Source organism: Cobetia sp. PDI-12MA (genome assembly GCF_059507695.1).
On sequence record NZ_CM183351.1, the window covers coordinates 3,389,073 to 3,446,743 of the forward strand.

The window sequence follows — 57,671 nt, forward strand, 5'->3', positions numbered from 1 at the left end:
GCGACCCCGAGACGTTGTGCCAGATTGAGAAGATCGCCCCCGGCAGCGCCGCCGTGGCGGAGAAGAACTGACTGGCCAGTGACGCCGCCAGGCCGGAGTTCTGCATACCGACCTCGATGGCGATGGTGCGCGAAGTGCGTTCATCCAGCCCGAACAGACGCGACAGGCCATAGCCTGCGCTCAGGCCGATGGCATTGTGTGCCACGACCGCCAGCGCGACCAGCGGGCCCAGCGTGGCGAGGCGCCCGACGTTGAGCGAGACCACGATGGCGATGATCAGCACGATGGCCAACATGGCCAGACTCGCCAGTGCCGACTCCCACTCGCGGATCAGATCTCGCGCGAAGTGGTGCACGACCACGCCGAGCACGATGGGGGCGACCACCAGCTTGGCGATGCTCAGCAGCATGCCGCTGACCGGCACGTTGATATCGGTGCCCAGCAGCCACCAGGTCAGCAGCGGCGTCATCACGATGGAGAGCAGCGTCGAGGCCATGGTCATCGAGACCGATAGCGCCACATGTCCGCCGGCCAGCCAGGTCATCACGTTGGAGGAGGTCCCCCCTGCCGTGGCGCCGACCAGCACCATGCCCACCGCCAGCGCCGGGTCCAGCCCCAGCAGGCGTGCGATCAGGAAGGCGGCCAGCGGCATCACGCTATATTGCAGCAGCAATCCGAGCGCGATCGGGCCGGGGCGACGTGCCACGCGTATGAAGTCGTCACGCGACAGGGTCAGGCCCATGGCGAACATGATCAGCGCCAGCAGAGGCTGAATGGTGCCCTTGAGCGCCACGAACGGCGTCGGAGCCACCACGGCGATGCCGGCAAATACCAGCGCCCACAAGGGGAAGAAACGATTCAGCGTCTCGAACATGCTTTTCACTTTTCGGTCGCCCGGGGCATCGATTTCCCGGAAATTGCTGGCCCGCCTCCCATGGCAGGCCTGAAGGCGCGCATCATAACGTATCAGGCAGCCCCAGGTGGCCCTGATACAACCAATGGCGCACAAGCCTCGGTACCGCCTGACCGGCACTTTCGGCCAGCGGCAGCACGCCGGGCTCGGCCAATTCATCGGCATTGGGGTCTACCAGCACGATGGGGGCGTCCAGCGGAGCTGCTGCATAGAGGTTGGACGCCGGCATGACCTTGAGCGAGGTGCCGACGATCAACAGCAGATCCGCCTCGGCGGCGATCTCCTCGGCGACCGTATAGAGCGGCACCGCCTCACCGAACCACACCACGTCAGGACGCAGCTGACTGCCCTTGTCACACAGGTCCCCGAGGCGAATGCCGCCACGCGGCAAGGGATAGCGCAGGCCGTGGTCGACGCTGGAGCGCGCCTTGAGAATCTCGCCATGCAGGTGCACGACCTCGCGCGAGCCTGCTCGCTCGTGGAGGTCGTCGATGTTCTGGGTGATGACCGAGACGCGAAAGCCGTGCTGCTCCAGCTCAGCCAGCGCCTTGTGGGCCGCGTTGGGCCTGGCGCGACGCACCTGGATGCGGCGATCATCGTAGAAGCGCAGCACCTGCTGGGGGTCACGTCGGAATGCCTGCGGCGTCGCGATATCTTCCAGACGATGCTCTTCCCACAGGCCATCCTCGGCGCGGAAGGTGCGCAGGCCGCTCTCGGCACTGATGCCGGCGCCACTCAACACGACCAGATGGCGTCCATGGCGTGCACCGGGGTCCTTGAAGCCTTCACTCATCTAGCACTCTCTCTGGCGTTGGACAGGTTCGAACAGCGGGCATGGCGACCACACTCAGTCATCGATGAAGTCCTGACTGCGATCGACTCCAAAGCGACGCTTGTTGCGATAGGGATAGACATCGATCACGCGCCCTTGCGCGATGGCGTCCTGCAGGCCACGCCACCAGCTGGCCTGGAAGATCTCGGGATGCAGCTCGTAGAACAGCTTGCGCAGCTGGAGGTCGGCAAACAGGAAGGGGCCGAACTCCTCGGGGAAGATGTCGTTGGGCCCCACCGAATACCAGGGCTCGCTGGCCAGTTCCTGCTCAGGGTAACGTGCCTCGGGAATCTCACGGAAGTTGCACTCGGTCAGGTAGCTGATCTCGTCGTAGTCATAGAAGACCACCCGCCCGTGGCGCGTGACGCCGAAGTTCTTGAGCAACATGTCGCCGGGGAAGATATCAGCGGCAGCCAGCTGCTTGATCGCATTGCCATAATCATTGAGCACCGCGCGGGTTTCCTCGGCGTCACACTCCTCGAGATACAGGTTGAGCGGCGTCATCATGCGCTCGGTATAGCAGTGTCGGATCAGCACCTTGTTGCCGCGCAGGCTGATCGAGGAACTGCACACCTCCAGCAGCTCTTCGAGACAGGCCGGGTCGAAGTGGTCCTTGCCGACGGTGAAGTTCGAGAATTCCTGCGTATCGGCCAGTCGCCCGACACGATCATGGCGTTTGACCAGACGGTACTTCTCGCGCACCTGATCACGACTCATGTCCTTGCCGGGGGCGAAGCGGTCCTTGATCAGCTTGAACACCAGCCGGTAACTGGGCAGCACGAAGACCGCCATCACCATGCCGCGCACGCCGGGCGCGATGATGAACCGATCGGAGCGACTCGCCACATGCTGGTTGAGGCCGCGGAACAGCTCGGTCTTGCCATGCTTGTAGAAGCCGATGGCGGCGTACAGCTCGCCGATGGGCTTCTCGGGCATCAGGGTCTGCAGGAACCCGACCACCTCGCTGGGCACTTCGATCTCGACCTGGAAGTAGGCCCGCGTGAAGGAGAAGATGATCGAGACCTCCTCCGGCTCGATGATCACGGTGTCCAGATAGACGCCATCGCGCTCGGTATGCAGCACCGGCAACACCAGCGGCAGGGTCTGGCCACCTCCCTCGATGCGCCCGACCAGATAGGCGCCCTTGTTGCGATAGAAGACGCTGCGCAGCATCTCGAAGGCAGCGTCCGGCGCATCGCGCACCGCCTCAGGCAGCGTCGCGAGCAACATCTCGGCGCCCAGCGTCACATCGCGCCCCTGGTGCTCGAAGGCGATCCCCAGCGGCGCCTCGTTGAGCACGGATTCGAGTGCACCGGCCCAGCCACCCTCGACCGGAACACGATGGCTGATGCTCAAGCCGGAATGGCGTGCCGGCCCCTGGCGGGATGGCGAGACGAACATCCAGTCATCGCGGATGTGGCGATGGGAAAACACGCTGCAGAAGATGGAGTTGTAGAAGGTCTCGGCCAGCTTGTAATCGAGGCGTTGATCGATCAGCGCCATGTACTGCCGCTTGGCCTCGCCCCACAGGGTGCACTCGCACAGGCGGTGGGGCTCGAAAGCACGTTCCAGCCGCTCCATGGTGGCAGCTACCTTCTCGTCATAGAGGTTGATGCGCGCGGCAGAGGCCTGCTGTGCCTCACGCCAGTCGGCCTCGATGAAGCGGCGCCGCGCATCACTGGAAATCTGCTTGAAGCGTGATCGATATTCATCAAACCCATGCAACACGGTCGCCGCCAGTCGCTGGCCCTGCTGGCCATTGCCGCGCTCGTCACTGTCCACATCATTGTCCATCGCCGCCTCCCTGCCCTTCAGTCACCTGACATGACCAAAGCATGCGGACTGTCGCGCCAGCAAGCGAGACGACAATGGTCGCGGGCCTTCAACCCTGACTCACGCCAGGTGTGCCAGCCATCAACGCCGAGAGGGAGAGTGACCGCCTGAAATGCAGAACGCCACCCCGCAAGCGAGGTGGCGTTCATGATGTCTGACGATGGCCAGTCGAGTGTGGCTTACAGCTCATGCCCCAGCGAGGCCGCCGAGCCGGCCAGCGGCTTGACGCGGCGCTCGGCCTCGAACAGATCATCGGCCATGCCGGCCTGCTCGGAACTCATGTCCAATGCATCGATGCGCGATGCCTGGAAGCGGTCACGCTGCTCATCCAGGCCGGCGAAATCGAACAGGTCGCGGTCTGCCAGATGTGAAGGCGCCACCGAGGTGACGGCATGGAACATCGTTTCCAGCCGCCCCGGATGCTTCTTCTCCCAGTCCTGCAGCATCTCCTTGACCACCTGACGCTGCAGATTCTCCTGCGAGCCGCACAGGTTGCAGGGGATGATAGGAAACTCGCGCGCGCTGGAATAGGCCTCGATATCGGACTCACGGCAGTAGGCCAGCGGGCGAATCACGATATGGCGCTGGTCATCGGAGAGCAGCTTGGGCGGCATCGTCTTGAGCTTGCCACCGAAGAACATGTTCAGGAACAGCGTCTCGAGGATGTCATCGCGGTGGTGGCCGAGGGCGATCTTGGTCGCGCCGATCTCGGTGGCGAAGCCATACAGCGAGCCGCGACGCAGACGCGAGCACAGCCCGCAGGTCGTCTTGCCCTCCGGCACCTTCTCCTTGACGATGGAATAGGTGTCGCGCTCAAGGATGTGATACTCGACGCCCACCGACTCGAGCCATGCCGGCAGCACATGTTCCGGGAAGCCGGGCTGTTTCTGATCGAGATTCACTGCCACCAGCGTGAACTGCACCGGCGCATTGCGCTGCAGGTTCATCAGGATATCCAGCATGGTGTAGGAATCCTTGCCCCCGGACAGACACACCATCACCTTGTCGCCATCACGGATCATGCCGTAATCGGTGATGGCGTTACCGACATTGCGCCGCAGGCGCTTCTGCAACTTGTTCAGTTCGCGCTTGGCAGTGGCCGCATCAGTGGGGCTGGACGAAAGCTCGCTATCGGGTGTGAACATGGGGCATCAGGCTGGCAGTTTGGAAGGGCGCACAGTCTAGCATTGGCTAGTAGACGGTCACAGAGGCAGCTTGCTTCAGGCGGGGTCTGCCCCTGTCAGACCAAGTGGCGTGGCGCCGACGCAAGATACGCCAACGCCCGCAGTCAGCGGGCGTTGGCGTGTGGCATGCGCCGTGGGGAGCAACGGCGCTTGCAGGAAGACCGCGCAGACTAGAACAGGCGCAGCACTTCCAGATAGCGGATCACCACCCCGCCCAGCATCACGAGGATACCGAAGCGTTGCAGTCTGAATTCAAGCGCAGTGAGCGCAAGCTTGCGTGACCAGAACATCAGCACACCGCGCATGTCCTGAGTCCGGCGGATATAGAGGCCGTAGGCAAGCAGCACGATGGCCAGGCCAAGAATCAACAGTGTATTGGTCGCGATCAGCATGTCGCACCTCGTGGGCAAGTACCCCTGAGTCATAAGGAAGGCAATCGCGGGCGGATGCCTTATCTGAAGCCGGGCCCCGAGCGGATGCCCGAGGCCCGACAGTCATCACCTGGCGCAGTGATGACGATCCTGAAGAGAATGATTCCGTCCTCAGGCCTGACAGAGGCTGGCTGACAGCAGGTCCGTATCACGCATGGCCTTTGCTCGCTGTCGCCGCTTCATTATGGTTATCTAAGCTGCTCGGTCTTGCATCCTGCATGGCTTGGCCGTACTGCTGGCCGGTAGTGCACTGGCGTGTAATCAGAGTCGACCTCTCGCCACAGCGGGCGTGTCGTATGGCTGCCAGTGTGGACAAAGGCAGTGAGCCGGGCCATTGGACATTCCGGCAACAGACCTTGGAATAATAGCCTTGAGGATGATGTCGGCTGACGAGACGTCTGATACCGGGCCTGACACTCATCCAGCGCCTGCCTAGGCCCCTGACATAAGTCCCTGGCATAAGCCCCGCTCAAGCCTGGCTGGCCAGCGAGGGCGACAGCGGGGCCTGCATCAGGCGCTGCGCCATCAGCGCGCTGGTCACGGCGTCCCCCAGCGCGCTGTGACGACCGATCACCGGCACGCCCAGGGCATCTGCCATCGCCTCGAAACGCAGGTCCGGGGCGGCATCCGGCTGCTCATGCTTGCAGCGCCGGGCGTAATCGCGCGCCAGATCATGACGCTGGTTGGGCAGATCAAAGCCGAAGCGTGGCCGCAGATGGCGATTGATCACCGCGACATCGAAGTCGATGCACCAGCCCACCAGCGGACGATTGCCGATGAACTCCAGCAGCTGTCGCAGTGCATCCCCCAGCGCTTCTCCGCCATGCAGATCGATACCGCGCAGGCGATGGATGCGGATCGAGTCGCCCTGCAGCCCTTGCGGACATTGCAGGTAGAGCGACAAGGCGCTGGAGGCATGGATATGGCGCGCATCGAAACGTACCGCCGCCAGCGAGACCAGCTCGGCGTGGCCGACATCGAGACTGGTGGTCTCGCAATCCAGCGCCACACGCTCTCCGCCCCGTTCGGCGGCATGCCAGGGACGAAAGAGCTCGGCGAACTCTCCCTGCGCATGACGACGACGATCACTGGCGCGCCTCAGTTGTTCGAACATGCCACCTCCCCTCGGCCTTGAGGCCGGCTCAGTATTCCAAGTGATAACGATGTGACAGTCGCTGCTTGAAGTCCTTGACCCGGCTCAGGGCATCGCGCAATAGATCACGCTCCAACGAGGACAGTGACTGGGTGATGATCAGGTTGCGACTCCCCGCCTCACGCGCCGCCGCGGTCGTGTCCTGGCCATCATTGCGCGAGTCGCGAGTCCCGCCCGTGCCGTGTTCAGCCTCATCCAGATGGCGCAGCTGCTGGCGCAGACGCAACTCGGCAAACAGCGACAGCGCCTCGGCAAGGTCGGCGCTGTCGCTGGCCTCGATACGCCCATCACTGACCAGCGCCTCAAGCCGCGCGAAGGTACCGGTGGCCATCACTCCACGTTCCAGCGCCATGGTGCGAACGCCATGCACGATGGGGAAGATGCCGCCCTTCTTGATATCGATACCGTGTCGCGGCGAACGCAAGGAGCCGAACAGCGTCAGTGGAGTCGAGAAATGCAGCGCCGGGCGCGCGAAGTGCGACAGCAGCAGTTCATCACGCGTGGCGTGGCGCACAAGGTGTCCGCGCAAGCTGTCGACCAGTGCTTCATTGCCGCCGCTGGCGCGCGCATCGAAGACGATGGCCAGATTCATCAACGCCTCTCCATCGCGCCCGGCGCACCAGCGCGCGATCTTGCCGCGCCAGCGCGACTCGGTGGCGACCCACTCCGGATTGGAGACCATGATATTTCCCGGGCATGGCGGGTAGCCGAGGCCCGCCAGGGCGTCACTGAAGTGCTGCAGGGTGTCCTCGTTATCGGGCCACTGGTGGCCATCGGCGATGATCAGTCCATTGTCCTGATCGGTCTTGAGGATCTGCTCTCCGCGCCCTTCGCTGCCCATCAGCATCAGACAACTCGAGGCGCGGTGTTCCTCCTCCACCAGCATGGCGAAGGTGCGCTCGATCAGGCGCCCGTTGAGCGCACTCAACAGCCCCATCGCATGGCGCATGTGGACTCCCTGCATTGCCAGCGTTCTGACCATTTCCGGCAGACGCGCACTGGCCTGCTCAAGCGCCGCCATGTCAGAGGCGCGCTCGATCTCGAGACTCACCAGCTGACTGCGATTGGAGAAGAACCCCAGCACGTCGGTCAGCTCGATGACACCGACGACCGCCGCGGCAGGCAGAAGGCGCTCCTTGACCACGACTCGCGCGACCCGGTGTCGAGTCATCTGCACCAGCGCCTGGAACAGATATTCCTCCGCCGTGACCGCCACCAGCGCGAAACTGCCCAGCGAGGCGAGCGGATGGCTGGGTGCCAAGCCCTGAATCACCAGCGCATTGAGCAGGTCCGTACGTGTCACCACACCCTGACGCCCCTCGACAGTGATGATCAGGCTGTCCGCCCCCGCCGCCTGCATGGCCTTGACCCCCTGCTCGATACTGGCGCTGGCCGCCAGCTTGAGCGGAGGACGCATGCAGTCCATTACCCGCGCCAGCATGAAACCCGCCTGGTCGCGACTCGCGCCCTGACGGGTGTCACGCTGAGCCGCCAGCAGTCGCGCCTTGTCACTCAGGCTGTGCTGGAAGTACTCGCCGAAGGCAGGACACTCGTCGCACAGCGAGAAGAACAGCTGTGCGGGCAGCTGGTAGCACAGCGTCTCCTGCTCGCAGACGAAGCGGGTACGGCAATGGCCGTTGAGCAGCGTCAGCGCCCCGAACAGGTCCCCCGCGGTGTAATGACCAATGCGCAGACTGACCCAGGCATCCAGCCCCTCGCGCTGCGCCTTGTCGAGCGTAGCGGCGTCCGGCAGTGCCGAATCGGCGGCCAGTTCCGCCACCTCGCCCTTGTGAATGATGTAGACCGCCTCACCGACGGCCCCCGGCACCAGCGGCTGCGCCAGTGCCTCGAAATAGTGAAGATCCACCCCTTCGGCCAATCGTTGCCGAAGTCGCTCACCCAGCAGACTGAACGGCGGCTCCTCGAAATCGATATCCACCAGCGACGCTTGCATGACAGCGACTCCCTTCTGCGCGTGCACCGCTGATCGATGCACGAGCCCTCAAACCACGAGGCCCCGCCTGCAGGTGCAAGACGGGGCTTCGGGAAACGGGGGCCTGTTCGCGCCGATGCTGCGTGCTGCGCGAACAGGCCCTGCTGCCTGAATCAGTGATCCACTGCTGTTCCAGCCCCGCGCGGAACACGGATGTCCTCGACGATATGCTGGATGTGCTCGGGCGGCGGCGGGGTCATCTTGCAGACGATGACCGCGACGACGAAGTTGAGCACCATGCCCAGCGAGCCGATCCCCTCCGGCGACACGCCCAGCAACCAGTTCTCGGCACTGTTGAGTTCCGGCGAGATGAACTTGAAGTAGACGATGTAGCTGAAGGTGAAGACCAGGCCGACCAGCATGCCCGCGATGGCACCTTCCTTGTTCATGCGCTTGGAGAAGATCCCCAGCAGGATGACCGGGAAGAAGCTCGATGCCGCAAGCCCGAAGGCAAAGGCCACTACCTGCGCCACGAAGCCTGGCGGATTGATGCCGAAGTAACCGGCGATCACGATGGCCACGGCCGCCGCCATGCGCGCCGCGATCAGCTCCTGCTTCTCGCTGATGTCTGGCTTGAAGGTCTTCTTGAGCAAGTCATGCGAGATGGCCGATGAGATGACCAGCAACAGACCGGCCGCCGTCGAGAGTGCTGCCGCCACGCCACCCGCCGCCACCAGTGCGATGACCCAGGCCGGCAGGTTGCCGATCTCAGGGTTGGCCAGCACGATGATGTCGCGGTCGATGTAGACCTCGCTCTCATTGTCGGTGGGCGTGTTGCTCACCAGGCGCTGCCCGTGCTCACCGCGTGCCGCCTGACTGTCGGCACTGCCTTCGTAGCTCGGCTTGCCCGCGAAGGGGTCACCGCCACGCATCTGGATGATGCCGTCGCCATTCTTGTCGACCCAGCCGATCAGCCCGGTGTTCTCCCAGTTGTAGAACCAGCCCGGCAGCTCCTCATAGGCCGTCTCGTTGACGGTCTCGACCAGATTGACCCGTGCAAAGGCCCCCACGGCCGGCGCAGTGGTGTAGAGCAAGGCGATGAAGAACAGCGCCCAGCCGGCGGAGATACGCGCATCCTTGACCGTCGGCACCGTGAAGAAGCGCACGATGACGTGGGGAAGGCCCGCCGTACCGCACATCAGCGCGGCCGTGATGAAGAACACATCAATAGTGGACTTGGAACCCTCGGTGTATTCGCGGAAGCCGAGATCCGTCACGACCTGATCCAGTTTCTGGAGCAGATAGACGCCGGTATCGTTGCCTTGTGCGTCCACCAGGGTGCCGCCGAAACCGGTCTGCGGCAGCACATGGCCCGTCATCATGATCGACAGGAAGACGGCCGGTACCAGGAAAGCGAAGATCAACACGCAGTACTGCGCCACCTGGGTGTAGGTGATGCCCTTCATGCCCCCCAGAACGGCATAGAAGAAGACGATTGCCATGCCGATGACGACACCGACATTCACGTCCACCTCGAGGAAACGCGCGAAGACGATACCGGTACCACGCATCTGGCCCGCGACATAGGTGAAGGAAATGAAGATGACGCAGATCACCGCCACGGTGCGTGCGACACTGGAGTAGTAACGGTCACCGACGAAGTCCGGCACCGTGAACTTGCCGAACTTGCGCAGATACGGCGCCAGCAGCATGGCCAGCAACACGTAGCCGCCGGTCCAGCCCATCAGATAGACGGAGGCGTCATAGCCCACGTAGGCGATGATACCCGCCATCGAGATGAACGAGGCCGCCGACATCCAGTCAGCGGCGGTCGCTGCCCCGTTGGCGATGGGGTGAACGCCACCCCCGGCGACATAGAATTCCTTGGTGGAACCGGCTCGCGACCACACCGCGATCCCGATATAGAGCGCAAATGATGCGCCAACGAAGAGATAGGTCAGCAGTTGAACATCCATTGGCAGTGTCCTTGGCGATGTCGATCATATTGTTCTTATTCACACTACGGTGCGTCACGACGAGCGGCCTGTGCCCGGCGTGTCACTGACTCATTGCTCGTGAACATCGAAGCGCTCATCGAGCTTGTTCATCGAACGGGCATACAGAATGATCAGCGCGAGGAAGAAGTAGATCGCCCCCTGTTGCGCAAACCAGAAGCCCAGTTTGAAACCGAAGAACTGGATGTTGTTCAGCACGTCCACCAGCAATATCCCGCATCCATAGGACACCACGAACCAGACCACGAGATAGCCCATGATCAGTTTGATATTGGCGGACCAATACGCCTTGGCATTCGCTTCCTTCATGATGGTGTTCTCGCATTGTTATTGTGATTGGCGAAGTGGAGTGGTTGGTGATCCAGAGATCGATGACCACCCATCAGCGGATGATCCTTTCTCAGCGGTTGATGGGTATTTCCTGCGCTTTTCAGAGCATGACAGGAAACTTGGCGACTCGAATCTGACAGTAGACAAGGCCCTGCAACGTTGCAGGCTGACTTTAGTCGAGAATGTCAGCCACCCCTGATGGAGCAAGGTTGAGAACGATGCAATTCATTTAAAATCAACAAGTTGATTCATATCCTAAAGATGCAATCCCTTGGTCTATTGGCCAAATGGGCGAAGGATGATTGACGAAATCTTCCGCGCGTTGCGCGCATGACATTGGCCGATACCGAAAAATAAGCCCGTTGTGCAGACGCCAATTACGGCTTCTTGACGCCGATCATCGAGGCGTCTGCGTATCAATGGATGACGGAGCATCTCCCTCACGACTCTCATGACGCCGAGTCTGTCATGCACAGTGCTTGGGACTCGTGGCGGGGCTGCGTAGAATGGCGCTTCCAGAGAGGAGAGCGACATGTTCCAGGGTTGGTGGCTGATCGCAGTGGCACTCGCATATATCGCGGTGCTGTTCACGATTGCATGGCGGGGTGATCGCAACGCCAAGAAACACGGGTCGCCGAATCGGCGCCCAGCGGTCTACAGTCTGGGGCTTGCGGTCTACTGCACCAGCTGGACCTTCTACGGCAGCGTCGGGCAGGCCGCGACCAGCGGCTGGAGTTATCTGAGCATCTTCATCGGGCCGATTCTGGCCTGCCTGCTATTCTGGCCGATCCTGCTCAAGATGATTCGGGTCGCCAAGCGCCAGAACATCACCTCGATCGCCGACTTCATCGCCTCGCGCTACGGCAAGACACAGTCGCTGGCGGTGTTCGCCTCGCTGGTGGCCCTGGTCGGCACCCTGCCCTACATCGCCCTGCAGTTGAAGGCCGTCTCGAGTGCCTATCAGGTACTTACCGACACCAGCGATGTCACGCGAACCGCCTGGCTGGGCGATACCGCCTTCTATGTGGCGGCGATCATGGCGCTGTTCGCCATCCTGTTCGGCACCCGCCACACCGACGCCACCGAGCACCATGTCGGCCTGTTGCAGGCGATCGCCTTCGAATCGCTGGTCAAGCTGGTCGCCTTCCTGACCCTGGGCGTCTATGTCACCTGGGGCATGTTCAATGGCCTGGGCGATCTGTTCACCAAGGCCGACACCTATCTGGAGCTGCAACAGCAGCTGGAGACTCAGACCTTCGGCACCGGCTTCTGGGCCCAGACTCTGCTGGCGATGCTGGCGATCTTCTGCCTGCCGCGTCAGTTCCACGTCGCGGTAGTCGAGAACACCCACCACGATGACGCCCGGCGTGCGCGCTGGATGTTCCCGATCTACTTGATCGCCATCTCCTTCTTCGTACTGCCGATCGCCGCCGCCGGTCTGACCATGTTCCCCGATGGTTCGGTATCACCGGACAGCTTCGTGCTGGCGCTGCCGATGGCGGCAGACCAGACCTGGCTGACCCTGTTGACCTTCATCGGCGGCTTCTCCGCCGCCACCGGCATGGTGATCGTCGCCGCCGTCGCGGTCTCGATCATGATCTCCAACGAGATCGTGATTCCGCTGTTGTTCCGCCTGCGCTGGTTCGATACCGAGGCACGCGACTACAGCCATATCGTGTTGCTGGCGCGCCGTCTGACCATCGTGATGATCCTGGCGCTGGCCTACGGCTTCTATCTGCTGATCGCCGAATACAGCACCCTTTCGGCCATCGGCTTGCTGTCGTTTGCCGCCGTCGCCCAGTTCGCGCCCTCACTGATGGGTGGCCTCTACTGGAAGCGCGGCAACCGCCTCGGCGTCATCGTCGGCCTGAATGTCGGCTTCGCGGTCTGGGCCTGGTCCCTGCTCGTGCCGGCACTGGCACAGGCGGGTCTGATGCCGGCCGAGATCGTCAACCAGGGGCCGCTGGGTATCGACTGGCTGTCGCCGCATGGTCTCTTCGGCTTCCGCTTCAATGACCCGCTGACCCACGGCGTGATGCTGTCACTCGGCCTGAACCTGTTCTGCTACATCTTCGTCTCGCAGATGACACCGCAGCGCGTGGTCGAGCGCATCCAGGCCTCGCTGTTCGTCGACAGCGTCGAGACCCGCCAGACCAGCGTCTCGCGCCCCTGGACCGGCTCCACCTCCGTCTCGGACCTGCGCGTCCTATGCGAACGATTCCTGAGCCATGAGCAGGTCGAGCGCGCCTTCGAGGACTACGCGCGCCGTAGCGGCCAGCCGCTGGAGCTGCATGCACGCGCCTCCATCGACCTGATCCAGTTCACCGAACGCTTCCTGGCCTCGGTGCTCGGTGCCTCCTCGGCACGCATCGTCGTCAACTCGGCGCTGCAGGGTCGCGGCATCGGCATCTCGGATGTCATCTCCATCGTCGATGAAGCCTCACAGGTGCTCGAATTCAACCGCGCCCTGCTGCAGGCGACCATCGAGAACATTCACCAGGGAATCAGCGTGGTCGACCAGCACATGCGCCTGGTGGTGTGGAACCAGCGCTACCTGGACATGTTCCGCTTCCCCGACAACCTGATTCGGGTCGGTGCGCCCATCGATCGCATCTTCCGCTACAACGCCCACAACGGCGAATACGGCCCGGGCGACCCCGAAGAGCACGTCGACCAGCTGCTGGATGCCATCCGCAACGGCGAGCCGCACCGCTACGTGCGCTATCGCCAGGATGACAGCGTGATGGAGATCCAGGGTAATCCGATGCCCGGTGGCGGCTTCGTCTACACCTATCAGGACATCACCCAGCAGAAGCGCACCGAAGAGGCGTTGATCCGCTCGGAAAACAACATCCGCATCTATACCGACAACGTGCCGGCGCTGATCGCCTATTTCGACAAGGAGTGTCGCTACCTCTTCACCAACCGTGCCTATGAAGCGGTGATGGGCATCGACCGTACCGCCGTGATCGGCGAGCCCGCCGAAGAGGCGATGCCGGAAGACATCTATCGCCAACGCGCGCCGTGGATGACGCGCGCGCTGTCCGGTGAGCGCGTCTCCTTCGAGATCTCGCTGGAGGCCCCGGAAGGCGGCGTGCGTTACATGCTGGTCACCTATACGCCGCACTTCAGCACCAAGGGCAACATCCTCGGCTTCTTCGCGCTCTATCAGGACATCACCGAGCGACGTCTGGCGGAGATCGCCCTCAAGGAGACCAACGAGAACCTGGAAGAGCGCGTGCGCGTGCGTACCCAGGAGCTGTCACAGGTCAACGAGGCCCTGCGCACCGAGAACCGCGTGCGCGCCGAGGCCGAGCAGGCACTGCGTCAGGCCAAGCAGCTGGCCGAGGATGCCAATGCCTCCAAGACACGCTTTCTGGCCGCGGCCAGCCACGACCTGCTGCAGCCACTGAATGCGGCGCGTCTGTTCACCTCCGCCCTCGCCCAGCAGGTCGAAGGCGAGATGAAGACCACCACCAATCACATCGACAACTCATTGCAGGCCGCCGAGGAACTGCTCAGCACCCTGCTCGACATCTCCAAGCTGGATGCCGGGGCACTGGCGCCACGCCGCAGCGTGTTCCGCCTCTCCGATATCCTCAAGCCGCTCAAGGCCGAGTTCGAGGTGATGGCGGAAGATCGCGGATTGGACCTGAAAGTGGTGATGACGCAGCTGGCGGTGGATTCCGATGGCCAGATGCTCAGACGCATCGTGCAGAACTTCCTCTCCAACGCGGTGCGCTATACCCGCCAGGGCCATGTGCTGCTGGGATGCCGCCGTCTGGGCGATCGCATTCGCATCGAGGTCTGGGACACCGGCCCCGGCATTCCCGAGTCGAAGCTGACCGAGATCTTCCAGGAGTTCCGGCGCCTCGATCAGACCGAGCGCCACAAGGAGAGCGAGAAGGGCCTCGGCCTGGGGCTGTCGATCGCCGAACGCATGAGCCGGGTGCTAGACCACCCGATCACGGTGCGCAGCTGGGTCGGCATCGGCACCGTCTTCGCCGTCAGCGTGCCGATCAGCAAGGAGCTGCCGGCAGCCGAGCTGCCCGATGCCGTCCCAGCTCGCAAGCGCGCCGGCAACAAGCTGACCGGCACTCGCGTCCTGTGCATCGACAACGAGAGCCTGATTCTCGAGGGCATGAAGGCGATGCTGTCCGGCTGGGGTTGCGAGGTGTTCACGGCGACCTCGATCGGCGGCGCCAAGTCGGTGATCCGCAACCTGGATGGTGATCCGGATGCCATCCTCGCCGACTACCACCTCGACAATGAGGTAACTGGCCTGATGGCGCTGGATGCGCTGGATGAACGCCTGGCGGGCTCGGTACCGGGCATCGTGATCACCGCTGACCGCACCGATGAGGTCGCCGAGGAAGTGCGCCGTGCGGGCTATCACCTGCTGCTCAAGCCGGTGCGACCCGCCGCGCTGCGTGCGCTGCTGACGCGCAGCCTGCAGGCCAATCGCGCCGAGAAGCACACCAGTGGCGCGAGCGATGCTCCCGATGCCGCGACGGATGACCCAGCCCCCTGAACAGGTGGGCTGGCCTGTCGCTCTTTAGACCTAGTAGAAGCAAAAAGCCCGCCCTGTCAGCGACAGGGCGGGCTTTTTGTGGCTTGAAGGCGCGACTCTCGAGGAGAGCCTCAGCTCAAGCGCTGACGCAGGATCAGGAGCGGACTTTCGGCGGCTCGACTTCCAGACGCTGGGCCGCGATGACGGCCTGGGTGCGCGAATGCACGCCCAGCTTGCGCAGAATCGCGGTCACGTGGGCCTTGATGGTGGCCTCGGACACATTCAGCTCATAGGCGATCTGCTTGTTGAGCAGACCTTCCGTCAGCATGTTGAGCACGCGGAACTGCTGCGGCGTCAGTGACGCGATCGCCTCGGCGAAGCGCGATTCATCCTCGGAAGACTCGCCCATGGCCTCGGCGATGTCCGTCGGCAGCCAGACCTCGCCTTCGAGGATCTCGCCGATGGCTTCGGCGATGACGTCGAGGCTGGCGGACTTGGGAATGAAGCCGGAGGCGCCATAATCGATGGCGCGGCGCACCACGTAGGGCTCCTCGCTACTGGACACGACCGCCACCGGGATGTCCGGTGTCTGGCCACGCAACTGGATCAGACCGGAGAAGCCGTGGGCTCCCGGCATGTGCAGGTCCAACAGGATCAGGTCGGCATCGGGATGGCGGGCAACGACTTCGTTGGTCGCTTCCATGCTGTCAGCCTCGACGATCTCTGCCTGAGAGGCGACTTGTCTAAGCGCCTGGGTCAGTGCGGCACGAAAGAGCGGGTGATCGTCTGCAACGATGAACTTCTGGGCAAAGGCCATTGAGTCTCCTCCAAAACCCCGATGGTGATCATCACCGACCTTCCTGGCCGGTCAACAATCGCCGTTATTTTCTGGCATGTTACCCCATAAAACGCGCGTTTAACAAAGCAGCCCACCATCGGAAGATGCACTGATGTTTCGCTCGGGGAACACGAGTATCGCACGGATTGATGCCCGGCGAGCGAACAATCCGTGCGCTGATTCTGACAGCATCCTGGGGATGGTGAGTCAGACAACCCTACCCGCAACGCGACTGGCATGCCAGCCGATCAATGCGACACCGGCAATCAGCACGAAGCCGATCAGACTGGCGATATCCGGCACCTCCCCCCAGATGGCCCAGCCCGCCAGTGCCGAAAACACGATGGTCAGATAGGAATAGATCGACACTTCCCCCGCCGGTGCGAGGCGATAGGCCGTGGTCATCAGAATCTGACCGCCGGCCGCAAAGACGCCGATGCCCAGCAAGGCCAGCGCCTGAGGGCCGCTCGGCATCACCGGATTCATCAACATCGGCACCAATGTCACCACACTGGAGACCAGCGAGAAATGCAGCACGATGGTCGCCGAGGCCTCGCGCCCTCTCATCGCACGGATGAGCGTATAGGCCGCCCCCGCCAGCATTGCCGAACCCAGCCCGACCATGGCGGGCAACAACGCCTCCACCCCACCCTCGGCAAATGCCAGTTGCGGCTTGATGACCAGCGCCGCGCCAGAGAAGGCGACCAGCATGCCGACCAGCCGCCAGCCGCCGAGACGCTCGGCCAGGAAGAGGCCGGCGAACAGGCTGACGAAGAACGGCGATAGCTTATTCAGAATAGTCGCATCTGCCAGCAGAAGATGATCGATGGCGTAGAAGAAGCTCATCACGCCGCCAAGCCCGATCAGTGACCGCGCCATCAACATCGGCTGGTGATGCCAGTGGCCCAGCAGACGCGCGCCCGCCATGCGCACCATTACCACCGCCACGCCGAGACTGACCAGGTTGCGCACGAAGACCTTCTCGAACAACGGCAGGTCGCCACTCAGCTTGACCATCGCCCCCATCAGCGCGAACGAGATCGCCGACAGGCACATCAGGATGACGGCGCGAGGACGATTCTCACCCTCATTGGACGACGACGCGGAAGGGGGACTGGCTGGCTGAGAGGCGGGGCAGGATGCATCCGACTTGCCTGCTGACATGGGGGCGGCCTTGATCTTGAATTGATTGGGGAAATGCGCAGCGAGGCGCAAACAGAGGGTGCGAGCAGAGTTCGCTGACACATGCGCTGCCACATCATTATCAAGCCAGTACCTCCTCGATGGCCAACCTTTCACGTCTCGCACTGCGCAAAAGCGCGGGCAATGAAAGTGAACCGATAGAGGAAAGTGATTCGATAGATGCCCACAGACAGACGCAAAAAAGCGCGGGAGCCAGGCTCCCGCGCTTTGCTGTCGCTGCGTGTCTTGTCAGGCCGCGACGACCGTCACTCGCCGCGTTCAGCGGTTGGCGCGCTGCTCGATCAGGTCATCCACCACTGACGGGTCCGCCAGTGTCGAGGTATCGCCGAGGCCGTCGGTCTCGTTGGCGGCGATCTTCCTGAGGATACGGCGCATGATCTTGCCGGAACGCGTCTTGGGCAGCCCCGGTGCCCACTGGATGACGTCCGGCGAGGCGATCGGGCCGATGTCCTTGCGCACCCACTGGGTCAGCGTCTTCTTGAGCTCATCACTGGCTTCGATGCCATCATTGAGCGTCACGTAGATGTAGATGCCCTGACCCTTGATGTCATGGGGATAGCCGACCACGGCGGCCTCGGCGACCGCCTCATGCGCCACCAGCGAGGACTCGATCTCGGCGGTGCCCATGCGGTGGCCAGAGACGTTGAGCACATCATCGACGCGCCCGGTGATCCAGTAGTAGCCATCCTCGTCGCGACGACAGCCGTCACCGGTGAAGTACATGCCGGCATAGGTGGAGAAGTAGGTCTGCACGTAGCGTTCGTGATTGCCCCAGATGGAACGCGCCTGCCCCGGCCAGCTGTCGAGAATCACCAGATTGCCTTCGGTCGCACCCTCGAGAATGTTGCCCTCGTTGTCGACCAGCGCCGGCTGCACACCGAAGAACGGCAGCGTGGCGGAACCCGGCTTGAGATCGGTCGCGCCCGGCAGCGGCGCGATCATGATGCCGCCGGTCTCGGTCTGCCACCAGGTGTCCACCAGCGGGCAATTGCCATTGCCGATCACGCGGTGGAACCACTCCCAGGCCTCGGGGTTGATCGGCTCTCCCACCGAGCCGAGCAGCCGCAGGCTCGTGCGCGAGCTTGAGTCCATCACGCTGTCACCGTGTGCCATCAGCGCACGCACGGCGGTCGGGGCGGTATAGAGAATGTTGACCTGGTGCTTGTCGACGATCTCGCCGATGCGCCCGTGGGTCGGATAGCTGGGCACACCCTCGAACATCAGCGTGGTCGCGCCATTGGCCAGCGGTCCATAGACGATGTAGCTGTGGCCGGTCACCCAGCCGACATCCGCCGTGCACCAGTAGATATCACCGTCGTGGTAATCGAACACGTAGCGGTGGGTCATCGCGGCATAGAGCAGGTAGCCGCCCGTGGTGTGCTTCAGGCCCTTGGGCGTGCCGGTGGAACCGGAGGTGTAGAGAATGAACAGCGGGTCTTCCGCGCCCATCGCCTCGGCCGGACAGTCACTGGACTGACGGTCTACCAGCTCATGGAACCAGGCATCGCGGCTGCCCCAGTTCACCTCACCGCCGGTACGCCGCACCACCAGCACGTGGTCGACACAGTCGGTGCCATCACGCTCCAGCGCCTCATCGACGTTTTCCTTGAGCGGTACGCGCTTGCCACCCCGCAGTGACTCATCGGCGGTGATCACGATGCGCGAGCTGGAATCGACGATACGTCCCGCCAGTGCGTCCGGCGAGAAGCCACCGAACACCACCGAATGCACGGCACCGATGCGCGTACAGGCCAGCATCGCCATCGCGGCTTCGGGAATCATCGGCATGTACAGCGTGACCACATCGCCCCGCTTGACTCCCAACTCCTTGAGGCCATTGGCAAACTGGCTGACACGCGCGTGCAGCTCGCGATAGGTGATCGACTGGGACTCGTTCGGGTCGTCCCCCTCCCAGATGATGGCGACCTGATCGCCACGTTCGGCGAGGTGGCGATCGAGGCAGTTGTGCGCCACGTTGAGCTTGCCATCCTCGAACCAGCGCACATCGACGTCACCGGGACCGAAGTTGGTATTGCGGATCACCGAGGGCGCATCGAACCAGTCCAGTGACTGGGCCTGCTCGGCCCAGAATGTCTCCGGTGCCTCGACGGACTGCTGATACATGGCCTGATAGCGCTCGCGGTCTGCCCAGGCGTGGGCGGCGGCATCGGGAGTGACCGGATGAACCTTGGCATGTTCGCTCATGTGGCGTGACCTCTGACGGATTGGCTGGCGACTCGCTGTCCCACGCGGCATGCGTGAAGCGCAGGCGAGCCGAGGCAAGTCCATTTCAGCTTAAACCCAAGCATGGGGGGGCCACACACTAGACCTTGGTAGATAAATTTTTACTAATTATTTCAACTGTTTATCAACAAATTACACCAAGGTCACAGCGACGTTCGGAGGACAGAAACCGCCTGAAAAGACACCTTCTGACACGACTCGCACTTTGCAATGACATGCTGGCGAGCGAAAAGCGCCTCAACGCGCAATCGACGCATTGCGCGCCGGGTCATTCAAGGGCCCGCTCAACTCCTGGCCACAGCGCCGACAGCGATAGCGATGTCCGCGCTGGGCATTGGCGTGGCGTCGCGAGCTGAAATGGTGCGCGGTATCGCAGCCACAGCCATAGGCCCAGGGCGTCGGGCTGGCAGTCGAGACATCCATGCGATGCGTCACCTCCGGCGGGACGCCGTAGAGATTGGTCATCACCTGCTGCCACTCGGGGCCATGGGGTTTGACGCGCGTCTTGCCGGCGCGCTCGACCACCTCCATCACCACCCAGTGAGCGACCTCGTGAGGGACGGTCTGACTGAGGAAGTGATGGCGATTCTCGCTGAGCAGTTGCCAATTGAAGCGCAGCCGCTGGCGCGCCGAATCCGCCGTGCCCGCCGTGCGCCCCTTGAGGCGGCAGGAGACTGACGGCATCCGCAGCTCTGGGAACAGGGCGCGCGCCCGTGCCAGACATGCCAGCACCTGCGCCTCCAGCGTCGCGTGCAGGGCAGGTGCCGTCAGCGCCTCGAGCGCGGCGGCATCGGCCAGCGGCAGCGGCGTGGCGGGGGCCTCCCCCAGGCAGGCCAGAGCATGGTCGGGCGGAAAGCGGTGACGACTGACGACACGACGAGTGGATGATGACATGACACGAAGACCAGACAGCAGAGCGAAGGAACGGATGAGCTGATGATGAGCGAGCGTACCACTCCTCGGGGCGTGAAATGATACACTAGCGCCATTCACGCCTGCCCGGTTCCCCTTGATTCACCCTGGTAGCCAGGCGGCACTGTTCGACTTCTCCCCTTATCGCACGCGAGACTCCCCCATGGCCGAGCCTGTCCAGACCCAGCCGCTGCTGGATGATGAATCCCTCGACATCCTCGACGAATTCCTCGAGTCCGACATCGTCGGCCCGGAAGCTCTCGATATCATCAGTGCGCATGGCTTCATGCTGGCACTGGCCATCGCGCCGCGCGAAGTGCCCTCCAGCCTGTGGCTGCCGGAACTCTTCCAGGGGCAGCCAAGCTATGAAAGCCCGCAGCAGGAAGCGGAAGTCGTCTCCCTGTTCGAGCAGATGCGCGCCAACGCCATCGATGCCCTAGAGCACGGCGTGCTGCCGGAACTGCTGTTCGAGCTGGAGCTGGGCGGTGCCGACCCGGTCGAGACGCCGATCGGAGACTGGTGTGCCGGCTTCATGGAAGGCGTGTTCATGGACGAGGAGGCCTGGTTCGGTACCCAGGAAGAGACTGCCGCCGAACTGCTGCTGCCATTCATGGCCATCTCTGGCGTCTTCGAGGATGAAGACCCGGAGATCGGTGAGCTGATCGCCGACCCGATCGGTGCCCAGCGCTTCGTCAACCAGCTGCCGGAACTGCTGCTGGATCTCTACCTGCTCTACCGTGTCCCGCCGGAGAGCCCCAAGCCGTCGCCGCGTCGCAAGGGGTCCGCCGCACCGGGTGCGGCCGGCATTCCGCGCAGCAAGCATGCCGGCAACAAGGGCAGTGGCAAGGGTGGCAACAAGAGCGGCGGCAAGGGCAGCGGCAAGAAGCGCTGAGCCTGCCATGGCGCTCTTAACGCCATGCAGCCTTGAAAACGACAACGCCGGGCGACCTCATGGGTCATCCGGCGTTGTCGTTTCACCAGGCCGTGTGCGCCTCTCAGCGTAGCCGCGTCACCAGGCTATCCAGGGTGCCATACCCCCACTCGCGACAGCGCTGCATCAGCGGCCGACGCTGCCAGGCGGCCTGGGTGATCTCGACGCTGTGAGCGAAATGATGCTCGAACAGCGTGGCGACGTCGGCGGCGAAGCGATGGTCCTGCACCTCCTGATTGGCCTCCAGATTCCACTGCAGGCTCCAATGATCGAAGTTGCACGATCCCAGCGTCACCCAGTCATCCGCCAGCGAGAACTTGGCGTGCAGAAAGCGTGGCTGGAATTCATGGATACGCACGCCCGCCTTGAGCAGCCCGGCATAGAAGCGCTGCCCCGCCGAGCGCACGCCCGGGTGATCATGATGCTGACCGGCGATCAGCAACCGGACATCGACACCCCGGCGCGCCGCGCGCTTGAGACGCCGCCGCATGCTGAAGGTCGGCACGAAGTATGGCGTGCAGACCCACAGCCGCTTGCGTGAGCTACTGGCCTGGTGCTGCAGGGAATGACGGATGGCCTGATAGCGGAAACCATGCCCCCAGACCACCCGCCCACGCATGCCCAGATAGCCCTCGACCCGGCCCGCACGCACATTGATGCTGCGTACCGCCAGCCGACTGCCATGGCCACGACTGGCCGCGGAGTCCCACACGCGTGCGAACAGGCGCACCCAGTCACTGATGCACGGCCCCTCGATGCGTATCGCGACTTCCGACCAGGCCTCGGCGAAGACATCCACCGCCCCGAAGCCGCCGGTAAAGCCCACCTCTCCATCGACCACCAAAAGCTTGCGATGGTCCCGTGTCAGGTTGCGCCCCAGTCGCCACCAGGAAAGCGGGTTGTAGATCCTGAGCTGGATATCCGCCTCGATCATGCGCTGACGGTCAGCCTCCTCAAGGCCCAGCGAGCCAAAGCCATCCAGCAGCACCAGCACCGTCACGCCGCGGCGGCGCGCACCACACAGAGCATCGATCAGTACACGACTGAGGTGGCCGCTCTCGGCCAGATACAGCTCCAGCAGGATGGAATGGCGCGCGGTTTCCACCGCCTCCAGCATGCTGGGCAGAAAACGCGCGCCTTCCGGCAGCAAGGTGAATCGATTGCCTGATCGCCACATTCCCAGCATGCCTTGCCTCCCGTCATTTCCCTGCACGGCACGATACCGATGACGATGCCCATGACGATGCACCGCCAGATGCTGGCACTGTGCGCTCTGTCATCACAGAGCCCTGCCACGGCGTCCGCGGATAGAATGCGTATAATGCTCAATATCATGCTCGCGCTGAGCGCTACCAGCCAGACCATGAAAACGTCGCCTTCAACCCTGATTCATCGACCCGATGCTTTATTCGTGAACGCCGACAGATTGTCGTTTCCGGTAGTCCGTCCTTGTCCACACCTGCGAGAGCCTCACCATGTCGCCAGTCACCTTAGTCCTGCGCCCGTTGCGCAATGTCAGTCGCCGTCTGCTGGACAAGTGGGTGGAAATGCGCGCGGTGGAGCCCGACATCAATGCGTTGGACCACAGCGCCTTGAACCTCGACCCGGCGCTGCCGGTGGTCTACGTCTTCCCATACCAGGCATTGTCCGACGAGCTGGTGGTCGAGCAGCTGTGCGAGGCACGCGGCCTGCCCTCTCCGACACTGTCTCTGAGCATAGGCGACCTGCGCCTGAGCCACTCTCGTCTCCGCCTGTTACGGCGCTCGCGCAGCGACAGGAGCCTGCTGTCACGTCGACTGGCCAAGTTGATCGCCGCGCTGGAAGACGCCCCGAGTGATGTCGAGGTGCAGCTGGTGCCGGTCAGCGTGTTCTGGGGGCGTGCACCGGGCAAGGAATTCGGCTTCTGGAAGTTCATCTCCGCCGATAGCTGGCGGGTGACGGGCGTGCTGCGCCGTGCCATCGCGATTCTGGTCCATGGGCGCTCGGTGGATGTGCATTTCGGCCAGCCGCTCAAGCTGCACGAAGCGCTCAGGGAAGGCCCACAGGACTCGGCGCTGGCGCATCGCCGCATCTCGCGCCTGTTGCGCGTGCACTTCCGTCGCGTGCGAACCCGCCTGCTGGGGCCGGACCTCTCCCACCGCCACACCATGATTCGCAACCTGCAGAAGGCACCCGCCGTGCAGGACGTGGTCAGCGAGCTGGCACGCGAGCAGAGTCAAGCGCCGGCGCGCCTGGAAAAGCGCGCCCTGCAGTATGGTCGCGAGATCGCCTCCAACATGGGCTATCCGGTGCAGCGCTTTCTGGCGCATGCCCTCAAGCGGCTGTGGCACAAGCTCTACGACGGCGTCGAGGTACGCGGCATGTCGCAGGTCAAGGCCATCGCCGGCGACTGCGAGCTGATCTACGTGCCCTGTCATCGCAGCCATATCGACTACCTGTTGCTGTCCTACGTGCTGTTCCACGAGGGCCTGATGACGCCCCACGTCGCCGCAGGCAAGAACCTCGACATGCCGATCATCGGCCCGATCCTGCGCCGTGGCGGCGCCTTCTTCCTGCGCAGAAGCTTCCGCAACAATCGTCTGTACGCCACCGTCTTCGACGAGTACGTGCACCAGCTGATCACCCGTGGCCATCCACTGGAGTACTTCATCGAGGGTGGCCGCTCACGCACCGGCCGCATGCTGCCCCCGCGCCCGGGCATGCTGGCGATGACCCTGCGCTCCTTCCTGCGTGATACACGCCGCGAAGTGGCCTTCGTGCCGGTCTATATCGGCTACGAGAAGGTCTTCGAGAGCCTGAGCTATCAGCGCGAGCTGTCGGGAGCCAGCAAGAAGAAGGAATCACCGCTGGACCTCATCCGCGTGCTCGGCCAGCTCAAGCAGCCTTTCGGCAAGGTCTACCTGAACATCGGCGAGCCGCTCAAGCTGGGCGAATGGCTGGATGACACCGCGCCGGACTGGAAGGCCAGCCGCCATCAGCGCCGCCCAGAATGGCTGACCCAGGCGGTGCCGCAACTGGGACATGAAATCGCCACGCGCATCAATGCCGCCGCGGCGCTCAACCCGGTCTCGCTGACGGCGCTGGTGCTACTGTCCACCGCCCACCACGCCATCGAGGCCAGCCTGCTGCAACGCCAGCTGGCGATGCTGGTGCGCCTCGCCGACAAGCTGCCGGGCCGCCATGACCACAGCCTGCCCGAGGGCACGCCGGACGAGTGGGTCGCCCACTGCGCGCATCTGGGGCTCGTCACCCTGCGCCCGCAGAGCCTTGGCGAGCTGGTGATCGCCACCCCAGAGCAGGCCAGCCTGCTGACCTGGTATCGCAACAATGTGTTGCACCTGCTGGCGCTGCCGGCGCTGATCGCCTTCGCCTTCCGCAATACGGCCCAGTACACCCTCGAGGCACTGGAAGATCAGATCAGCCCCGCCTGGCCGCTGCTGGTGCGCGAGCTGTTCGTCCCCGAGGCGCCTGAGCTGAAGGCGGATATCGCCGCCACGCTGACCCTGATGAGCGAGGAAGGCCTGCTGGAGCATCAAGCGGCGACTGGCGACACCCCGGAGCGCTGGTCACGTCCGGTGGCCAGTCAGGAGCCTTCCGAGCAGCTTCGCCTGCTGGCTCAGCCGGTACAACCGACGCTGGAACGCGGCTATCTGTTGATCGCCGCCCTGTTGCAGCACGGCAGTGGCACGCTGGACCGCGAGTCCCTCGAGAGCCATTCCGGCGCCCTGGCCGAACGCCTGACCCTGCTGTCGGGCCTCAATGCACCGGAGTTCTTCGACAAGCGTCTGTTCAGTGGTCTGCTCGATACCCTGCTGGAGCTGGAATTCATCTGGCTGGAGAGCGGCCAGCTATGCTTCGGCGAAGCGCTGGAAGACCTGCAGGTGCACGGCCGTGACCTGTTTGACCCCGCCCTGCGCCACCGCCTGCAGCATGTGCGACTGCGCGACAGCGAGGCCGAGAACGAGACCGAGAACGAGAGCGACGCCCCGGCGGAAGGCATGGTCGAGGAGCAGCATCCAGCCCTCGACGACAGCGAGACCGCTGACGAAACTGCATCAGCAGACCGCAAGGCATCCGACGCCACCCCTCAGCGCGAATGAGATGATGGGCCGAGGTCCCTGGAGCAAAAAAGCCCCCGCCGCGATCAGATCGCGAGCGGGGGCTTGTGCGTTTGGCGGAGGCAGTTACATCACTGACGCCATCGCCAAGCGTCAGTGCTATCAGCGCAGCGCCTGCTTCACATAGACGTCGTAGCGACTGGTCTTCTCCTCCACCACATGACTCGGCGCGAGCCCGCCGATCGGCTCGGCCTTGCGTGGCCGCTTGACCACCACACGATGCGTCGCGACCTCCAGCGCCGCCTCGAGCAGCGACGGGGCGTCCGCATCATCACCGGCCAAGGCGCGGAAGACACGCATCTCCTTCTTGACCAGTGCCGACTTGTCACGGTGCGGGTACATCGGGTCGAGATGCACCACCTGAGGCGGCTGGTCCCACTGCGTCACCAGCTCCCCGAGCTCCCGCGTGGCATCGCCGTGCAGCGCCTGCATGCGCAGCGCGATCTCGCGAATCTCGTCATCTGCGCAGCTCTGTGCCCGAGTCAGGCCATCGACCAGAATCGCCGCCGTGGCCGCCACGCGCTCGATCATCAATACCGGTGCCCCGAGACTCGCCAGCACGAAGGCATCACGCCCGAGTCCTGCGGTGGCATCGACGATGCTTGGCAGTGCGCCTCGATTCAGGCCACAGGCCCGTGCGATCAGCTGGTTGCGACCGCCGCCGAAACGACGGCGATGATCGGCGCGACCGGCGACGAAATCGACGTACAGCGGCTTGCCGTATTCGCGCTCGTCTCCGGCGATCACCAGGCGCGGTGCCCCCTGCTCGTCCAGCGCCACCTCAAGCTTGAGCGCCGGCATCTCGTCATCTTCCCGCAGCGCGATACCGAAATGTGCCGCCAGCATGGCGAGCTCCGGGCGCGCCTGCAGCCGTGAACGGGCAATGGCGATCACGGGAGCGGCATCGGCGGCTGCATCATGGGCAGCAAGGGAGTCTTCGGGTGGCAGCATGGATGGGCTCTACGAGAAACGGTGAAGATAAACGGGGAACGCAGGAAAAGGGAAACTCGCATGGCATGCGATCAGGCTGACAAACGCCGACGGCGCCGCAAGAGCGACGCCGTCAGGGGACAAGCTTACGTCATCGCGCGCATGGCTTACAGCAGCAACAGCATGCCGAACAGCATCATGCCCAGCAGCAGACGGTAGACGACGAAGGGCAACATGCCGATGCTGTCGATGGCCTTGAGGAACAGCTTGATGCACACCAGCGCGGAGATGAAGGACAGCACCACGCCGAGGGTGACATCGAACAACTGGGCTTCACTGCCGGTCTCGATCAGCTCCAGGCCCTTGAGCAGGCCGGCCGCGACGATCAGCGGAATCGACAGCAGGAAGGAGAAGCGCGCGGCGCTCTGTCGCTCGAAGCCCAGCAGCAGCGCGGCGGTGATGGTGATGCCCGAACGCGAGGTACCGGGGATCAGGGCCAGTGCCTGGAACAGGCCGATGATCAGCGCGCCCTTGAGCGTCAGCGTCGCCAGGTCACGCGTGCGTGCGCCCTTGACGTCCGCCCACCACAGCAGCAGACCGAAGACGATGGTGGTGGTACCGATCACCGCGATCGAGCGCCCGGCCGTTTCCACCACATCGCCCAGCAGGCCGCCGAAGATCACGGCCGGCAGCGTCGCCAGCAACACTGCCCAGCCCAGACGGCTGTCTTCGGTCTGGCGCGCCACCAGCGTGCCGCCGCCACTGAACTGGCCAAACCAGCCAGCGAGAATATTGGCGACATCCTTGCGGAAGGCCATCACCACGGCCAGCAAGGTACCGACGTGTACCGCAACATCAAATGCCAACCCCTGGTCCGGCCAGCCGAGCACCTGGGATGGCAGAATCAGGTGGGCGGAGGAGGAAATCGGCAGAAATTCCGTCAGACCTTGAATGACGGCCAACGCCACCACATGCATGAGTTCCATGAAACATCCTTTTAAGAGAGACGGGCCTCAATGGCCCACACGGACGACAGACATCGTCTGTGGCACTGCACGTGCCGTAGTGACAGAACAACGCTTTGCGTCAAGCCGCGCCGCGAGTGTCGGGCGCGACATGATGATGCGCGAACCTTATGTCAGCCTTGGCTGAACCCACGATGACGCAACGAGATGGCGATCCCTGGTGCCATCAGCGCCATGCCACCTCGTTGCGCAGATAGACCGGCTGGGCCTCGACCGCCGACACCGCTTCACCGCGCGCATACGCCTGGGCGGCCAGCATCACCATGGCCTCGGCATCCGGTTGCGGCTCGGGCAGTTGCAGTGCCAGGCTGGCACGCACGCTCTGGGGCAGCTCGTCGTGCATCACCAGCCCCGAGCCGACCGCCAGCCAGTCGTGTTCGCGCAGCGCCGCAGGCAGCTCCAGCAGGCCCGGAGCACAGACCTGCTCGGGTAGCACCTGCTCGACTGCGATCTCGCCGTCAGCGCGCGTCACGACGCGATAGGCGCCGGTGTAGAGCTCGCCCATGCGTGCATCCAGCATCGGCAGCACGAAACGCGCGTGATGCAGGCGGTGGGCCTGCAGTGACAGGGCCGCCAGCGTCGAGACGCCGATCACCGGCACATCGAGACCGAAGGCGAGTCCCTGGATGGTGCCGGCGGCGATGCGCAACCCGGTGAACGAGCCCGGTCCGTGGCCATAGGCCAGGGCATCGAGGTCATTGAGAGTCAGATCGGCGGCGGCCAGCAGCGTCTCGATCATCGGCATCATGCGCTGGGTGTGCTGACGGGGAGCCTCACAGCGCTCGGCAGTAACAACGCCGTCTTGCCACAGGGCAACGGAACAGGCGGAAGAGGATGCATCAATGGCCAGAAGCGTGGTCATGGGCGGTTCGTCGTCAGAAAAATGTGACGCGATTCTACCCGTCCCCCGCGGGCAGCAAAAGACGCAGGCTGTCCACGTCTGGTGTCGGCCGCGGGCGTCACTCCTGCTGCAACCCCCGCTCCATCGCCGTCAAGCGGCCTGCCGCAACGCCTCATTCCTGATTCGCGCCAGTATGCGAAGAACAAAAAAACGCCCGCAGACAATGTCTACGGGCGTTTCTCGTCAGGCGGCCGGCTTCACCAGCGCGTGCCGGTCTGTTCCAGCTGAGCCACCTGAGGCGTACCAGGCAATCAGTGCTCCAGCGCGCTGACCAGCTGGGCACGAATGTCGTCGACGGAGCCGACGCCTTCGATGCGGTGGTAGGCCGGTGCCTGGGCATCGCCAATGGCAGACCAGCTGGAGTAGTACTCGACCAGCGGTTCCGTCTGCTCGTGATAGACGGACAGACGATTGCGCACGGTGGCTTCGCGGTCGTCTTCACGCTGGATCAGGGCTTCGCCGGTGACGTCGTCCTTGCCTTCTTCGCGCGGCGGGTTGTACTCGATGTGGTAGACGCGACCGGAATCCGGGTGCACACGACGACCGGACAGACGCTTGACGATCTCTTCGTCAGCGACGGCGATCTCGACCACGTGGTCCAGCTTCACGCCCGCTTCCTTCATGGCGTCAGCCTGCGGAATGGTGCGCGGGAAGCCGTCAAAGAGGAAGCCATTCTCGCAATCGGGCTGGCTGATGCGCTCCTTGACCAGGGCGATGATGATCTCGTCGGACACCAGTCCGCCGGTATTCATGATCTCCTTGACCTTGAGTCCCAGCTCGCTGCCGGCCTTGACCGCGGCGCGCAGCATATCTCCGGTAGAGATCTGCGGGATGTTGAAACGCTCGCAGATGAACTGGGCCTGGGTGCCCTTGCCGGCGCCGGGGGCGCCCAACAGGATCAAACGCATCGGTACTGCTCCTTGAGTGTGCAAATGAAAAGCATCAAACGGGTGTAAAGGGTCATCTGGCGCTGGTGCACCTTGCCCTCGGCGGCAGATAGCCATCCAAGGCGCTCTGGTCGTCGACATGATCGAGGTGAAGCGGCGAAACTCGCGGCGTCGAGACGCTCGACTACCTCATGAGGGCCGAACGCATCGAGCGTATCGATGACCAGGATGAATATGGGCAGCGGATCAATGTATGCTGCGCGAAACGACGGCGCGCACGGATGATCTCATTATGTCATCGCCATGCAATGTAGAGCTGACGATACCGTTCACACGACGCCGGCACAAGCACACCAAAGGCGCGTATGCCGCCCTTTGGCACTGTTTTGGCGCGCGGGAGGGCCTGCCACCCTCCTCGCCGGTTCCCGACCTGCCATACACAGCTGGCATGACACGAAAACGCCCCCTGCGGCACGCGGTCGCAGAGGGCGTCTTTCCACTCACGCCGGGCCACCTTGCTCGGTCGCCATGGCGTGATCAGGCTGAGTCATGTCAGCCGTTGGTGTGCCAATGTCTCACTCGGTCACGTCTTCCTCCTGGCTGCTGCGACGCAGGCGCACGGCCTTGGCGCGCTTGCTGCGCAGACGGATGTTGAGCATTTCCACCGCCAGCGAGAAGGCCATCGCCACGTAGATGTAGCCCTTGGGCACGTGAACACCGAAGCCTTCGACCATCAGCATCATGCCGACCATGATCAGGAAGGACAGCGCCAGCATCTTGATGGTCGGGTGACGATCGACGAAATCGCCGATGGGCTTGGCAGCCACCATCATGATGCCCACCGAGATGACGATGGCGATGACCATCACCATCAGGTGATCGACCATGCCCACCGCCGTGATCACCGAATCCAGCGAGAAGACGATATCGATCAAGGCGATCTGGACCATGATCGCCATGAAGCTGGCGCTGCCCTTCTTCGCCCCCTCTTCGGCGGGGTCTTCGCCTTCGAGGTTGGCGTGGATCTCGTGGGTGCTCTTGCCGAGCAGGAACAGGCCCCCGAAGACCAGAATCAGATCACGTCCAGAGAAGCTGAAGTCGGCCACGCTGAACAGGGGGGCAGTCAGCGACATCAGCCATGACAGCGACATCAACAGCACGATACGCATGCCCATCGCCAGGCCCAAGCCGATCATCCGCCCGCGCTGACGCTGGGACTCGGGCAGTCGCGCGACCAGAATCGACAGGAAGATGATGTTGTCGATGCCCAGCACGATCTCGAGCGCGGTCAGGGTCGCCAGAGCCACCCATGCCGAAGGGTCCATCAACCATTCCATTGTCTTGCTCCTTGTGTGTTGCGAGAACCGGCCGTCTTTCCGGGTCGTGCCAGCACGCTGCGGCAGATCGCGGCAGGTTGGCGAGAAGCATCGCATGTTGAGCAGGGCAGCAACAGCGGTCGCCGCCCTGCCACGCCAACGGACATGCACAAAAAAACGGCCTCCCGAAGGAGGCCGTTATTTCAGCCAGACCTGTCAGCCAGGCCTGTCAACGCGGATGCCGACACCTTCCAGGAAGGTCACGGCACCCGCGCTTCATGCCACAGGCGTCATCAGAGCAGCATGCGACGCACGTCGGTCAGCACCTGAGCCAGATACGCCGTGAAGCGCGCGGCATCCGCCCCGTTCACCGCACGGTGATCGTAGGACAGTGACAGCGGCATCATCAGACGCGGCTGGAAGGCTGCGCCGTCCCACACCGGCTTCATCTGCGCCTTGGAGACGCCCAGAATGGCGACTTCCGGCGTGTTGACGATCGGTGTGAAGGCAGTACCGCCAATGGAGCCAAGGCTCGAGATGGTGAAGCAACCACCGGTCATCTCTTCGCGCTTGAGCTTCTTGGTCTGCGCCTTCTTGGCCAGCTCCACGGATTCCTTGGCCAGTTCCAGCAGGCTCTTCTGATCCGCATTGCGGATCACCGGCACCATCAGGCCGTCCGGCGTATCCACCGCGATACCGATATGCACGTACTTCTTGTGCACCAGGGTCTCGCCGTCGGCCTTGAGGCTGACGTTGAACTGCGGATACTTGGCCAGCGCGTGAGCCGCCGCCTTGATCATGAACGGCAGCGGCGTGAGCTTGGCACCTGCCGCTTCCGCCTCGGCCTTCATGGACTTGCGGAAGGCCTCGAGCTCGGTGATGTCGGCTTCATCAAACTGGGTCACGTGCGGGACATTGAGCCAGCTGCGATGCAGATTGGTGGCACCGGCCTTCATCAGGCGGCCCATCTTCTTCTCTTCGATCTCACCGAACTGGCTGAAGTCCTGATCCGGCACCTGCGGGATACCGGCACCGCCGGTGGCCTGCGCGGCAGGGGCTGCCGGTGCGGACTTGGCCTTCTGCATCATCTGCTTGACGTAGGCCTGGACATCTTCCTTCACCACACGGCCCTTCGGACCGCTGCCGGAGACATCCGCCAGGTCGACACCGAACTCACGTGCCAGCAGGCGAACCGCAGGCCCTGCGTGGACCTTGGCACCCTTGCTCGGCTTGTGAGCGGCCATCTGGGCTTCCGGACTCGGCGCACCGGCCGGTGTCGGAGCCGGCTTCTGCTCGCTCTTTTCCGCCTTAGGAGCAGCCGGCGCTTCGGACTTGGCAGCCTTCGGCGCAGGCGCGGCACCCGCGACCTCGATGTAACCGATCAGGTCACCCTCGGAGACGGTGTCACCTTCCTTGACGGAAAGCTCCACCACCTTGCCCTTGTAGGGGCTCGGGATGTCCATGGTCGCCTTGTCGGACTCGAGCGTGATCAGCGCGTCTTCTTCGTTGACCTCGTCACCGACGGCCACGGCCATCTCGATGATCGGCACGCTGTCGCTGCCGGACAGATCCGGGACACGCAATTCCTTGCGCTCCGGCTCACCGGAGGCCGGCTCACCGGAGGCCGGCTCTTCTTCAGCAGCCGGTGCCTCGGAAGACGCATCCTCAGAGGCGGACTCGGAAGCAGAGGCCTGCTCGGCCGGCGCAGAATCAGACGCGCTGTCACCGCCTTCACCGGCGATTTCCATCTGACCGATGACGTCACCGGAAGAGACACTGTCGCCCTCCTTGACGGTCAGCTTGACGATCTTGCCCTTGTGCGGGCTCGGGACGTCCATGCTGGCCTTGTCGGATTCCAGCGTGATCAGCGCATCTTCGGCATCGACTTCATCGCCCTCGGAGACGGCCATCTCGATGATCGGCACGGCCTCGGAGTCGCCCAGGTCCGGCACGACGATGTCGACGGTCCGGGTGCCACCGGAAGCTGCCTTCGGTGCAGAAGCGTCTTCCTTCGGCGCCTGCTGCTCAGAGGCTTCCTGCTTGGGAGCCTCTTCCTTCGGCGCTTCCTGCTCGTCAGAAGCGTCAGAGGAGGTGTCACCACCGCCCTCGGCTTCCAGCTCCAGGATATCGTCGCCTTCGGAGACGGTGTCGCCTTCCTTGACGAGAATCTTCACCACCTTGCCGCCCTTCGGAGCCGGCACATCCATGCTGGCCTTATCGGACTCAAGAGTGATCATGGTGTCTTCGGCGGAGATGACATCCCCCACCGCCACCGCTATCTCGATGATCTCGACATCGGAACTACCGCCAATGTCGGGAACCTTGATGATTTCGCTGCTCAAGATCGTGCTCCTTCCAAAACGTGCACGGGGAGCGACACCCGAATCACCTTCGCATCATCATGATGTCGAAAAGGGAGTGCCGCTCGCCTGTTCCGCGATCTCCGCTCAGACGTTCAGCGGATTCGGCTTGTTGGGGTCGATGCCGTAGGTCTTGATCGCTTCCGCGACCACCTTGCGGTCGATCTCACCACGATCCGCCAGCGCCTTCAGGGCCTGGACGGTGACGAAGTTGCGGTCGACTTCGAAGAAGTGACGCAGCTTCTCGCGGGTATCGGAACGACCGAAACCGTCGGTACCGAGCACGTGATAGTCAGCCGGCACCCAGGCACGAACCTGGTCAGCAAACAGCTTCATGTAGTCAGTGGCAGCCACGACCGGGCCGTCACGTCCTTCCAGACACTGAGTGATGTGCGGCTTGGCCGGGGTCTCTTCCGGCTTGAGGAAGGCCTGACGATCCAGTTCCAGCGCTTCACGACGCAGCTCGTTGAAGCTGGTGACGCTCCAGATGTCGGCATCGACACCGTAGTCCTGCTTGAGCATCTCGGCGGCTGCCTCGACTTCACGCAGGATGGTGCCGGAACCCAGCAGCTGAACGCGTGCCTTGCCGTCCTTGCCACCTTCCTTGAGCAGGTACATCCCCTTGATGATGTCCTCTGCGGGCACCGTCTCGAGCGCTGGCTGCTCGTAGTTCTCGTTCATCACCGCCAGGTAGTAGAAGACCGGCTCGTGCTGCTCGAACATGCGCTTCATGCCGTCCTGCACGATGACCGCCACTTCGTGAGCGTAGGTCGGGTCGTAGGTGCGGCAATTCGGGATGGTCGAGGCCAGGATATGGCTGTGGCCATCCTGGTGCTGCAGACCTTCACCGTTCAGGGTGGTACGACCGGCAGTACCGCCGACCAGGAAGCCACGTGCCTGCAGGTCGCCTGCGGCCCACGCCAGATCACCGATGCGCTGGAAGCCGAACATCGAGTAGTAGACGTAGAACGGCATCAGCGGCAGGTTGTGGTTGGCATAGGACGTCGCCGCCGCCACCCACGCAGACATGGCGCCTGCTTCGGAGATACCTTCCTCGAGGACCTGACCTTTCTGGTCCTCGCGGTAATACATGATCTGACCCTTGTCGACCGGCTCGTACTTCTGGCCTGCCGCGGTGTAGATACCCAGCTGACGGAACATGCCTTCCATGCCGAAGGTACGCGCTTCGTCAGGAATGATCGGCACGACACGCTCGCCGAGGGTCTTGTGCTTGACCAGACCGTTGAGTACGCGCACGAAGGCCATGGTGGTGGACACTTCGCGGCCGTTAGAACCCTTGAGCTGGGACGCGAAGATCTTGTCGTCCAGCGGCGGGATTTCCAGCGTTTCGTACTCGGTGCGACGCTGCGGCAGGTAGCCGTTCAGGCGTTCGCGCATGAGGTGCATGTACTTCATTTCCGGACTGTCGTCCGCCGGCTTGTAGTACGGCACTTCCTCGAGCTGTTCGTCGGTCAGCGGGATACCGAAGCGATCGCGGAATGTCTTCAGCGCTTCGTGTTCCATGGTCTTGACCTGGTGGGCTTCGTTGGCCGCTTCGCCATCGCCCATGCCCATGCCGTAACCCTTGACGGTGTGCGCCAGGATGACGGTCGGACGACCGTTGGCGTTGTTGACCGCCTCGTGATACGCCGCGTAGACCTTGTACGGGTCGTGGCCACCACGGTTCAGACGCCAGATATCGTCGTCTGACATGTCCTTGACCAGATCGGCCGTCTCCGGGTACTTGCCGAAGAAGTGCTCGCGCGTGTAAGCGCCGCCATTGGCCTTGTAGTTCTGGTAGTCGCCATCGACCGCTTCGTCCATGCGCTTCTGCAGGATGCCTTTCTTGTCCTGTTCGAAGAGCGGATCCCAGAAGCGACCCCAGGTGACCTTGAGCACGTTCCAGTCGGCACCACGGAAGACACCTTCCAGCTCGTCCATGATGCGGCCGTTGCCGCGCACCGGACCGTCAAGACGCTGCAGGTTGCAGTTGATGACGAAGATCAGGTTGTCGAGATTCTCGCGGCCAGCCAGCGAGATGGCACCCAGGGATTCCGGCTCGTCACACTCGCCGTCCCCCATGAAGCACCACACCTTGCGGTCGTACATGGACTTCAACTCACGCGAGTTGAGGTACTTCATGACGTGCGCCTGGTAGATCGCCTGTATCGGGCCCAGACCCATGGAGACGGTCGGGAACTGCCAGTAATCCGGCATCAGCCACGGGTGCGGGTAGGAAGACAGGCCGTTGCCGTCGACTTCCTGGCGGAAGCTGTCCATCTGCTCCTGGCTGAGACGACCTTCCAGGAAGGAGCGGGCGTAGATGCCCGGCGCCACGTGACCCTGGATGTAGAGCAGATCGCCCTCGAAATCTCCTTCCGGTGCACGGAAGAAGTGGTTGAAACCTACGTCGTAAAGCGTCGCACTGGACATGAAGCTCGAGATGTGACCGCCCAGGCCCTTGTGGGCACGGTTGTTGCGGATCACCTGAGCGATGGCGTTGTAACGGATAAGCGAACGGATACGACGCTCCATGAACAGGTCGCCCGGCATGCGCGCTTCGCGGTGCACGGGGATACTGTTGCGATGGGGCGTGGTCACCGAGAAGGGCACCTGATGGCCATCACGACGCAGGCGGTCGGCCAGGCGTGTCATCAGGTACTGGGCACGATCCTCACCCTCACGATCCAGAACCGATTCCAGGGAGTCCAACCATTCCGTGGTTTCGATCGGATCGAGATCTTCTCTTGCCTCCAGACTCATAGACGTCTCTCCGAGTGAAGAAATTTTTTGTCAAACGTTTCGACGAACAGCGATATCGAAACCAGTGGCGCTCTTCAGTGTGGGCACGACCTTCTGAGTGGGTCGCATCTCCGATAGGCCTGTCGTGACCGGGTCTTGCCGGCCGTCAATCTCGACGCGCATCCTGCGCCAAAGCAGGGCACAAGATGCAGTCATTTGGCGTGAAAGATACCGCAAACACCCCCGCGTGCCAATTCAGGGCAGCAAGACTCATCGGGCAGGTGCAACGCTTGGCTGCCCCGCGGCAGCACTGGCCTCATGCGCCTTGCGGTCGGGACTCATGCGCCAGACTGAGCCGCCCTCGACAGCCGTGATGTAGTAAAACTACCAACGCGCCCCGCCACTGGGCGTTTCCTGCTCGGCGACGCCGCATGATGCTGCAACGCACCATCGCGAGGCGCCTGCGACCTTAGTCCTGAATGCCGCCCAGCAGGCGATCGAAGTAAGCCCAATCGAAGGCTGGACCTGGATCCGTCTTGCGCAACGGCGCAATCCGCGCATGCGAGGTGATGCGCTCGCGTGTCAGCGCGGGATAGCTCGCCATCAGGCCGGCCACGGTGCGTGCCAGGGTGCGGTACTGGACATCGCGATAGGGATGCACCTCATCGCCTTCGAGCTCGATGCCGATGGTGAAGTCATTGAGCTCGACACGTTCACGCTGACCGTCATGCCAGCGCGAGCGACCGGCGTGCCAGGCACGACGATCGAAGGGCACGAACTGTACCAGGCGACCGTCGCGCTGGATCAGCACATGCGCCGAGACACGCAACTGATGGATACCGGCAAAGTAGGGATGGGCGCCGGGGTCGAGCTGGTTAGTGAACAGCTGCTCGATGGCCGGGCCACCGAAGCGTCCGGGCGGCAGGCTGATGGAATGCAGCACCAGCGCCGAGACTTCTCCCTCGGGACGAGCATTGTGATTGGGAGACGGCACCTGACGGGCGCTCTCCAGCCAGTGCTCGGGGGTGACCGCCAGACGCGTCAGGTGGCCCGACCGCGGGGAAGAGGACAAGGGGGGCATCGAAGACTCCAGACGGGAAGGTCGTCGCACGCGGGGACTGACCGCTCGCGTGGCTTTTCCTATAATGGCGCACATTATGGCATGCTCGGCAGCCACGGGTCTGTGCCACTGTCCTGGCACACGGACAGACCCCGGCTCCGGCAGCACTCTTCGTACAAGGATCAGACGCGCATGAACTTCCACGACGCCCTCGCCGAGGATATCCGTACCAGCGCCGCCCGCCTGCTCGCCGAGGATGTCGGCGGTGGCGATATCACCGCCGAATTGATTCCGGAGCGCCAATGGGCCAAGGCGCGTGTGATCAGCCGTGAACCGGCCATCCTGTGCGGTGTGCCCTGGGTCGATGAGCTGTTTCGTCGCCTCGATCCGCGCGTCAGCCTCAAGTGGCTGGCCAGCGACGGCGATCGCCTCGAGGCCGACGCGCCCTTCCTGGAGCTGGAAGGCCCGGCACGCTCGCTGCTGACCGGCGAGCGTGCGGCGCTCAACCTGCTGCAGACACTCTCCGGCACCGCGACCCGCGCCAACCACTATGCCTCGCTGGTCGAGGGCAGTGGCGTGCGCCTGCTCGATACCCGCAAGACCCTGCCGGGCATGCGGGTCGCCCAGAAGTACGCCGTCAGCTGCGGCGGCGGCCACAATCATCGCATCGGCCTCTATGACGCCTTCCTGATCAAGGAAAACCATATCGCTGCCTGTGGCAGCATCGCGGCGGCGGTACGTGAGGCGCGCGACATCGCTTCCGACGTCACCTGTGAAGTGGAAGTCGAGAATTTCGAGGAACTGGCCCAGGCGCTGGATGCCGGAGCCGACGTCATCATGCTCGACAACTTCGACAACGATCAGCTCATCGAGGCCGTGGCGCGCAACAAGGCGCATGCCAAGCCGGCCGTGCTGGAAGCCTCCGGCAACGTCAGCGAAGCGACCCTGCCGGGTATCGCCGCCACGGGCGTGGATTGCATCTCGATCGGCGCGCTGACCAAGGATGTGACCTCAATCGACCTGTCGATGCGCATCTACACTGTCGAGACCCGCTAGCCAACGACAGGTGAATGCCTTCCTGCTGGCCAGCTCCTGTCCTGCAGAAGTCGCCGCTGACGGCGATCCATCTGTCACGACGCATTGCCATGCCGCCAGGGAGGCGTCCCATGTCCCCGCCATCTCCTCATCAGCATCCGCCTGAAGCCCCCAGGGCATCAGGCGGATGCTGGCAGACGCGCCGCTGGAATCTCTACGCGCCGATCTACGACCGTGTGGCCGCCCGCATCCTGCGCTCCGCGCGGCGCGAGGCCATCGCGACTCTCGATATCCAGGCGGGCTCCCGCGTGCTGCTGCTCGGCGGCGGCACCGGGCTCGACCTGCCCTTCCTGTCCCGCGACATCGAACTCGAGGTGATCGACGCCTCCCCCGCCATGCTGCGCCGCTGTCGCGAGCGCGCCGAGACGCTGGGCTTCGATGCCAACGTCAAGCCGGGCGACGCCATGGCGCTCGACTTCCCCGATGGCTATTTCGATGTCGTCATCGCCCACCTGATCATCGCCGTGGTGCCCCGACCCCAGCGCGCCTTCGATGAAGCGCTGCGCGTGCTGGCCAGTGATGGCGAGCTGTCACTGCTCGACAAGGGCCTGCGCGGCAATCGCCCGGCCGGGCGGCTGCGGCGCCTGCTCAATCCACTGGCCCGGCTGGTGGCGACCAATCTCAATGTGCCGCTGGACAACCTGCTGGAGGGCCATGCGGTGCAACGACTCGAGGACCGCGACCTCGGCCCCGGCGGGGCGTTGCGCCACATGCACCTGCGCAAGATCTGATCTGCACCGCCACTCCCCCCTTGCATTGCGCGTCCGGCATCGCCACGCAATGAGCACACCCGGATGACGAAAGCGACAAGGCTCATGGCATCGGCCTGGGCTCTCCTCGCCGTCGCTCCCTGCAAGGAGGTTTGCATGCAGATTGATCTACACGGCCGCAGCGCCATCATCAGTGGTTCCACTGCCGGTATCGGCTTTGCCATCGCCACAGGGCTTGCCCGTGCAGGCGCCAGCGTCACCTTGACCGGCCGCACCCAGGCGCGCGTCGATGAGGCCGTCGCCAGCCTCAGAGACAAGGCGCCGGGCAGCGAGGTACAAGGCGTGGCCGCCGACCTGGGCACACGCGAAGGCTGTGACACGCTGATCCGCGCCGTGCCGGACACCGATATCCTGATCAACAATGTCGGCATCTTCGCCCCGCAGGATTTCTTCGACACCGACGACGACACCTGGGAGCAGTTCTTCCAGATCAACGTGATGTCAGCAGTGCGCCTGTCCCGCCACTATGCGCGCGGCATGAAGGAGCGTGACTGGGGCCGCATCCAGTTCTTGTCCAGCGAATCGGCGCTCAACATTCCCGGCGAGATGGTCCACTACGGCATGACCAAGTCGGCGGTGCAGTCCGTCTCGCGCGGGCTCGCCAAGGTGCTGTCCGGCACCCAGGTGACCGTCAATGCCATCCTGCCGGGGCCGACCCGCTCCGAAGGCGTACTCGAGATGCTCAAGAAGAATGCCGAGGAGCAAGGCAGGACGCTTGAGGAAGTCGAGGCCGACTTCGTCAAGCAGGCCCGCCCGACCTCCATCCTGCAGCGCCTGGCAAGCCCCGAGGAAGTCGCCAACATGAGCGTCTACGCTGCCTCCGAGCAGGCCAGCGCCACCACCGGCGCTGCCCTGCGTGTGGAAGGCGGTATCGTCGACACCATGGCGTGATCGATCTGATCACGCGGCATGACTGACACCATGCCAGACGCGACACCATGTCAGACGCGACACCATGCCAGACACAAGACGCCCCCGCCGGATGACCGGCGGGGGCGTCTTCATTTCCGATATCACCATGACGCACGCGTCACTCGTCGAGGCGTTTCTCGAAGCGCTCGCGCTTGAGGCAGACATCGTTGAGCTTGACGTGCTCAAGCCCCAGGCTGTGCCAGCCACGGCGGGCCAGGCCCGGCGACAGTGTCAGACTGGCCTCCAGGCTCATCACGCGCACCTTGCGCTCGCGCAGGTCGCGCTCGGCCGCCGCCAGCAACTGGCTGCCGATGCCCTGCCCCATCAGACTCGGATAGACGTAAAGCATCTCGATTCGCGCCAGCGGCCATTCGGGGGCGTACTCGCAGAAGCCGATACAGCGGCCATCACGCTCCGCGACCAGCACCTCGAAGCGATGCTGACGCGCGGCCCAGCGTTCGGCGTCGCGCGGGACACGCGCGGCCCACTGCTGCCGCTGCTCAAGATCATAGTGTCCGGCAGCCCCCTGCATGACGGCCTGGTAGAACACCTCGGCCTGATCCGCGGCATGCTGCGGCTGCGCCGCCACGATATGAACACGCTCCCTGGCCACTTCACGGCTATCGGTCTGGCTGTGCAATCGTTCGTCCTCCTTGTGTCCTCGAACGAGGACGCTGTATTCATGAAAAACCTGACAGGCTCACGGCTGACACCTGTCACTGAAGCGTCCTGTTCAGCCGCTGAAGGACACCTCATCGAAGCGGCTGGCCCGGGGGTGATCTCCCGTGACCATGTCCGGTTCTCGCACCAGCTGCCAGGTATGGAAGCCGGCGGCAGCGGCGGCGTCCAGCTCGGCGACGACATCCGACAGGAACAGGATCTCCGCGCCCGGGATCCCCAGCTGACCGGCGATGCGGCGATAGCTCTCGGCTTCCTGCTTGGGGCCCGTGGTGGTGTCGAAGTAGCCGGCAAACAGCGGAGTCAGATCGCCGACATCGGAATGCCCGAACAGCAGCTTCTGGGCCTGGATGGAACCTGAAGAGTAGACATACAAGGACAGGCCACGTTCCTTCCAGTCACGCAATCCCTTCACGGCATCGGGATAGACATGGCCGGTGAAGTCACCGTCCGCGTAGCCCTGTGCCCAGACCATGCCCTGCAGCGCCTTGAGCGGCGTGGCCTTGCGGTCGGCATCGATCCAGCCTTCCAGGATGGCGATCACGGCCTCGAGATCGGCCTTCGGTGCCTCGGCCAGCTCGCGGGTGGCGGCCAGCTGCTCGGCGACGTCCTCACGCTCGGCGTTGGCACGCACGAAATCGCCCAGATTGGCGCGCGCATAGGGGAACAGCACCTGATGCACGAAGCGAATCGAGCCGGTCGTGCCCTCGATGTCGGTGACGATGGCGCGAATCATGCGGACTCCTGGGAATGCGGGGCTGCGGTCTGGGTAAAGTGCTCGGCCAGCGCTTCATGACGCGGGAAGCGGGCGGCGATGTCATTGTTGGTGAAGTTGGCGATCCAGCCTTCCGGATTGGTGAACAGGCGGATGGCGGTGAAGTCCGGCGTCGGCCCCATGTCAAACCAGTGCGGCGTACCGGCCGGTACAGCGATCAGGTCATCCTTCTCGCAACCGACCGCCAGCACGCGCTCGCCCAGATGCAAGTAGAAGATGCCGCTGCCGCGCACGAAGAAGCGCACCTCATGCTCCGCGTGGCGGTGCTCATCGAGGAACTTGCCGCGCAGGGCGTCGCGGTCAGGGTGATCCGGCGTCAGGCCGATCACGTCGGCGGTGACGAAACCGTTCTCGGACTTGAGACGCGCGACATCGTCGGCGTAGGCCGCCAGCACCTGGGTCTGGTCGGTGGGATCACTCATCTCGCAGCCCGCCGTCCAGCGCTCGAAGCGAATGCCTTCGGCCTCGAGTTCGCTGGCGATCTGCGCGCCATCATTGGTGATCAACTGCGGACGCGAGGCGTCCTGCTCGGCGTAGATGGCCAGAAAGCTCATCGCTGTCTCCTCAGTTCCAGTTCACACCCCATCAGGAAATCGAGCGCTTCGACATGGCGGCGACAGGCCGTCATGCTGCTGGCCCAGGTGTAAAGGCCATGGCCGCGGATCAGGTAGCCGTGCAGACCGGCATCGGCGGCCAGCCGGGCGCGCACATCCAGCGCCAGCGCCTCGATATCCTGAGTATTGTCGAAGACGGCCAGACGTACCGCCGTCTCATGACTCTTGACGCCTTCCAGCGCCTTGTTGAGTTCGAAACCCTCCAGGCTCAGGGTGTCGCCCTCATGGCACAGCGACAGCACGGTGGCGGCCCTGGAGTGGGTATGCAGAATCGCCTGCGCGTGGGGCAGGTCTTCATAGAGCTGGCCATGCAGGCGCGCCTCGTCAGAGGCCTTGCGGGAAGTGCCCTGCAGCCTGACGGCAAAATCGCTGACCAGAATGTCGCCACTGGTCAGGCGGCCCTTATGGCAGCCCGAGGCGGTGACCGCCATCAGACGATCACTGAGACGACAGGAGAAGTTGCCACCGGTGGCCGGTACCTGCCCGGCAGCGTCCAGCGCCTGACCGGCCTCGATCAACTGTTGGCTCGCCAGTGCAAGGCGGTCGAGGTCCAGTGTCGACGGCAGGCCGTCGGCAGCGGCAATGGCGATAGGGTCTGACATGATCAAAGTTGCCCTCAAGAGTCGCGCGGAGCCTTCACGCCCCGTCGCCAGCATCACGATTCAGCGCCATGCGGCGCTGCTCTCGCGGCAGACTACACAAGCCGACCCAGTGAGACCAGTCATGCCGTGCGACGACGGGCATGGCATCATGGCGGCCTGGAATGTCACACGACATTCTGCGCCATCATCACTTCAGCCTCTGCCACGGTCTTGCCATGTCCTCTTCCGATCAGCCCGCCAGCCCCCAACCGACCGCCGACACGGCCGAGCGCCCGATGAGCGACACCGCACTGGCCAGACGCCTGCCGCTGCTGCCCCCTCATCTGCGTGAGCAGGCCACGGCACTGGGTCAACAGGCCATGCAGCCGGTGGGCATCATCGAAAGCTGCTACCCGGACAAGTTCGGCATTCCCCGCCAGCCGGGACTGGCGCGCCACGCCACCGCCATCCTGCACCTGCTGCCACCCTTCGATGACCCGGACTGCGTGCGCGACATCGAGGGTTTCAGCCATCTGTGGATCCATTTCCTGTTCCACGCCAGCCCCACACGCTGGACGCCCTTGATCCGCCCGCCGCGCCTGGGGGGCAACGCACGCACTGGCGTCTTCGCCTCACGCAGCACCCATCGCCCCAACCGACTGGGACAATCGGTGGTCGAACTGGCAGATGTCGAGACGGTGGCCAATACCACACCGGATGGCGGGCAGTCGGGCAAGCGCAACGGCGTGCGCCTGCTGCTGCGCGGTCACGACCTGCTCGATGGCACGCCGGTGATGGACATCAAGCCGTATCTGCCGTGGGTCGATGCGGTGCCCGAGGCGCGCGCCGGCTACGCGCCTGCGCCACCGCCGCGCCACGCCGTCGTCCTCAGCGCCCAGGCCGAGCAGACACTGGCAACGCGGGCCGACAGCGCCACGCTGCGCGCGCTGATCGAGGAAGTGCTCGCCCAGGACCCGCGCCCCGCCTATCACGCCGCCAGGCCCGCCGATGGCAAGCGCCAGTATGGCGTGAGGCTGGTGGACGTGGATGTGCGCTTCACGGCCCGCACACAACCCGATGGCTCCTTGACGATGGAGGTCGCGGCCATCGTGGCCGTCTGATCAACCCCCTGCGCGGACTAGAGCAGCGCCTTGTCCTGGGGGGCAACGCCTTGCATGGTGCGGATCGCAGGATTGCCCGCGCCAGATCAAGACAATGCCAGATTGGATTGGCGAACCGTCACGAGACCCGACCATACTGGGCGTGCGTTCCTTCATCTCCACTCGTTTCACCGGGAGTCCGCCGAATGAGTATCCGTCTGCTTGCCTTTGCCGCCAGTACCCGCAAGGCCTCCGTCAATCGACGCCTGATCGAGCGCCTGGCGCACCACGCCCGGCAGGAAGGTGCCGAGGTCAGCCTGCTCGATCTCAACGACTTCCCGATGCCGCTCTACGATGGCGACAGCGAAGAGGCCAATGGCCGTCCCGCCAGCGCCGACCGCCTGCAGGAGATGCTGGCCAGCCATCAGGGGCTGTTGCTGGCGACACCGGAATACAACGGCTTCTTCAGCCCGCTGCTCAAGAACACCTTCGACTGGTTGTCACGCCCGGCGGCGGATGGCCAGAGCGGCATGGATGCCCTGCGCGGCATGCCGGTCGGCATCGTCTCGGCCTCACCCGGCGCCATGGGCGGCATGCGCGCACTGCCCTTCGTGCGCCTGTACCTGAACAATCTCGGCATGCTGGTCGCGCCCCAGCAGATCGCGGTCTCGCGTGCCGCCAGCGCCTTCCACGAGGATGGCAGCCTGGATGACGAAGGCCAGGACCACGCCCTCGCGGCTGTCGCACGCCAGGTGATCGATCTGGCCAGCCTGCGCGCGTCGTAAGCGGCCCCCGTTCATGGCGCCTTCCTGATTGACGCCCGAACAACAGGAACGGCCCCCTGCCGATGGCAGGGGGCCGTTCCTTGATGCGCTGTCTGCGTGACGTCGGAACCTCAGGGCCCCTGTCTGTCACCCAAGCTCAGGCTCAGGCCGAGAAATCGATACCGATACGGCGACCGACTTCCTCGTAGGCTTCGATCACGCCGCCCAGGCCCTGACGGAAGCGGTCCTTGTCGAGCTTCTCGCGCGTCTCGGCATCCCACAGACGACAGCCGTCCGGCGAGAATTCGTCGCCCAGCACGACCTCACCCTTGAAGACGCCGAACTCGAGCTTGTAGTCGACCAGCAGGATGCCGCCGTCGAGGAACAGCTGCTTGAGGATGTCGTTGACCTGGAAGGTCAGTTCCTTGGCGCGCGCCAGGTGCTTGGGCTCTGCCCAGCCGAAGGTCTCGACCAGCGACTCGTTGATCATCGGGTCGCCCTTCTCGTCGTTCTTGAGGAACAGCTCGAAGGTCGGAGGATTGAGCTCGAGGCCTTCCTCGACACCCAGACGACGCACCAGTGAACCGGCGGAGATGTTACGCACCACGCACTCCACCGCCATCATGTCGAGACGCTTGACCAGGCACTCGTTGTCGCTGACCAGACGCTCGAAGTGGGTCGGGATACCGGCCGCCTTGAGTTTCTCCATGATGAAGGCATTGAACTTGTTGTTGACCATGCCCTTGCGGTCGAGCTGCTCGATACGCTTGCCGTCGAAGGCGCTGGTATCGTCGCGGAATTCCAGCAGCAGAAGATCCGGGTCGTCAGTGACGAAGACAGATTTGGCCTTGCCAGCGTAGAGCTCTTCACGCTTTTCCATGAGATTCCCCCTGATGACGCTAGACGCGTCGAGTGTTGAGGCGGTCGACGATGAATCGATCACGCTTGAGTCTGTCATGCCCAGTCGAGAGGGACTGTGGCGTTGGTGTATGACGTGATTCGAGAGCTGTCCATCTGGTCAGCTCATCCAGAATCACGAACGCCCGATCGCGAAGCGACCGGGCGTCATGAAAATCAGGCGATGGCCTGCCAGCCAAAGCCGCTGTCCTGCGCGGCGATGATCAGGCGACTATCGTCATCCGCAAGCCAGGGGGCCAGTGCTTCCCGGGCCAATGACGGATGATTGTTGCTCTCCGACAGGTGCGAGGCCACCAGCCGCTGCAGGCGCGACAGCCCCAGATAGGGCAAGGCGGCGCACGCCTGGGCATTGGCCAGATGGCCGAGCCGACCTCCGACCCGCCGCTTGAGGCTGGGCGGATACGGCCCGCTGGCCAGCATCTGCGGATCGTGGTTGAACTCCATCACCAGCGCATCGCAATCGGCAAAGCACTGCAGCACATGCTCACTGACATGGCCGAGATCGGTCAGCACGCCGAGGCGACGCGCGGCCGTCTCACCGCGCCGATTGAACACGAACTGCACCGGCTCGCGCGCATCGTGGGGCACCGTGACCGGCAGAATCTCGAGATCCTTGATCGCGAATTCCTGCTGCGGCGTGATCAGATGGCGACTCGGCAACGTGCCCAGCTTCTTCGCGCGCCCGGCAAGCCAGGTGCCAGTGGTCAGATGCACCGGCACAGCGTGGCGACGCGCCAACGGCCCCACGCCGCTCAGATGATCACCATGTTCATGGGTGACCAGCACGGCGTCCAGCTGCGAGGGATGCACGCCAAGGCGCGCCAGACGGGCCTCGGTCTCCTTGAGGGTGAAGCCGCAATCGACCAGCACCAATGCCTCGCGGGTGCGGATCAACGTGCCGTTGCCCTTGCTGCCGCTGCCCAGCGAAGCCATCGCCATCACGCCTTGAGCATCGTCACTCGGCCCACGGGCGGCCGTCAGGCCATCCGCCAGCGCCCCAGTGCCTGCTACCGGGAGGGAGATCTGAAACGACGCAGCCGCCTCACCCGACGAGTCGTCAGATGAGGCGGCGCAAGGCGTATCGAGCCACATGCTCAGCGCAGTGTCGACGCCACGGCGTCGAGCAGCTCACGCGCCAGTGCCGGCGTGGTCTCTTCACCATCGGCACGGGTCGCCGTGACCAGGGTGTGGTCATTCTCGGCGCGCAGCTTGAGTATCATCGGCACCGGATCACCATCGCCCCCGATACCCAACCAGCCGCCATCACGCTCTTCACGCGGGATGTAATCGACCATGAACTCGCCACGCGAGCGGTCCTGATCGGTCAGCGTCTGGTAGTCGGTGTTGAAGTTCTTCTGCAGCTGATAGAGCAGCTCGGCCCAGCTGCGCTCGATGTCCAGCGCCAGATCGACCTGCCAGGTGCCATCGCGGCCTTCCAGGCGCACGCGGTCATCACGACTGAGCGACTGGGCTGCCAGCGAGACACCGCTATCGGCGGAAGACGCGGCCAGATAGCCGCTCAGCGCGTTCAGGCAGCTGCCGGCGACATCGCCGCCCTGCTGACAACGCACTTCGGAGGCATCGGCACGCAGCCCCTGGCTGACGCTGATGATGCCCTGGGCCGTGGTGATCTCGCCCTTGCCGGCATCGATGCTCTGCACATCGAGGCCCTGGTCGCGCACGAAGGACTGCAGGCGTGTCCACACCGCTGCCGGCGCGGCGTTCACGGCCAGCCAGCGGGCATCGCCGCTCTGACGCATGGCGACGAACTCTCGCCCGCCCTGCTCGCTGGTCGCCAGCGGCTGGGGACGCGGTGCCTCGAAGTCGTCGCTGGCCAGGAAGTCACTGCTGGCCTGAGGTACCGGCATGGAATCCTGGTAATCACCACGATTGATCGTGTCCGGCAGCTCCAGCGGCGGTGCGATGCTGGCATCGGCATACTCGCTGTTGCGATCGTAGTAGTAGCCATCACTGGAACAGCCTGCGACCGCGAGCGCCGTCAGCAGGGCCAGTGGCACGAAACGCTGACTCATCAGTTGAGCACCTCGGCCAGTTGCAGTGCTTCCTCGACCGTGGAGTGATACTGCTCGGACAGCCAGGTCAGCGGCAGACGCACGCCGGATTCCGGCGACAGGCCCATGCGATGCATGGCGAACTTGACCGGAATCGGGTTGGACTCGACGCCCATCGCGGAGTGCAGCGGCATCAGGCGCGTGTTGATCTGGTGGGCACGCTCGGCATCGCCGGCCACGGCGGCTTCACACATCTCGTGCATCAGGCGCGGCGCGACGTTGGCCGTCACGGAGATATCGCCGTGGCCGCCCATCAGGATGAAGTCGCAGGCCGTGGGGTCATCGCCGGAGTAGAGCGCGAAGTCAGTGCCCTTGAGGCGGTCGATCAGTTCCTGACCACGCTCCAGGTTGCCGGTGGCATCCTTCAAGCCGACGATGTTGTCGAGCTCGGCGAGGCGGAAGACCGTCTCGTTGTAGATATCAGAGCAGGTACGACCCGGCACGTTGTAGAGAATGACCGGAATACCGGCCTGCTCGGCGACGGCCTTGAAGTGCTGGTAGAGCCCTTCCTGGGTCGGCTTGTTGTAGTACGGCGCCACGGAGAGGCAGTAATCCGCACCGACTTCCTTGGCGTAGCGAGCCAGCTCGACCGCTTCGGAGGTGGCGTTGGCGCCCGTGCCGGCGATGACCGGAATCTTGCCGGCGACCGTCTCGACCACACAGCGGATGACATCGAAGTGCTCCGCGAAGGACATGGTGGTCGGCTCGCCGGTAGTGCCGGCGGCGACGATGGCATCGGTGCCATTTTCGAGGTGGAAGGCGACCAGCTGGCGCAGGGCGTCCCAGTCGATCTCGCCGGTGGCCTTCATCGGGGTCGCCAGTGCGACAATGCTACCTGTGATCATCCCTCGAATTCTCCTCTGGTGCCTGATGCGCCAGGCGTGCCCCTGCGCTGTTGAAACAACGGATCCCGGGACAGACATCTGACATAGATTTGGTTGACGCAGGACTCTGATTGCGTGGGCACGCCGACACGCGAGTCGCGTCAAGGGTGATGATGTTACAAAGACCATCGAAGCCTGTACAGACGCCATCTGCACCGGTTGTGCAAAGCGGTGGATTCCCTCGCCTGTTCAAGGGGCGGATGCACGGTGGATGGGCGCGATGGCACCGGTCGCCAAGACGGTGAAACACAAGAGTTCTGCCCCGTCTTTGACAAGTCAGGACGCCCTGCGTGTAATGCAGGACACACCGCAGAAGCGGGCAAGCGCGATGCCCATCACTGCCGGTTTTTTTCATCATTCAGCACTGTCAGCCGCCACATGGCCGTCAGTCATCGCCAGGAGAGCACGATGAGCGTCAGCCTCGGTCAGCCAATTCCCGACTTTACCGCCCAGGCCACCAGTGACACCGAAGTCACTCCGGCCAGCCTCAAGGGCAAGCAAGCCGTCATCTATTTCTACCCGAAGGACCACACGCCGGGCTGTACCACCGAAGGCGGTGACTTCCGCGACAACCTCGAGGCATTCGAAGCGGCCAACACCGTGATTCTCGGCGTTTCCCGCGACAGCCTGCGCACCCACGAGAACTTCCGCGCGAAACAGGGCTACCCGTTCGAGCTGATCAGCGACCCGGACGAGACCCTGTGCAAGATCTTTGACGTCATTCACATGAAGAAATTCATGGGCAAGGAAAGTCTCGGCGTGGTGCGCTCCACCTTCCTGATCGACGCCGACGGCAATCTGGCGCGCGAATGGCGTGGCGTGAAGGTCAAGGGCCATGTCGAGGAAGTGCTGGAAGCCGCTCGCGAGCTCAACGCTGACCGCTAGTGTCGAGTGGCAGCAGCTCGAGTGGCAGCAGCCCGCGTGACAGCAGCTCGTGGAGAAACAGCTGAGCGGAGAGCGCCTGTGCGCCAGCCGCCTCAGCCATGAAAAAAGCCCCGCCGATTGGCGGGGCTTTTTTCGATCAGGCGCTCTTGTCCGCGACCCGATTCTCCTCGACGCGCGCCCGGCGCGGCCAGGCGTAGAGCAGCGACTTCATCAGGGTCGCCAGCGGGATGGCGAAGAACACCCCCCAGAAGCCCCAGATGCCACCGAAGAACAGCACCGCGAGGATGATCGCCACCGGATGCAGATTGACCGCCTCCGAGAACAGCAGCGGCACCAGCACGTTGCCATCCAGCGCCTGGATGATGCCGTAGGCGATCATCACGTACATGAAGGTATCGCCCAGCCCGTAATGGAAACCGGCGACGGCGGCGACCGGCAAGGTCGCCCCTGCCGCGCCGATGTAGGGAATCAGCACCGAGAAGCCGACCACGATCGCCAGCAGCGCCGAATACGGCAGCCCGAAGGCGACGAAGGTGACGTAGCTGACGCCACCGACGATGACGATCTCGATCACCTTGCCACGCACGAAGTTGGCGATCTGGTCATCCATCTCGTTCCAGACCCGGCTCATCAGCAGGCGCTTGCGTGGCAGCAGCGCCAGCGTGAAGTCCACCAGCCGCTCTCGGTCCTTGAGCATGAAGAACACCAGGATCGGCACCAGCACCAGGTAGATCACCACGCCCATCAGGTTGCCCAGTGACGCCAGCGACAGCGATACCGCGCGCTGCCCGAACTGGGTCAGCTCTCGCCCGGCGGCGCCGACCCACTGCTGGACCTGCTCCGGGGTGATCAGGCCGGGGAAGCGCTCCTGCAGCTCGCCCAGCCAGCGCTGCCCGGAGGCGAACATGCCGGGAATCTCCTGGATCAGATTGGCCAGCTGATGCCAGACCAGCGGCAGCAGGATCAGCGCACTGGCCAGCATGATGCCCATGAACACCAGCGTCATCAGACTGACCGCCGCCAGACGTGGCAGGCCACGGCGCTCCATCCAGCTCACGCCGCTCTGCAGCAGGAAGGCGACGATCAGGGCGGTGAAGAATGGCGCCAGCATGCTGCCCAGCCAGATGACGGCGGCGAACACCAGCACCAGCACCAGAAACAGCACCACCGCTTCTTCGTCGGAGAAATAGCGCTCGATCCAGCCACGCAACAACGTCTTCATGGTCATGACGGATCTTCCTCGCACAGCGCCTTGATCACGAAGCGGTAATCGCCCTCTGACGTTTCTTCACGCGAGACCAGCGCGTGATCGCTCAGCGCCAGATAGGCAGGGATGTCGCCCCAGGCGCCGGCGTCGCTGGCGAGGACCTCGAGTTGCTCGCCGGCACTCATGCCAGCCAATTTGAGCTTGGTGCGCAGCAGCGGCAACGGACAGTGCAGGCCGCGCGCATCCAGCGTCTGCAGGTGGGTATCGGCCGTGGAGTCAGCCATCGGATTCGCAGTCTCAGCGCCAGGTCGTTCGAATGCCATCTGCCCTTCCGTTCTCGTTATGATGTTCTGCCGCACACCATGGAGGGTGCAGCTTGAAAACGCCCCGATTTAAGGGCACCTTGCCTGACAAAGCAACTTTCCGCCCTGCGCGGCTGCGTCTTGCCCGGACTCACGCAGGGCCGTCAATGCCAGTGCGGCGCCCGGCAATCCTGCGAGCCGCCCGCACCTTGCGCCATATCGAAGAGGATTGCCTGCATGTCGTTGCTGCCCCCCTTGAGCGGACGTGTCCGCATCGGTCGCCGCGGGCTTGCCACCCTGTCGAGCGCCCTGCTCGGCCTGTTGCTGATGGGCGCGCCGGTCGCCAGTGCGCCGGCCGCATCCCACAACGACTATGGACTGCCTGACCTGGGGAGTGCGAGTGGCGGCATCTCCAGCAACGATGAATATCGTATCGGTCGCGCCTGGCTACGTCAGTTCCGTGCCCATGTGCGTGAATGGGATGATCCCATCACTCTGGACTGGATCGGTAGCATCGTGCGTCAACTGGCGCCGTGGAGCGAGCTGGATGACCGCAATTTCATCATCACGCTGGTCGCCAGCAGCCAGCTGAATGCCTTCGCCGTGCCCGGCGGCGTGGTCGGCGTCAATACGGGGCTGTTCACCTTCGCGCCGGACCGCGATGCCTTTGCCTCGGTGCTCGCCCACGAGCTGGGCCACCTATCCCAGCATCACTTCGCGCGCAACATGGAGCGCCAGGCCGAGACACGCCTGCCGACACTGGCCGGCTTCCTCGCCGGCATGGTGATCGCGGCGGGCGGAGGCGGTTCAGCGGGCATCGCGACCATGGCCGGCACCCAGGCCGCTGCCATTTCCGATCAGCTGGCCTATTCACGGCGCTTCGAGCAGGAGGCCGACCGCGTCGGCGTCGATGCGCTGGCACGCGCCGGCTTCGACCCCGAGGCCATGCCGCGCATGTTCCGCGCCATGCAACGCATGGCCAGCCTGCAGGGCGGCAATGCGCCGGAATTTCTGCTCACGCACCCGGTGACGGAGGCGCGTATCGGCGACACCCAGGCCCGTGCCGACGCCATGCAGAAGGTGACACCCGACCCGCTTGCGCAGCTCGCCTACGCGATGATCCGTGCCCGCGCCCTGCTGGCGCTAAATCTGCGCCAGCCTGAGCAGGGACTGACGACACTGCGCGAAGACAACCCCGACCCCGACGCGATTGCCTACTATCAGGCGCTGGCCGCGGCGGAGCACAACCAGGTCGACAAGGCACTGGCCGCACTGGACCGCCTGCATGACAAGCATCCTGACCTGACCCTGATCAGCGCCAGTGCGGTCGAGGTCGCACGGGATGCCCGGCGCTACGAGGAAGCGACCCGCCGCGCCAGACGCCTGCTGCGCCTGCAACCCGACTACTTGCCGACCCGCCTGGCCATGGCGGAAGTCGCGCTGCAACAGGACCCCGCCGCTGCGCGCCAGCAGCTGGAGGACATGCGCCGCGATCATCCCGATGACCCCAAGGTCTGGAGTCTGGCCTCCGAGGCCAGTGGACGCAGCGGCCACACCGCCGAGGCCTTCCTGTATCGCGCCGAATTCGACCAGCTGGAGGGCCGCATGGACAAGGCCTTCGCTCAGCTCAAGCTGGCCGACGAGGCCGCGCGCAAGAACGGCGACTTCAGCATGGCCAACCGTATCAGTTCACGCCGGGAGGACTTCAAGCGCTATCGCAATGCCATCGAGGAGTTCTGAGGCACCCTCCCTCTCACTGCACCAGACAAACAAAAACCGCCGCCCCGGGGAATCGGGAGCGGCGGTCCTGGTTCATGCAGGCAGCAATCGGTGGCGATCAGCGTCAGCGCTCAGCCACGATTGAATTCCAGCATCCGCGTCAACGGCTTCAGGGCGCGCTCACGCAGGTCATCATCGACGAAGACTTCCTCGGCATTGGCTTCCGACGGATCGCGACGCAGCACGGCGGCCAGATTCTCCAGGCCGTTCATCGCCATCCACGGGCAGTGCGCACAGCTCTTGCAGGTCGCGCCATTGCCGGCAGTCGGCGCCTCGAAGAGCTGCTTGTGCGGCGCGGCCTGCTGCATCTTGAAGAAGATGCCACGATCGGTCGCGACGATCAGCTGCTGATTCTCGAGCTCGACGGCAGCCTTGATCAGCTGCGAGGTGGAACCGACGACATCGGCCAGCTCGACCACCGACTGCGGTGATTCCGGGTGCACCAGCACTGCGGCGTCCGGGTAGACCTTGAGTAGATCGCTGACCCCCTGGGCGCGGAACTCGTCATGCACGATACAGGCGCCGTCCCACAGCAGCATGTCGGCACCGGTCTGCTTCTGCACGTAAGCGCCCAAATGCTTGTCCGGCGCCCAGATCAGCTTCTCGCCCCGGGCATGCAGGTGCTCGATGACATCGACGGCGATCGAGGAAGTCACTACCCAGTCGGCACGCGCCTTCACGGCCGCCGAGGTATTGGCGTACACCACCACGGTGCGGTCGGGATGGGCATCACAGAAGGCCGCGAACTCGTCTTCCGGGCAACCGAGGTCCAGCGAGCAGGTCGCCTCCAGCGTCGGCATCAGCACGCGCTTCTCCGGCGACAGGATCTTGGAGGTCTCGCCCATGAAGCGCACCCCGGCGACGATCAGTGTCGAGGCCTCATGGCGGGCACCGAAGCGCGCCATCTCGAGCGAGTCGGCCACGCAGCCGCCGGTTTCCTCGGCCAGCTGCTGGATAGCATCGTCACAGTAGTAATGCGCGACCAGTGCGGCATCACGCTCGATGAGCAGCTGCTTGATCTCGTCGATCAGCGCGGCGTCTTCGGCGGCGGGGCGTGTCGGGCAGTAAGCGCGGGCCAGATGCTCGCGCACCTGCTCACGGACGGCATTGTGGGCCTCACGACCCGGCATGGCATTAGTCAGGCTGTTCATGTGTCTCTCACCTAGCCCACAGGGGCTCCCCCTGTGCTGAGTGGGTCAGGACTCGGCCCGGACACGAACGGCCCGTGGCGGCCCTGCCAGCGCTGCAGCTGGGCTCCCCAGACTGCGGCGTGTGCCTTGGGCGTCTATCGCCCGCAGCGTCGTCCGCACTGGGCGGACATGAGCCTCGGCTCGCCCACAAGGATACGCCTGGTGCGATCGCGGCTCCAGTCGACTTGGGGGCAACGGACCCTTTCCTTTCGCGTAACAAAAATTGCCCCGCGCCAATGAAGGCACGGGGCAAGATCTGGTGGGTCGTGAGGGATTCGAACCTTCGACCAATTGGTTAAAAGCCAACTGCTCTACCACTGAGCTAACGACCCAAAACTGGGTGGCGGATGGTGGGTCGTGAGGGATTCGAACCTTCGACCAATTGGTTAAAAGCCAACTGCTCTACCACTGAGCTAACGACCCGCCGCCGGGTGCTTTGCAAGAGACCATTCCAGAGAATGGTGGGTCGTGAGGGATTCGAACCTTCGACCAATTGGTTAAAAGCCAACTGCTCTACCACTGAGCTAACGACCCTTGCGAAGCGGGACGTAAGATACCGCCGATCCCGTTTCGACGCAAGTCTTTTGCAAAAAAACTTCAAGTAAATGACCAGCTTGTCCGCTGGCGCCTCGTGAAACGCCCGCGCCAGCGCATGGACCAGCCCCTGTGACAAAGACACGCAAGCCCGCGATGGGCGCGGGCTTGCGGGCTACCACTTAGGTCGCACGAGCTTGTGGCATGTCCACGATCTCATGCCATGTCAGTGAATGACGGCACATCGCCGCCCTCACCGACTGCGCCATCAGCGCGGCTTGCGCGTACGCTGCGGCGGCTTCTTCATGGCGCGCACCGGACGACGCTTCTGCTTGTCGCGGCTCCAGCGGTTCTGCTCATCCGGCGTCAGGGCCGGCGCCTTGCGATGCTCGAGACCTGCCAGTGTGGACAGTTCATCGATCTCGCTCTGCTCCATCTCCACCCACTCTCCGGCGCGAGCGCGCTTGTCGAGGAAGATGTTGCCGTAGCGCACGCGCTTCAGGCGGCTGACGGTCAGCCCCTGGGAATCCCACAGACGGCGAACCTCACGGTTGCGGCCTTCCATGATCACGACGTGGAACCAGCTGTTGATACCTTCGCCACCGAATTCCTGCACATCGGTGAAACGTGCCGGGCCATCTTCAAGCATCACGCCATTGACCATGTTGACGACATGCTCGCGCTTGACCTCACCCATGACACGCACGGCGTACTCGCGCTCGATCTGGGTCGACGGGTGCATCAGACGGTTGGCCAGCTCACCATCGGTGGTGAACAGCAACAGACCGCTGGTGTTGATATCGAGACGACCGATCGCGATCCAGCGCTCGCCCTTCAGACGCGGCAGACGCTCGAATACGGTGCGGCGACCTTCCGGGTCCTTGCGCGTGCACAGTTCACCTTCCGGCTTGTTGTACATGATGACACGACGTGCAGTCTCTTCGGCGCCCTTCAGGCTCTGCGGGCGATCATCGAGGCTGACCTGGTCACGCGGGCCGACGCGGTCACCCAGCTGGGCGACCTTGCCGTTGACCTTGACGCGGCCGGCGCTGATGGCGACTTCCATCTCACGGCGGGAGCCGAGACCGGAGCGTGCCAGCACCTTCTGCAGCTTCTCGTCCTCGGCCAGCTTGTCGCCCTTGGCCTGCGGCGGCAGCGGACGCAGCTCCGGCGCATCGCCGGCAGCCGGCTTCTTGCCGACATTGGCCTTGCTGCCGCGCGTGGACTTGCCGGTCGCGGCCTTGCCACCGGCGTGCTTGTTGCCTGCCTGGCTGCTGCCGGGGAGAGAGGTCTTGCGCTTATCAGAGTCAGTCTTGCTCATGACAATAACCATTTCATCTATAGGAGTTTCGCCTACGCAGGGTCGTCATCATCGACGGTCCCGGCAGTGGAGGAGTCGTGCGGCTGCGCATCGGCAGCGTCGTCATCCTCGTCTGCACCGCGCAAACGTTGGCTGAGGCGCGCTTCGAGTGTGGCGAAGTCGAACCCCGAGCCGGTGGACGCCATCCCGGCGTGATCATCTTCCGCCTGTGAGGCGGAGGATACTGCTGTGTCCTGTGTTTCATCCGAGACGCCGGAGGTATCGAGTGCACGCATCTTCAGCGCCTCTTCCAGCTGCTCGGCGGTGACGTCCGGCGGTTGCCAGTCGTCGGGCACCGGGCTGCCAGTGTCATTCTCACCCCCTGACTCAAGACCTGACTCGAGACCTTTCTCAGCGCCTGTCCCGGTCTTTGCCTCAGGTGCTGATTCATGTTCTGGATCAGTCCCCGTGTCGGCTACCGCATCAGCGCTGTCTACCGACGCCTTCTTCGTCTCGCCGTCCGGGTCATCCGGCAGCGACAAGGTCTGAGAGGGCGGCACATCATACAGGTCTGCCTCGAGCTGTTCGAGTCCTTCGAAGCCTTTCAGTTCATGCACTGGCGGCAGCTCTTCCAGCGTCTTGAGCCCGAAGTCATCGAGGAACTGACGCGTGGTGGCGAATACCGCCGGACGCCCCGGCACATCACGATGGCCGACCACTCTCACCCAGCCGCGTTCGACCAGGGTGCGCATGATCGAGGAACTGACCGTCACGCCACGCACCTGCTCGATATCGCCGCGGGTCACCGGTTGACGATAGGCCACCAGCGCCAGGGTCTCCAGCAAGGCGCGTGAATAACGTTGCGGACGCTCTTCCCACAGCCGCGATACCCAGGGGGAGTACTGCTGGCGAACGCGCAGCCGCCAGCCACTGGCGGTCTCGATCAGCTCCAGCGCGCTCTTGTCGGCCGGGTGACGCGCCTCCAGCTTGCTCAAGGCCTCACGCAGCGCGGGCTTGGTCGGGCTTGAATACTCATCGAACAGACCGGCCAGGCGCTCTAGCGTCAGCGGCTCGCCAGCAGCCAGCAGGGCCGCTTCGATGATCTGGTCCAGCGGGACATCGCGCAAACTCATGACGCCGCGTTCTCCTGCTCGTCGGATGGGGGTAAGGAAGGTGACGTCTGCGCATCATCGGACGCTGCGTCATCGTACGTTGCGTCATCGAACGCCCCCTGATCGGCCGCCACCTCGTCTTCGTCGGCGAATTCCAGCGCCAGCCAGTCCTCGTCATCCTCGGGGTCCGGTTCCGGCGTGCGGGCGCGCACGTGAATCGGTGACAGCGGCGCGTTCTGGACGATCTCGATCATCGATTCCTTGGCCAGCTCCAGAATCGCCATGAAACTGACCACCACACCGGCACGCCCTTCCTCGAGCGTGAACAGCTTCTCGAAGGGCGTGAAGTGCTCATGGGTCAACAGATTCATGATCGCCAGCATGCGCTCGCGGGTCGACATCACCTCACGCGAGATGGTGTGCGCCTGGACGAGGTCCGCCTGACGCAAGAGGCCGGACAGCGCGCCGAGCAATTCCGACAGGTCGACATCAGGGTGCACCACGCGCGTCTCGAGTTCGGGGAGGTCTGCCGTGGCCACGAACCAGTCGCGGCCCTGGCGCGGCATCTCATCCAGCCCTTCGGCAGCCAGCTTGGTCTGCTCGTATTCCTGCAGACGACGAATCAGCTCGGCGCGCGGATCCTCTTCCTCGTCGTCATCACTCTCCTTCGGCTGACGCGGCAGCAGGCTGCGCGACTTGATCTCCGCCAGCATCGCGGCCATCAGCAGGTATTCCCCTGCCAGATCGATCTGCATGGCATGCATCAGCTCGACATACTCGATGTACTGATGGGTGATGGCCGCGACATTGATGGCGAGGATATCGAGGTTCTGGCGACGGATGAGGTAGAGCAGCAGATCCAGCGGGCCCTCGAAGGTCTCGAGAAAGACGCGCAGCGCCTCCGGCGGGATGTACAGGTCCTGCGGCATCTCGGTGAGCGCGGTGTCATTGACGCGCGCCAGCACCGTCGACGCCGCCGTCGGGGGCGTGACGAGAGGTGCGGGCTGATGCCCATCAGTGAGGGCAAAACTGGCGCCATCGAGCAGGTCGCTCATGACATCTCCTGCAGGAGGCGGGTGAAGGTGGGTCTGGGGGACGGGCATTCTAGCGGCTCGCGCCCCATCCCCCAAGTCTTTACGCCGCCGGTGAGACGCCGGGGCCGCGCTCGACGCCGCCCGCGTCTAGCGATAGGTCAGGCCGATCACGCGCCGCAGCTCATCCAGGGTGTCACGCACGGTGTCGCGGGCCCGCTCGGCCCCTTCTGTCATCATGGTGCGCACCTTGCCATGCTCCCCTTCCAGCACCTCGGCACGCTCACGAATCGGCGCCAGCTCCGCATCGACATGCTCGATCAGACAGCCCTTGCAGTCCAGGCAGCCAATGCTGGCATCGCGGCAGCCCTCCTCCGCCCATTGGCGGTCCGAGGCGGGCGTGAAGCTTTCATGCAGCGTCCACAGCGGGCAACGCTGCGGGTCGCCGGGGTCCTTGCGACGCACGCGCGCAGGGTCGGTGGGCATCTCGCGCACGCAGGCCGCGATATCGTCGCGTCCGCTACGCAGGAAGATGGCATCTTCACGCGCGGCCTTGTGCGTCTTGAG

The 57,671-nt window shown here is 63.8% G+C and carries 47 protein-coding genes and 3 tRNA genes (2 of these 50 cut by a window edge); 10 read left to right on the forward strand and 40 right to left on the reverse strand.

Annotated elements, in window-relative coordinates:
* The 9 genes from AC5WNI_RS14350 to AC5WNI_RS14390 form a co-directional block, all read right to left on the reverse strand.
* On the reverse strand, window positions 1-874 hold the 5' portion of the coding sequence (locus AC5WNI_RS14350; protein ID WP_175089123.1) for a bile acid:sodium symporter family protein. Its footprint begins 71 nt before the window's first position; the window shows 874 of its 945 coding nt (coding positions 1-874); its start codon is at window positions 872-874; its stop codon lies off the left edge, out of view.
* Between the two features lie 82 nt (window positions 875-956).
* Entirely contained in the window at window positions 957-1,706 is a 750-nt protein-coding gene (locus tag AC5WNI_RS14355) for an SIR2 family NAD-dependent protein deacylase (RefSeq protein ID WP_175089122.1), read from the reverse strand.
* A gap of 54 nt (window positions 1,707-1,760) precedes the next feature.
* The gene (gene aceK, locus AC5WNI_RS14360; protein ID WP_175089121.1) at window positions 1,761-3,539 is read right to left on the reverse strand and encodes a bifunctional isocitrate dehydrogenase kinase/phosphatase; all 1,779 of its coding nucleotides are present in this window, start codon (window positions 3,537-3,539) and stop codon (window positions 1,761-1,763) included.
* A 218-nt stretch (window positions 3,540-3,757) separates the two neighbouring features.
* Window positions 3,758-4,723: a tRNA 2-thiocytidine(32) synthetase TtcA gene (gene ttcA, locus AC5WNI_RS14365; protein ID WP_175089120.1), complete on the reverse strand. Its 966-nt coding sequence runs from the start codon at window positions 4,721-4,723 to the stop codon at window positions 3,758-3,760.
* 209 nt (window positions 4,724-4,932) lie between these two features.
* A complete protein-coding gene (locus tag AC5WNI_RS14370; protein ID WP_175089119.1) occupies window positions 4,933-5,154 on the reverse strand; it encodes a hypothetical protein in 222 nt (73 codons plus the stop codon).
* 508 nt (window positions 5,155-5,662) lie between these two features.
* On the reverse strand, window positions 5,663-6,307 hold the full coding sequence (locus AC5WNI_RS14375) for a 3'-5' exonuclease (RefSeq protein ID WP_175089118.1): 645 nt from the start codon (window positions 6,305-6,307) through the stop codon (window positions 5,663-5,665).
* A 28-nt stretch (window positions 6,308-6,335) separates the two neighbouring features.
* A complete protein-coding gene (locus AC5WNI_RS14380) occupies window positions 6,336-8,300 on the reverse strand; it encodes a DUF294 nucleotidyltransferase-like domain-containing protein (RefSeq protein ID WP_487885993.1) in 1,965 nt (654 codons plus the stop codon).
* Between the two features lie 152 nt (window positions 8,301-8,452).
* The gene (locus tag AC5WNI_RS14385) at window positions 8,453-10,255 is read right to left on the reverse strand and encodes a sodium:solute symporter family protein (RefSeq protein WP_175089117.1); all 1,803 of its coding nucleotides are present in this window, start codon (window positions 10,253-10,255) and stop codon (window positions 8,453-8,455) included.
* A 90-nt stretch (window positions 10,256-10,345) separates the two neighbouring features.
* Window positions 10,346-10,603 (reverse strand): DUF4212 domain-containing protein, encoded by a 258-nt coding sequence (locus tag AC5WNI_RS14390; protein WP_043333789.1) that lies wholly within the window; start codon window positions 10,601-10,603, stop codon window positions 10,346-10,348.
* Between the two features lie 553 nt (window positions 10,604-11,156).
* On the opposite strand from AC5WNI_RS14390, the gene AC5WNI_RS14395 reads away from it, so the two are divergent.
* Entirely contained in the window at window positions 11,157-15,155 is a 3,999-nt protein-coding gene (locus AC5WNI_RS14395) for a NahK/ErcS family hybrid sensor histidine kinase/response regulator (protein ID WP_285461602.1), read from the forward strand.
* Window positions 15,156-15,288: 133 nt separating this feature from the next.
* On the opposite strand, the gene AC5WNI_RS14400 is transcribed toward AC5WNI_RS14395, so the two are convergent.
* The 4 genes from AC5WNI_RS14400 to AC5WNI_RS14415 all read right to left on the reverse strand — a co-directional run bounded on the left by AC5WNI_RS14400 (window position 15,289) and on the right by AC5WNI_RS14415 (window position 20,313).
* The gene (locus AC5WNI_RS14400; protein ID WP_487885992.1) at window positions 15,289-15,951 is read right to left on the reverse strand and encodes a response regulator; all 663 of its coding nucleotides are present in this window, start codon (window positions 15,949-15,951) and stop codon (window positions 15,289-15,291) included.
* 228 nt (window positions 15,952-16,179) lie between these two features.
* The gene (locus AC5WNI_RS14405; RefSeq protein ID WP_254627045.1) at window positions 16,180-17,136 is read right to left on the reverse strand and encodes a DMT family transporter; all 957 of its coding nucleotides are present in this window, start codon (window positions 17,134-17,136) and stop codon (window positions 16,180-16,182) included.
* A 297-nt stretch (window positions 17,137-17,433) separates the two neighbouring features.
* Window positions 17,434-19,380 carry an acetate--CoA ligase gene (gene acs / locus AC5WNI_RS14410; protein ID WP_175089115.1) on the reverse strand — a complete coding sequence of 649 codons (1,947 nt, stop codon included), beginning with the start codon at window positions 19,378-19,380 and terminating at the stop codon, window positions 17,434-17,436.
* Between the two features lie 276 nt (window positions 19,381-19,656).
* Window positions 19,657-20,313 carry a SprT family zinc-dependent metalloprotease gene (locus AC5WNI_RS14415; protein ID WP_175089114.1) on the reverse strand — a complete coding sequence of 219 codons (657 nt, stop codon included), beginning with the start codon at window positions 20,311-20,313 and terminating at the stop codon, window positions 19,657-19,659.
* A 181-nt stretch (window positions 20,314-20,494) separates the two neighbouring features.
* On the opposite strand from AC5WNI_RS14415, the gene AC5WNI_RS14420 reads away from it, so the two are divergent.
* A complete protein-coding gene (locus AC5WNI_RS14420) occupies window positions 20,495-21,223 on the forward strand; it encodes a YecA/YgfB family protein (RefSeq protein ID WP_175089113.1) in 729 nt (242 codons plus the stop codon).
* A 103-nt stretch (window positions 21,224-21,326) separates the two neighbouring features.
* Here the strand turns inward: AC5WNI_RS14420 and AC5WNI_RS14425 are convergent, their stop codons facing one another.
* On the reverse strand, window positions 21,327-22,448 hold the full coding sequence (locus AC5WNI_RS14425) for a phospholipase D-like domain-containing protein (RefSeq protein ID WP_175089112.1): 1,122 nt from the start codon (window positions 22,446-22,448) through the stop codon (window positions 21,327-21,329).
* 289 nt (window positions 22,449-22,737) lie between these two features.
* Here AC5WNI_RS14425 and plsB point away from each other — a divergent pair, with 289 nt between their 5' ends.
* Window positions 22,738-25,362 (forward strand): glycerol-3-phosphate 1-O-acyltransferase PlsB, encoded by a 2,625-nt coding sequence (gene plsB / locus AC5WNI_RS14430; RefSeq protein WP_175089111.1) that lies wholly within the window; start codon window positions 22,738-22,740, stop codon window positions 25,360-25,362.
* Between the two features lie 120 nt (window positions 25,363-25,482).
* Here plsB and AC5WNI_RS14435 read toward each other — a convergent pair whose 3' ends face one another.
* The 8 genes from AC5WNI_RS14435 to ampD all read right to left on the reverse strand — a co-directional run bounded on the left by AC5WNI_RS14435 (window position 25,483) and on the right by ampD (window position 36,622).
* Window positions 25,483-26,181, reverse strand: a complete 699-nt coding sequence (locus AC5WNI_RS14435; RefSeq protein WP_254627053.1) for a class I SAM-dependent methyltransferase — start codon at window positions 26,179-26,181, stop codon at window positions 25,483-25,485.
* Between the two features lie 296 nt (window positions 26,182-26,477).
* Window positions 26,478-27,296, reverse strand: coding sequence for an undecaprenyl-diphosphate phosphatase (locus tag AC5WNI_RS14440; RefSeq protein ID WP_175089110.1), 819 nt, complete (start codon window positions 27,294-27,296; stop codon window positions 26,478-26,480).
* Window positions 27,297-27,501: 205 nt separating this feature from the next.
* Window positions 27,502-28,197: a tRNA (adenosine(37)-N6)-threonylcarbamoyltransferase complex dimerization subunit type 1 TsaB gene (gene tsaB, locus AC5WNI_RS14445; protein WP_175089109.1), complete on the reverse strand. Its 696-nt coding sequence runs from the start codon at window positions 28,195-28,197 to the stop codon at window positions 27,502-27,504.
* A gap of 290 nt (window positions 28,198-28,487) precedes the next feature.
* Complete coding sequence (gene adk, locus AC5WNI_RS14450) at window positions 28,488-29,144, reverse strand: adenylate kinase (protein ID WP_175089108.1); 657 nt, start codon at window positions 29,142-29,144, stop codon at window positions 28,488-28,490.
* A 554-nt stretch (window positions 29,145-29,698) separates the two neighbouring features.
* The gene (locus tag AC5WNI_RS14455; protein ID WP_175089107.1) at window positions 29,699-30,460 is read right to left on the reverse strand and encodes a TerC family protein; all 762 of its coding nucleotides are present in this window, start codon (window positions 30,458-30,460) and stop codon (window positions 29,699-29,701) included.
* A gap of 272 nt (window positions 30,461-30,732) precedes the next feature.
* Entirely contained in the window at window positions 30,733-32,781 is a 2,049-nt protein-coding gene (gene aceF / locus AC5WNI_RS14460) for a pyruvate dehydrogenase complex dihydrolipoyllysine-residue acetyltransferase (RefSeq protein WP_487885990.1), read from the reverse strand.
* A gap of 105 nt (window positions 32,782-32,886) precedes the next feature.
* Window positions 32,887-35,562, reverse strand: a complete 2,676-nt coding sequence (aceE, locus tag AC5WNI_RS14465; protein ID WP_175089105.1) for a pyruvate dehydrogenase (acetyl-transferring), homodimeric type — start codon at window positions 35,560-35,562, stop codon at window positions 32,887-32,889.
* 448 nt (window positions 35,563-36,010) lie between these two features.
* Window positions 36,011-36,622 carry a 1,6-anhydro-N-acetylmuramyl-L-alanine amidase AmpD gene (gene ampD / locus AC5WNI_RS14470; RefSeq protein ID WP_175089104.1) on the reverse strand — a complete coding sequence of 204 codons (612 nt, stop codon included), beginning with the start codon at window positions 36,620-36,622 and terminating at the stop codon, window positions 36,011-36,013.
* Between the two features lie 171 nt (window positions 36,623-36,793).
* On the opposite strand from ampD, the gene nadC reads away from it, so the two are divergent.
* The 3 genes from nadC to AC5WNI_RS14485 all read left to right on the forward strand — a co-directional run bounded on the left by nadC (window position 36,794) and on the right by AC5WNI_RS14485 (window position 39,357).
* The gene (gene nadC / locus AC5WNI_RS14475) at window positions 36,794-37,657 is read left to right on the forward strand and encodes a carboxylating nicotinate-nucleotide diphosphorylase (protein WP_175089103.1); all 864 of its coding nucleotides are present in this window, start codon (window positions 36,794-36,796) and stop codon (window positions 37,655-37,657) included.
* 110 nt (window positions 37,658-37,767) lie between these two features.
* Window positions 37,768-38,427, forward strand: a complete 660-nt coding sequence (locus AC5WNI_RS14480) for a class I SAM-dependent methyltransferase (protein ID WP_175089102.1) — start codon at window positions 37,768-37,770, stop codon at window positions 38,425-38,427.
* A gap of 135 nt (window positions 38,428-38,562) precedes the next feature.
* Window positions 38,563-39,357, forward strand: coding sequence for an SDR family NAD(P)-dependent oxidoreductase (locus AC5WNI_RS14485; RefSeq protein WP_175089101.1), 795 nt, complete (start codon window positions 38,563-38,565; stop codon window positions 39,355-39,357).
* 139 nt (window positions 39,358-39,496) lie between these two features.
* Here the strand turns inward: AC5WNI_RS14485 and AC5WNI_RS14490 are convergent, their stop codons facing one another.
* From AC5WNI_RS14490 to AC5WNI_RS14505, 4 genes are all read right to left on the reverse strand, one after another.
* Window positions 39,497-40,018 (reverse strand): GNAT family N-acetyltransferase, encoded by a 522-nt coding sequence (locus AC5WNI_RS14490; protein WP_254627044.1) that lies wholly within the window; start codon window positions 40,016-40,018, stop codon window positions 39,497-39,499.
* Window positions 40,019-40,111: 93 nt separating this feature from the next.
* A complete protein-coding gene (gene mtnC, locus AC5WNI_RS14495; protein WP_107335985.1) occupies window positions 40,112-40,792 on the reverse strand; it encodes an acireductone synthase in 681 nt (226 codons plus the stop codon).
* On the reverse strand, window positions 40,789-41,385 hold the full coding sequence (locus tag AC5WNI_RS14500; RefSeq protein ID WP_175089100.1) for a 1,2-dihydroxy-3-keto-5-methylthiopentene dioxygenase: 597 nt from the start codon (window positions 41,383-41,385) through the stop codon (window positions 40,789-40,791). The genes mtnC and AC5WNI_RS14500 overlap by 4 nt, the downstream gene beginning before the upstream one ends.
* Complete coding sequence (locus tag AC5WNI_RS14505) at window positions 41,382-42,047, reverse strand: methylthioribulose 1-phosphate dehydratase (protein ID WP_175089099.1); 666 nt, start codon at window positions 42,045-42,047, stop codon at window positions 41,382-41,384. The genes AC5WNI_RS14500 and AC5WNI_RS14505 overlap by 4 nt, the downstream gene beginning before the upstream one ends.
* A gap of 359 nt (window positions 42,048-42,406) precedes the next feature.
* Between AC5WNI_RS14505 and tsaA the strand changes: the two genes are divergently transcribed.
* Window positions 42,407-43,147: a tRNA (N6-threonylcarbamoyladenosine(37)-N6)-methyltransferase TrmO gene (gene tsaA, locus AC5WNI_RS14510; RefSeq protein ID WP_175089290.1), complete on the forward strand. Its 741-nt coding sequence runs from the start codon at window positions 42,407-42,409 to the stop codon at window positions 43,145-43,147.
* 185 nt (window positions 43,148-43,332) lie between these two features.
* Window positions 43,333-43,911 carry an NADPH-dependent FMN reductase gene (locus AC5WNI_RS14515; protein WP_043333775.1) on the forward strand — a complete coding sequence of 193 codons (579 nt, stop codon included), beginning with the start codon at window positions 43,333-43,335 and terminating at the stop codon, window positions 43,909-43,911.
* Between the two features lie 142 nt (window positions 43,912-44,053).
* Here the strand turns inward: AC5WNI_RS14515 and purC are convergent, their stop codons facing one another.
* From purC to dapA, 4 genes are all read right to left on the reverse strand, one after another.
* Window positions 44,054-44,770, reverse strand: coding sequence for a phosphoribosylaminoimidazolesuccinocarboxamide synthase (gene purC, locus AC5WNI_RS14520; RefSeq protein WP_175089098.1), 717 nt, complete (start codon window positions 44,768-44,770; stop codon window positions 44,054-44,056).
* Between the two features lie 194 nt (window positions 44,771-44,964).
* The gene (locus AC5WNI_RS14525) at window positions 44,965-45,747 is read right to left on the reverse strand and encodes an MBL fold metallo-hydrolase (protein ID WP_175089097.1); all 783 of its coding nucleotides are present in this window, start codon (window positions 45,745-45,747) and stop codon (window positions 44,965-44,967) included.
* 155 nt (window positions 45,748-45,902) lie between these two features.
* The gene (locus tag AC5WNI_RS14530; RefSeq protein WP_175089096.1) at window positions 45,903-46,841 is read right to left on the reverse strand and encodes a hypothetical protein; all 939 of its coding nucleotides are present in this window, start codon (window positions 46,839-46,841) and stop codon (window positions 45,903-45,905) included.
* A complete protein-coding gene (dapA, locus tag AC5WNI_RS14535) occupies window positions 46,841-47,725 on the reverse strand; it encodes a 4-hydroxy-tetrahydrodipicolinate synthase (RefSeq protein WP_043336386.1) in 885 nt (294 codons plus the stop codon). The genes AC5WNI_RS14530 and dapA overlap by 1 nt, the downstream gene beginning before the upstream one ends.
* 447 nt (window positions 47,726-48,172) lie before the next feature.
* Here dapA and AC5WNI_RS14540 point away from each other — a divergent pair, with 447 nt between their 5' ends.
* Window positions 48,173-48,649: a peroxiredoxin gene (locus AC5WNI_RS14540; protein WP_175089095.1), complete on the forward strand. Its 477-nt coding sequence runs from the start codon at window positions 48,173-48,175 to the stop codon at window positions 48,647-48,649.
* Between the two features lie 136 nt (window positions 48,650-48,785).
* Here AC5WNI_RS14540 and AC5WNI_RS14545 read toward each other — a convergent pair whose 3' ends face one another.
* Entirely contained in the window at window positions 48,786-49,877 is a 1,092-nt protein-coding gene (locus tag AC5WNI_RS14545) for an AI-2E family transporter (RefSeq protein WP_175089094.1), read from the reverse strand.
* On the reverse strand, window positions 49,874-50,140 hold the full coding sequence (locus AC5WNI_RS14550; RefSeq protein ID WP_175089093.1) for a sulfurtransferase TusA family protein: 267 nt from the start codon (window positions 50,138-50,140) through the stop codon (window positions 49,874-49,876). The genes AC5WNI_RS14545 and AC5WNI_RS14550 overlap by 4 nt, the downstream gene beginning before the upstream one ends.
* Window positions 50,141-50,395: 255 nt before the next feature.
* On the opposite strand from AC5WNI_RS14550, the gene AC5WNI_RS14555 reads away from it, so the two are divergent.
* Window positions 50,396-51,898: a M48 family metalloprotease gene (locus tag AC5WNI_RS14555; RefSeq protein ID WP_175089092.1), complete on the forward strand. Its 1,503-nt coding sequence runs from the start codon at window positions 50,396-50,398 to the stop codon at window positions 51,896-51,898.
* Window positions 51,899-52,008: 110 nt separating this feature from the next.
* Here AC5WNI_RS14555 and nadA read toward each other — a convergent pair whose 3' ends face one another.
* From nadA to AC5WNI_RS14595, 8 genes are all read right to left on the reverse strand, one after another.
* Window positions 52,009-53,067 carry a quinolinate synthase NadA gene (gene nadA, locus AC5WNI_RS14560; protein WP_175089288.1) on the reverse strand — a complete coding sequence of 353 codons (1,059 nt, stop codon included), beginning with the start codon at window positions 53,065-53,067 and terminating at the stop codon, window positions 52,009-52,011.
* Between the two features lie 317 nt (window positions 53,068-53,384).
* A tRNA-Lys gene (locus AC5WNI_RS14565) sits at window positions 53,385-53,459 on the reverse strand.
* Window positions 53,460-53,475: 16 nt separating this feature from the next.
* Window positions 53,476-53,550: transfer RNA gene (locus tag AC5WNI_RS14570), tRNA-Lys, on the reverse strand.
* A gap of 36 nt (window positions 53,551-53,586) precedes the next feature.
* Window positions 53,587-53,661, reverse strand: a tRNA-Lys gene (locus AC5WNI_RS14575).
* Window positions 53,662-53,929: 268 nt separating this feature from the next.
* Window positions 53,930-54,982, reverse strand: coding sequence for a 23S rRNA pseudouridine(2605) synthase RluB (gene rluB, locus AC5WNI_RS14580; RefSeq protein ID WP_254627043.1), 1,053 nt, complete (start codon window positions 54,980-54,982; stop codon window positions 53,930-53,932).
* Window positions 54,983-55,014: 32 nt separating this feature from the next.
* Complete coding sequence (gene scpB / locus AC5WNI_RS14585) at window positions 55,015-56,094, reverse strand: SMC-Scp complex subunit ScpB (protein ID WP_175089091.1); 1,080 nt, start codon at window positions 56,092-56,094, stop codon at window positions 55,015-55,017.
* The gene (locus AC5WNI_RS14590; protein WP_175089090.1) at window positions 56,091-57,128 is read right to left on the reverse strand and encodes a segregation and condensation protein A; all 1,038 of its coding nucleotides are present in this window, start codon (window positions 57,126-57,128) and stop codon (window positions 56,091-56,093) included. Before AC5WNI_RS14590 ends, scpB begins: the two co-directional genes overlap by 4 nt.
* 126 nt (window positions 57,129-57,254) lie before the next feature.
* On the reverse strand, window positions 57,255-57,671 hold the end of the coding sequence (locus AC5WNI_RS14595; RefSeq protein ID WP_175089089.1) for a nucleotidyl transferase family protein. It continues 798 nt past the right edge of the window; the window shows 417 of its 1,215 coding nt (coding positions 799-1,215); its start codon lies off the right edge, out of view; it ends in the stop codon at window positions 57,255-57,257.

Coding starts and splice junctions, on each gene's coding strand:
- AC5WNI_RS14355 (WP_175089122.1), bottom strand. CDS start 1,706: ATGAGTGAAGGCTTCAAGGACCCCGGTGCACGCCATGGACGCCATCTG.
- aceK (WP_175089121.1), bottom strand. CDS start 3,539: ATGGACAATGATGTGGACAGTGACGAGCGCGGCAATGGCCAGCAGGGC.
- ttcA (WP_175089120.1), bottom strand. CDS start 4,723: ATGTTCACACCCGATAGCGAGCTTTCGTCCAGCCCCACTGATGCGGCC.
- AC5WNI_RS14370 (WP_175089119.1), bottom strand. CDS start 5,154: ATGCTGATCGCGACCAATACACTGTTGATTCTTGGCCTGGCCATCGTG.
- AC5WNI_RS14375 (WP_175089118.1), bottom strand. CDS start 6,307: ATGTTCGAACAACTGAGGCGCGCCAGTGATCGTCGTCGTCATGCGCAG.
- AC5WNI_RS14380 (WP_487885993.1), bottom strand. CDS start 8,300: ATGCAAGCGTCGCTGGTGGATATCGATTTCGAGGAGCCGCCGTTCAGT.
- AC5WNI_RS14385 (WP_175089117.1), bottom strand. CDS start 10,255: ATGGATGTTCAACTGCTGACCTATCTCTTCGTTGGCGCATCATTTGCG.
- AC5WNI_RS14390 (WP_043333789.1), bottom strand. CDS start 10,603: ATGAAGGAAGCGAATGCCAAGGCGTATTGGTCCGCCAATATCAAACTG.
- AC5WNI_RS14395 (WP_285461602.1), top strand. CDS start 11,157: ATGTTCCAGGGTTGGTGGCTGATCGCAGTGGCACTCGCATATATCGCG.
- AC5WNI_RS14400 (WP_487885992.1), bottom strand. CDS start 15,951: ATGGCCTTTGCCCAGAAGTTCATCGTTGCAGACGATCACCCGCTCTTT.
- AC5WNI_RS14405 (WP_254627045.1), bottom strand. CDS start 17,136: ATGTCAGCAGGCAAGTCGGATGCATCCTGCCCCGCCTCTCAGCCAGCC.
- acs (WP_175089115.1), bottom strand. CDS start 19,380: ATGAGCGAACATGCCAAGGTTCATCCGGTCACTCCCGATGCCGCCGCC.
- AC5WNI_RS14415 (WP_175089114.1), bottom strand. CDS start 20,313: ATGTCATCATCCACTCGTCGTGTCGTCAGTCGTCACCGCTTTCCGCCC.
- AC5WNI_RS14420 (WP_175089113.1), top strand. CDS start 20,495: ATGGCCGAGCCTGTCCAGACCCAGCCGCTGCTGGATGATGAATCCCTC.
- AC5WNI_RS14425 (WP_175089112.1), bottom strand. CDS start 22,448: ATGCTGGGAATGTGGCGATCAGGCAATCGATTCACCTTGCTGCCGGAA.
- plsB (WP_175089111.1), top strand. CDS start 22,738: ATGTCGCCAGTCACCTTAGTCCTGCGCCCGTTGCGCAATGTCAGTCGC.
- AC5WNI_RS14435 (WP_254627053.1), bottom strand. CDS start 26,181: ATGCCGGCGCTCAAGCTTGAGGTGGCGCTGGACGAGCAGGGGGCACCG.
- AC5WNI_RS14440 (WP_175089110.1), bottom strand. CDS start 27,296: ATGGAACTCATGCATGTGGTGGCGTTGGCCGTCATTCAAGGTCTGACG.
- tsaB (WP_175089109.1), bottom strand. CDS start 28,197: ATGACCACGCTTCTGGCCATTGATGCATCCTCTTCCGCCTGTTCCGTT.
- adk (WP_175089108.1), bottom strand. CDS start 29,144: ATGCGTTTGATCCTGTTGGGCGCCCCCGGCGCCGGCAAGGGCACCCAG.
- AC5WNI_RS14455 (WP_175089107.1), bottom strand. CDS start 30,460: ATGGAATGGTTGATGGACCCTTCGGCATGGGTGGCTCTGGCGACCCTG.
- aceE (WP_175089105.1), bottom strand. CDS start 35,562: ATGAGTCTGGAGGCAAGAGAAGATCTCGATCCGATCGAAACCACGGAA.
- ampD (WP_175089104.1), bottom strand. CDS start 36,622: ATGCCCCCCTTGTCCTCTTCCCCGCGGTCGGGCCACCTGACGCGTCTG.
- nadC (WP_175089103.1), top strand. CDS start 36,794: ATGAACTTCCACGACGCCCTCGCCGAGGATATCCGTACCAGCGCCGCC.
- AC5WNI_RS14480 (WP_175089102.1), top strand. CDS start 37,768: ATGTCCCCGCCATCTCCTCATCAGCATCCGCCTGAAGCCCCCAGGGCA.
- AC5WNI_RS14485 (WP_175089101.1), top strand. CDS start 38,563: ATGCAGATTGATCTACACGGCCGCAGCGCCATCATCAGTGGTTCCACT.
- mtnC (WP_107335985.1), bottom strand. CDS start 40,792: ATGATTCGCGCCATCGTCACCGACATCGAGGGCACGACCGGCTCGATT.
- AC5WNI_RS14500 (WP_175089100.1), bottom strand. CDS start 41,385: ATGAGCTTTCTGGCCATCTACGCCGAGCAGGACGCCTCGCGTCCGCAG.
- AC5WNI_RS14505 (WP_175089099.1), bottom strand. CDS start 42,047: ATGTCAGACCCTATCGCCATTGCCGCTGCCGACGGCCTGCCGTCGACA.
- tsaA (WP_175089290.1), top strand. CDS start 42,407: ATGCAGCCGGTGGGCATCATCGAAAGCTGCTACCCGGACAAGTTCGGC.
- AC5WNI_RS14515 (WP_043333775.1), top strand. CDS start 43,333: ATGAGTATCCGTCTGCTTGCCTTTGCCGCCAGTACCCGCAAGGCCTCC.
- purC (WP_175089098.1), bottom strand. CDS start 44,770: ATGGAAAAGCGTGAAGAGCTCTACGCTGGCAAGGCCAAATCTGTCTTC.
- AC5WNI_RS14525 (WP_175089097.1), bottom strand. CDS start 45,747: ATGGCGATGGCTTCGCTGGGCAGCGGCAGCAAGGGCAACGGCACGTTG.
- AC5WNI_RS14530 (WP_175089096.1), bottom strand. CDS start 46,841: ATGAGTCAGCGTTTCGTGCCACTGGCCCTGCTGACGGCGCTCGCGGTC.
- dapA (WP_043336386.1), bottom strand. CDS start 47,725: ATGATCACAGGTAGCATTGTCGCACTGGCGACCCCGATGAAGGCCACC.
- AC5WNI_RS14540 (WP_175089095.1), top strand. CDS start 48,173: ATGAGCGTCAGCCTCGGTCAGCCAATTCCCGACTTTACCGCCCAGGCC.
- AC5WNI_RS14545 (WP_175089094.1), bottom strand. CDS start 49,877: ATGACCATGAAGACGTTGTTGCGTGGCTGGATCGAGCGCTATTTCTCC.
- AC5WNI_RS14550 (WP_175089093.1), bottom strand. CDS start 50,140: ATGGCTGACTCCACGGCCGATACCCACCTGCAGACGCTGGATGCGCGC.
- AC5WNI_RS14555 (WP_175089092.1), top strand. CDS start 50,396: ATGTCGTTGCTGCCCCCCTTGAGCGGACGTGTCCGCATCGGTCGCCGC.
- nadA (WP_175089288.1), bottom strand. CDS start 53,067: ATGCCGGGTCGTGAGGCCCACAATGCCGTCCGTGAGCAGGTGCGCGAG.
- rluB (WP_254627043.1), bottom strand. CDS start 54,982: ATGAGCAAGACTGACTCTGATAAGCGCAAGACCTCTCTCCCCGGCAGC.
- scpB (WP_175089091.1), bottom strand. CDS start 56,094: ATGAGTTTGCGCGATGTCCCGCTGGACCAGATCATCGAAGCGGCCCTG.
- AC5WNI_RS14590 (WP_175089090.1), bottom strand. CDS start 57,128: ATGAGCGACCTGCTCGATGGCGCCAGTTTTGCCCTCACTGATGGGCAT.